The sequence below is a fragment of the Micromonospora sp. WMMD712 genome (assembly GCF_029581295.1).
Taxonomy (GTDB): Bacteria; Actinomycetota; Actinomycetes; order Mycobacteriales; family Micromonosporaceae; genus Micromonospora; species Micromonospora carbonacea.
In genome coordinates this window covers 230,687-287,984 of record NZ_CP120743.1, presented here as the reverse complement: position 1 = coordinate 287,984, position 57,298 = coordinate 230,687, and the positions used below count along the sequence as shown (strand labels likewise).

The 57,298-nt window shown below is 74.5% G+C and carries 48 protein-coding genes and 2 pseudogenes (2 of these 50 cut by a window edge); 21 read left to right on the top strand and 29 right to left on the bottom strand.

All coding sequences use genetic code 11. The features are described from left to right. The 6 genes in view from O7633_RS01160 to O7633_RS01135 are tightly spaced (at most 54 nt apart) and all read left to right on the top strand, a layout consistent with a single transcriptional unit that may run on beyond the window. Positions 1–1,327 carry the 3' portion of an NAD(P)-binding domain-containing protein gene (locus O7633_RS01160; protein ID WP_282325469.1) on the top strand. Its footprint begins 239 nt before the window's first position, so 1,327 of the gene's 1,566 nt are visible here — the last part of the coding sequence; its start codon lies off the left edge, out of view; the stop codon is at positions 1,325–1,327. 1 nt (position 1,328) lies between these two features. Beyond that, complete coding sequence (locus O7633_RS01155) at positions 1,329–2,408, top strand: alpha-hydroxy acid oxidase (protein ID WP_282325467.1); 1,080 nt, start codon at positions 1,329–1,331, stop codon at positions 2,406–2,408. Further along, on the top strand, positions 2,405–3,742 hold the full coding sequence (locus O7633_RS01150; RefSeq protein ID WP_282325465.1) for a cytochrome P450: 1,338 nt from the start codon (positions 2,405–2,407) through the stop codon (positions 3,740–3,742). The genes O7633_RS01155 and O7633_RS01150 overlap by 4 nt, the downstream gene beginning before the upstream one ends. Then, complete coding sequence (locus tag O7633_RS01145) at positions 3,739–5,004, top strand: cation:proton antiporter (RefSeq protein ID WP_282325464.1); 1,266 nt, start codon at positions 3,739–3,741, stop codon at positions 5,002–5,004. The genes O7633_RS01150 and O7633_RS01145 overlap by 4 nt, the downstream gene beginning before the upstream one ends. A 54-nt stretch (positions 5,005–5,058) precedes the next feature. After that, a complete protein-coding gene (locus tag O7633_RS01140; RefSeq protein WP_278134694.1) occupies positions 5,059–5,730 on the top strand; it encodes a response regulator transcription factor in 672 nt (223 codons plus the stop codon). After that, positions 5,731–6,978 (top strand): HAMP domain-containing sensor histidine kinase, encoded by a 1,248-nt coding sequence (locus O7633_RS01135; protein WP_282325462.1) that lies wholly within the window; start codon positions 5,731–5,733, stop codon positions 6,976–6,978. Between the two features lie 160 nt (positions 6,979–7,138). On the opposite strand, the gene O7633_RS01130 is transcribed toward O7633_RS01135, so the two are convergent. Then, positions 7,139–8,305 carry an ATP-grasp domain-containing protein gene (locus tag O7633_RS01130; RefSeq protein WP_282325461.1) on the bottom strand — a complete coding sequence of 389 codons (1,167 nt, stop codon included), beginning with the start codon at positions 8,303–8,305 and terminating at the stop codon, positions 7,139–7,141. Positions 8,306–8,398: 93 nt separating this feature from the next. On the opposite strand from O7633_RS01130, the gene O7633_RS01125 reads away from it, so the two are divergent. From O7633_RS01125 to O7633_RS01115, 3 genes are all read left to right on the top strand, one after another. After that, positions 8,399–9,904, top strand: a complete 1,506-nt coding sequence (locus O7633_RS01125; RefSeq protein ID WP_282328710.1) for an ISL3 family transposase — start codon at positions 8,399–8,401, stop codon at positions 9,902–9,904. 697 nt (positions 9,905–10,601) lie between these two features. Further along, positions 10,602–14,276: a non-ribosomal peptide synthetase gene (locus O7633_RS01120; RefSeq protein ID WP_282325460.1), complete on the top strand. Its 3,675-nt coding sequence runs from the start codon at positions 10,602–10,604 to the stop codon at positions 14,274–14,276. 113 nt (positions 14,277–14,389) lie between these two features. Further along, entirely contained in the window at positions 14,390–18,097 is a 3,708-nt protein-coding gene (locus O7633_RS01115; RefSeq protein ID WP_282325459.1) for an amino acid adenylation domain-containing protein, read from the top strand. On the opposite strand, the gene O7633_RS01110 is transcribed toward O7633_RS01115, so the two are convergent. Beyond that, entirely contained in the window at positions 18,078–18,620 is a 543-nt protein-coding gene (locus O7633_RS01110; protein WP_282325458.1) for a DUF6194 family protein, read from the bottom strand. The genes O7633_RS01115 and O7633_RS01110 overlap by 20 nt on opposite strands. 89 nt (positions 18,621–18,709) lie before the next feature. On the opposite strand from O7633_RS01110, the gene O7633_RS01105 reads away from it, so the two are divergent. Further along, positions 18,710–19,492: a MerR family transcriptional regulator gene (locus tag O7633_RS01105; protein ID WP_282325457.1), complete on the top strand. Its 783-nt coding sequence runs from the start codon at positions 18,710–18,712 to the stop codon at positions 19,490–19,492. Positions 19,493–19,510: 18 nt separating this feature from the next. On the opposite strand, the gene O7633_RS01100 is transcribed toward O7633_RS01105, so the two are convergent. The 7 genes from O7633_RS01100 to O7633_RS01070 form a co-directional block, all read right to left on the bottom strand. Beyond that, positions 19,511–20,242 (bottom strand): dihydrofolate reductase family protein, encoded by a 732-nt coding sequence (locus O7633_RS01100; RefSeq protein WP_282325456.1) that lies wholly within the window; start codon positions 20,240–20,242, stop codon positions 19,511–19,513. Then, positions 20,239–20,892 carry a GTP cyclohydrolase II gene (ribA, locus tag O7633_RS01095; protein WP_278134679.1) on the bottom strand — a complete coding sequence of 218 codons (654 nt, stop codon included), beginning with the start codon at positions 20,890–20,892 and terminating at the stop codon, positions 20,239–20,241. Before ribA ends, O7633_RS01100 begins: the two co-directional genes overlap by 4 nt. Positions 20,893–20,912: 20 nt before the next feature. Beyond that, on the bottom strand, positions 20,913–21,989 hold the full coding sequence (locus O7633_RS01090) for a lysylphosphatidylglycerol synthase transmembrane domain-containing protein (protein WP_282325453.1): 1,077 nt from the start codon (positions 21,987–21,989) through the stop codon (positions 20,913–20,915). Positions 21,990–22,026: 37 nt separating this feature from the next. Further along, the gene (locus O7633_RS01085) at positions 22,027–22,854 is read right to left on the bottom strand and encodes a methyltransferase domain-containing protein (protein WP_282328709.1); all 828 of its coding nucleotides are present in this window, start codon (positions 22,852–22,854) and stop codon (positions 22,027–22,029) included. A 95-nt stretch (positions 22,855–22,949) separates the two neighbouring features. Beyond that, on the bottom strand, positions 22,950–23,975 hold the full coding sequence (locus O7633_RS01080; protein WP_282328708.1) for a glycosyltransferase family 4 protein: 1,026 nt from the start codon (positions 23,973–23,975) through the stop codon (positions 22,950–22,952). Positions 23,976–24,028: 53 nt separating this feature from the next. Then, complete coding sequence (locus O7633_RS01075; RefSeq protein ID WP_074479127.1) at positions 24,029–24,427, bottom strand: 6-carboxytetrahydropterin synthase; 399 nt, start codon at positions 24,425–24,427, stop codon at positions 24,029–24,031. Beyond that, positions 24,415–25,410 carry a zinc-binding alcohol dehydrogenase gene (locus tag O7633_RS01070; RefSeq protein WP_074479126.1) on the bottom strand — a complete coding sequence of 332 codons (996 nt, stop codon included), beginning with the start codon at positions 25,408–25,410 and terminating at the stop codon, positions 24,415–24,417. The genes O7633_RS01075 and O7633_RS01070 overlap by 13 nt, the downstream gene beginning before the upstream one ends. Positions 25,411–25,541: 131 nt before the next feature. Here O7633_RS01070 and O7633_RS01065 point away from each other — a divergent pair. Together O7633_RS01065 and O7633_RS01060 are read left to right on the top strand one after the other, a co-directional pair. Further along, positions 25,542–26,225 (top strand): annotated as a pseudogene (locus tag O7633_RS01065) (CDP-alcohol phosphatidyltransferase family protein); the annotation flags it as partial. A 353-nt stretch (positions 26,226–26,578) separates the two neighbouring features. Beyond that, a pseudogene (locus O7633_RS01060) lies at positions 26,579–28,192 on the top strand (sulfatase-like hydrolase/transferase); the annotation flags it as partial. A gap of 18 nt (positions 28,193–28,210) precedes the next feature. Here O7633_RS01060 and O7633_RS01055 read toward each other — a convergent pair. After that, on the bottom strand, positions 28,211–28,516 hold the full coding sequence (locus O7633_RS01055; protein ID WP_282325444.1) for a hypothetical protein: 306 nt from the start codon (positions 28,514–28,516) through the stop codon (positions 28,211–28,213). 356 nt (positions 28,517–28,872) lie between these two features. On the opposite strand from O7633_RS01055, the gene O7633_RS01050 reads away from it, so the two are divergent. The 4 genes from O7633_RS01050 (at position 28,873) to O7633_RS01035 (ending at position 32,048) form a co-directional block, all read left to right on the top strand. Beyond that, a complete protein-coding gene (locus O7633_RS01050; protein ID WP_282325442.1) occupies positions 28,873–29,604 on the top strand; it encodes a class I SAM-dependent methyltransferase in 732 nt (243 codons plus the stop codon). Positions 29,605–29,743: 139 nt separating this feature from the next. Then, complete coding sequence (locus O7633_RS01045) at positions 29,744–30,466, top strand: GntR family transcriptional regulator (protein ID WP_282325440.1); 723 nt, start codon at positions 29,744–29,746, stop codon at positions 30,464–30,466. Next, positions 30,463–31,329 (top strand): sterol desaturase family protein, encoded by an 867-nt coding sequence (locus O7633_RS01040; protein ID WP_282325438.1) that lies wholly within the window; start codon positions 30,463–30,465, stop codon positions 31,327–31,329. The genes O7633_RS01045 and O7633_RS01040 overlap by 4 nt, the downstream gene beginning before the upstream one ends. Next, complete coding sequence (locus O7633_RS01035; RefSeq protein WP_282325435.1) at positions 31,326–32,048, top strand: lysoplasmalogenase family protein; 723 nt, start codon at positions 31,326–31,328, stop codon at positions 32,046–32,048. Before O7633_RS01040 ends, O7633_RS01035 begins: the two co-directional genes overlap by 4 nt. An 85-nt stretch (positions 32,049–32,133) precedes the next feature. Here the strand turns inward: O7633_RS01035 and O7633_RS01030 are convergent, their stop codons facing one another. The 7 genes from O7633_RS01030 to O7633_RS01000 form a co-directional block, all read right to left on the bottom strand. Next, a complete protein-coding gene (locus tag O7633_RS01030) occupies positions 32,134–32,400 on the bottom strand; it encodes a GlsB/YeaQ/YmgE family stress response membrane protein (RefSeq protein WP_282325433.1) in 267 nt (88 codons plus the stop codon). 149 nt (positions 32,401–32,549) lie between these two features. Next, positions 32,550–34,130: a hypothetical protein gene (locus O7633_RS01025; protein WP_282325432.1), complete on the bottom strand. Its 1,581-nt coding sequence runs from the start codon at positions 34,128–34,130 to the stop codon at positions 32,550–32,552. Next, positions 34,130–34,462, bottom strand: coding sequence for a YciI family protein (locus tag O7633_RS01020; RefSeq protein ID WP_282325431.1), 333 nt, complete (start codon positions 34,460–34,462; stop codon positions 34,130–34,132). Before O7633_RS01020 ends, O7633_RS01025 begins: the two co-directional genes overlap by 1 nt. Positions 34,463–34,555: 93 nt before the next feature. Further along, the gene (locus O7633_RS01015) at positions 34,556–35,878 is read right to left on the bottom strand and encodes a hypothetical protein (protein WP_282325429.1); all 1,323 of its coding nucleotides are present in this window, start codon (positions 35,876–35,878) and stop codon (positions 34,556–34,558) included. A 46-nt stretch (positions 35,879–35,924) separates the two neighbouring features. Continuing rightward, complete coding sequence (locus O7633_RS01010; protein ID WP_282325427.1) at positions 35,925–36,737, bottom strand: SDR family oxidoreductase; 813 nt, start codon at positions 36,735–36,737, stop codon at positions 35,925–35,927. After that, the gene (locus tag O7633_RS01005; protein WP_282325425.1) at positions 36,734–37,714 is read right to left on the bottom strand and encodes a transketolase C-terminal domain-containing protein; all 981 of its coding nucleotides are present in this window, start codon (positions 37,712–37,714) and stop codon (positions 36,734–36,736) included. Before O7633_RS01005 ends, O7633_RS01010 begins: the two co-directional genes overlap by 4 nt. After that, positions 37,707–38,642 (bottom strand): thiamine pyrophosphate-dependent dehydrogenase E1 component subunit alpha, encoded by a 936-nt coding sequence (locus O7633_RS01000; RefSeq protein ID WP_282325424.1) that lies wholly within the window; start codon positions 38,640–38,642, stop codon positions 37,707–37,709. Before O7633_RS01000 ends, O7633_RS01005 begins: the two co-directional genes overlap by 8 nt. Before the next feature lie 130 nt (positions 38,643–38,772). Between O7633_RS01000 and O7633_RS00995 the strand changes: the two genes are divergently transcribed. Beyond that, positions 38,773–39,903, top strand: a complete 1,131-nt coding sequence (locus tag O7633_RS00995) for a mandelate racemase/muconate lactonizing enzyme family protein (RefSeq protein ID WP_282325421.1) — start codon at positions 38,773–38,775, stop codon at positions 39,901–39,903. 147 nt (positions 39,904–40,050) lie between these two features. Here the strand turns inward: O7633_RS00995 and O7633_RS00990 are convergent, their stop codons facing one another. Genes O7633_RS00990 through O7633_RS00965 form a run of 6 tightly spaced genes read right to left on the bottom strand, consistent with a single transcriptional unit; the run spans position 40,051 to position 45,977 of the window. Further along, entirely contained in the window at positions 40,051–40,503 is a 453-nt protein-coding gene (locus O7633_RS00990) for an L-rhamnose mutarotase (RefSeq protein ID WP_282325419.1), read from the bottom strand. Beyond that, positions 40,500–41,333 (bottom strand): carbohydrate ABC transporter permease, encoded by an 834-nt coding sequence (locus tag O7633_RS00985; RefSeq protein ID WP_282325418.1) that lies wholly within the window; start codon positions 41,331–41,333, stop codon positions 40,500–40,502. Before O7633_RS00985 ends, O7633_RS00990 begins: the two co-directional genes overlap by 4 nt. Continuing rightward, positions 41,330–42,286, bottom strand: coding sequence for a sugar ABC transporter permease (locus tag O7633_RS00980; RefSeq protein ID WP_282325416.1), 957 nt, complete (start codon positions 42,284–42,286; stop codon positions 41,330–41,332). The genes O7633_RS00985 and O7633_RS00980 overlap by 4 nt, the downstream gene beginning before the upstream one ends. Positions 42,287–42,346: 60 nt before the next feature. Beyond that, positions 42,347–43,648: an extracellular solute-binding protein gene (locus O7633_RS00975; RefSeq protein WP_246384598.1), complete on the bottom strand. Its 1,302-nt coding sequence runs from the start codon at positions 43,646–43,648 to the stop codon at positions 42,347–42,349. A 14-nt stretch (positions 43,649–43,662) separates the two neighbouring features. Further along, positions 43,663–44,664, bottom strand: a complete 1,002-nt coding sequence (locus O7633_RS00970) for a Gfo/Idh/MocA family oxidoreductase (protein ID WP_282325412.1) — start codon at positions 44,662–44,664, stop codon at positions 43,663–43,665. After that, positions 44,661–45,977 (bottom strand): M20 family metallopeptidase, encoded by a 1,317-nt coding sequence (locus tag O7633_RS00965; protein WP_282325410.1) that lies wholly within the window; start codon positions 45,975–45,977, stop codon positions 44,661–44,663. Before O7633_RS00965 ends, O7633_RS00970 begins: the two co-directional genes overlap by 4 nt. Before the next feature lie 110 nt (positions 45,978–46,087). Between O7633_RS00965 and O7633_RS00960 the strand changes: the two genes are divergently transcribed. Continuing rightward, positions 46,088–46,915, top strand: a complete 828-nt coding sequence (locus O7633_RS00960) for an amidohydrolase family protein (RefSeq protein ID WP_282325407.1) — start codon at positions 46,088–46,090, stop codon at positions 46,913–46,915. A gap of 75 nt (positions 46,916–46,990) precedes the next feature. Here O7633_RS00960 and O7633_RS00955 read toward each other — a convergent pair whose 3' ends face one another. Further along, entirely contained in the window at positions 46,991–48,619 is a 1,629-nt protein-coding gene (locus O7633_RS00955) for an alkaline phosphatase D family protein (RefSeq protein WP_074479111.1), read from the bottom strand. A gap of 146 nt (positions 48,620–48,765) precedes the next feature. Between O7633_RS00955 and O7633_RS00950 the strand changes: the two genes are divergently transcribed. Then, positions 48,766–49,695: a diacylglycerol kinase family protein gene (locus tag O7633_RS00950; RefSeq protein ID WP_282325406.1), complete on the top strand. Its 930-nt coding sequence runs from the start codon at positions 48,766–48,768 to the stop codon at positions 49,693–49,695. Positions 49,696–49,811: 116 nt separating this feature from the next. Here O7633_RS00950 and O7633_RS00945 read toward each other — a convergent pair whose 3' ends face one another. The 3 genes from O7633_RS00945 to O7633_RS00935 form a co-directional block, all read right to left on the bottom strand. Next, positions 49,812–50,387 (bottom strand): NAD(P)H-dependent oxidoreductase, encoded by a 576-nt coding sequence (locus tag O7633_RS00945; RefSeq protein ID WP_282325405.1) that lies wholly within the window; start codon positions 50,385–50,387, stop codon positions 49,812–49,814. Positions 50,388–50,550: 163 nt separating this feature from the next. After that, positions 50,551–52,200, bottom strand: a complete 1,650-nt coding sequence (locus O7633_RS00940; RefSeq protein ID WP_282325404.1) for an amidase — start codon at positions 52,198–52,200, stop codon at positions 50,551–50,553. Next, positions 52,200–52,499, bottom strand: a complete 300-nt coding sequence (locus tag O7633_RS00935) for a hypothetical protein (protein ID WP_278134631.1) — start codon at positions 52,497–52,499, stop codon at positions 52,200–52,202. Before O7633_RS00935 ends, O7633_RS00940 begins: the two co-directional genes overlap by 1 nt. Before the next feature lie 321 nt (positions 52,500–52,820). Between O7633_RS00935 and O7633_RS00930 the strand changes: the two genes are divergently transcribed. Further along, entirely contained in the window at positions 52,821–53,840 is a 1,020-nt protein-coding gene (locus tag O7633_RS00930) for a DUF1996 domain-containing protein (protein WP_282325401.1), read from the top strand. 75 nt (positions 53,841–53,915) lie between these two features. Here the strand turns inward: O7633_RS00930 and O7633_RS00925 are convergent, their stop codons facing one another. Beyond that, on the bottom strand, positions 53,916–54,860 hold the full coding sequence (locus O7633_RS00925; RefSeq protein WP_282325400.1) for an ion transporter: 945 nt from the start codon (positions 54,858–54,860) through the stop codon (positions 53,916–53,918). A gap of 340 nt (positions 54,861–55,200) precedes the next feature. Here O7633_RS00925 and O7633_RS00920 point away from each other — a divergent pair, with 340 nt between their 5' ends. After that, positions 55,201–56,760 carry a pectate lyase gene (locus tag O7633_RS00920; protein WP_282325398.1) on the top strand — a complete coding sequence of 520 codons (1,560 nt, stop codon included), beginning with the start codon at positions 55,201–55,203 and terminating at the stop codon, positions 56,758–56,760. Positions 56,761–56,849: 89 nt separating this feature from the next. Here O7633_RS00920 and O7633_RS00915 read toward each other — a convergent pair whose 3' ends face one another. Then, positions 56,850–57,298: the final stretch of a family 43 glycosylhydrolase gene (locus O7633_RS00915; RefSeq protein WP_282325397.1), read on the bottom strand. The gene runs 4,363 nt beyond the window's last position; 449 of the gene's 4,812 nt are visible here — the last part of the coding sequence; its start codon lies beyond the right edge, outside the window; its stop codon occupies positions 56,850–56,852.

Here is a 57,298-nt window from a genome sequence, read left to right as displayed (position 1 = left end):
GACGCTCCGGTTCACCGCCTACACCGAGCGGTACTTCCCGCACGCCGACGTGATGGTCCGCTACCTGGCGGACTTCGCCGCGAAGACCGGGGCGCGGGTGCGCTACGGCGCGCGGGTCACGTCGGTGGGCCGGGTGGACGGGGTCTTCGAAGCCCGCACGGCCGGGGAGACGTTCCGGGCGCGGCGGCTGGTCGTCGCCACCGGCGTGTCGAAGCCGTACGAGCCGCCGATCCCGGGGCTGGAGCTGGCCGAGCGGTACGCGGACATGCCCGTCGACCCGCGTGACTACCTCGACCAGAAGGTGCTGATCATCGGCAAGGGCAACTCCGCGTTCGAGACGGCGGAGAACCTGATGGAGACGACCACGCTGATCCACGTCGCCGGGCCCAGCTCGGTGCGGATGGCGTGGCGCACCCACTACGTCGGGCACCTGCGGGCGGTGAACAACAACTTCCTCGACACGTACCAGCTCAAGTCGGCCAACGCGATCCTCGACGGCGACGTGCGGCGCATCGAGCGCGACGGCACCGGGTTCACGGTGACGTTCTCGTTCTCGCGGGCGAACGAGGTCGTCAAGGAGCTGCGCTACGACCGGGTGCTCGCCTGCACCGGCTTCGCCTTCGACGCGTCGATCTTCGACGACACCTGCCGCCCGGCGCTGGCGGTCAGGGACCGCTTCCCGGCGCAGACCGCGGCGTGGGAGTCGGTCAACGTTCCCGGCCTGTACTTCGCCGGCACGCTCTCCCAGGAACGCGACTTCAAGCGCTCCACCAACGGTTTCATCCACGGCTTCCGCTACGCCGTACGGGCGCTGCACAAGATCCTGGAGCGGCGGTACGGGGACACGCCGTGGCCGGCGGAGAAGCTGGACGCCACGCCGGAGTCGATCGCCGACGCCGTCGTCGCCCGGGTCAACCGCACCTCGGCGCTGTGGCAGCAGTTCGGCGTCCTCGCCGACGTGGTCACCGTGGCCGGCCCGGACGCGCGCTACCACGAGGAGGTGCCGGTCGAATACTTCGCCGAGGAGGGGCTGCGCACCCCCGACCACGACTACGGGCACGCCTTCGTCGTCACGCTGGAGTACGGGCCGGACCACGACCAGGTGGACCCGTTCGACATCACGGTCAACCGGGTGGCGCAGGACGTCGTCGGGCAGGCGCACGACGCCGCGTACCTGCATCCGGTGGTCCGCCACCACCGCGACGGGCGGGTGGTGGCCACCCACCACCTGGCGGAAAACCTGGAGAACCGCTGGGACCGGCCGGACGTGCACGTGGCGCCGCTGGTCGCGTTCGTGGACCGCTGCCTGAGCGGCGGCGAGGGCTGAGATGCTCACGCTGGACGGGGCCGGGTTGAACCTGGCCGACGTGGCGGCCGAGGCGCGACGTCGGCTGGAGCCGGCGCACTGGGACTTCTTCGCCGGCGGGGCCGGCGGGGAACGCACGGTCCGGGCCAACGAGGCGGCGTACACGCGGCGGTGGGTCGTGCCCCGGGTCCTGCGCGGCACGGGCGGGCGCGACCTGCGCATCTGTCTGCTCGGCGAGCCGGTCTCGATGCCGGTGCTGGTCGCGCCGACCGCGTTCCACCGGCTGGCACACCCCGACGGCGAGGTGGCCACCGCGCGGGCCGCCGCCGAGGCCGGCACGGTGATGGTGGTCAGCATGGCGGCCACCCGGGGAGTCGAGGAGATCGCCGCGGCGGGCGGGCGGCTGTGGTTCCAGCTCTACCCGCAGCCGGACCTGGAGTTCACCGCCGCCGTGGTGCGACGGGCCGAGGCCGCCGGCTGCCGGGCCCTGGTCGTCACGGTCGACTCGCCCGTGTTCGGCCGGCGCGAGCGCGACCTGCGGCACGGCTTCGTCGACCTGCCACCCGGGCTGGCCTGCGAGAACATGCGCGACACGGACGGTCGGGTGCGCAGCATCGAGATGGACGCCGGGCTGGGCTGGGAGCGGATCGCGTGGCTGCGCGGCATCACGTCGCTGCCGATCCTGCTCAAGGGGGTGCTGCACCCGGCCGACGCCCGGCTGGCCGTCGCGCACGGCGTCGACGGCCTGCTGGTCTCCAACCACGGCGGCCGGCAGCTCGACGGCGCGCTGGCCACCCTGGACGCGTTGCCCGGGATCGTCGCGGCCGTCGGGGGGCGGCTGCCGGTGCTGGTCGACGGCGGCGTCCGGCGGGGCACGGACGTGCTGGTGGCGCTGGCGCTCGGTGCGACCGCCGTGCTGGTGGGGCGGCCGGTGCTGTGGGGGCTGGCCGTGGGCGGGGCGGCCGGGGTGCGGCACGTGCTGGAGCTGCTGCGCGCCGACCTGGACCGGGCACTGGCCCTGGCCGGCGCGGCCCGACCGGCCGACCTCGGCCCGGACCTCGTCGCCGGCTGCGGCCCCGTCGCCCCGGTGGTGGGGGCATGAGCGCCCCGGTCGTCGCGGTCGCCCTCGTCGCGCTCGGCGCGGGCTGGACCCTGCCGCGCTGGCTGCCCCCGGCGGTGGTGCGGCTGCGGGAGTGGGTCTTCGCCCGGGTCAACGGCGCGAAGGGCATCCCGGTGCCCGGCCCCACCGTCGGCGTCGAACACTTCATGCGGGTGTACGCGGACCCGGCGGCCGACGGGCGCAGCCGGGGGGCCGGGCTGTCGGACCTGTTCTGGTACTGGCTGTCCCCCGGGCCGCACATGCACCAGGAGCACCTGGAGCCCGGCGAGCGCTACCGCACGGTGGCGGCCACGACCCGGCGGGTGCTCGCGGTGCGCCCGCAGCGCGCCGACGAACTGGCGACCGCCGCCACCCGGCGGGTGCTGGACGAGCTGCCGTCCGGCCGGACCAGCCACGTGCGGCTGCGCGACCTGATGGTGCCGGTGTGGGCCGAGGTCTTCCACGAGCTGGTCTTCGGCGGGGTGTGCCCGCCCGACGCGCGGGCGCTGATCGTCGCCAACGCCGACGACGTGTCCAGTTCGCTGAAGTGCACGAGCCTGCGGCACATGGACCGGCGCGACCGGCTGACCCGGTACCTGCGGGGGCGCGTCGACGCGGGGACCTGCCCGGTGACGCTGCCGCCGCCGTTCACCGCCCAGGAGACGGCCTGGTATCTCCACGGGGCCTTCTGCACCACGGCCGTCGTGCAGATGTCCGAGGCGATGGCGCACGTGCTGCTGGCCCTCGCCACCCACCCCGACGCGCAGCGGGGCCTCGACGACGACGCGGCGCTGGACCGGGTGGTCGACGAGACGCTGCGGCTGTATCCGCTGTTCGGGGTGGCGCACCGGATCACGTCCGCGCCGATCACCCTGCCCGGGGTGTCGCTGCCCGCCGGGTCGGTGCTGCTGTTCAACTACCTGGCGTTCCAGCGCGCCGGTGCCGCCGCCGACGACCGGTTCGACCCGCAGCGGTGGCTGACCCTCACACGCCGCGACGCCCACCTCATCCCGTACGGGATCACCGCGAACCGGGCCTGCCCGGCGCGTGGGGTCGCGCCGGTGATGCTGCGCGCCGCGACCCGCGAGGTGCTGCGCCGGTACGCCCTGGCGTCCTCGGTCGCGCACACCCGGCCGCTGCCCAGCCGGGGCCCGGCGTACCTGACGCCGGCCGGGCTCCCCGGGCCGGGCCGGCTGCGGCTGGGCGCGATGCGGTGGCGGGACCGCTGGGCCGACGTGGGCCGCAGCGTCCGGCAACTGGTGCTCGGCACCTGGATGGTCGTCGACGCCCGTCGACAGCGCCTGTGCGGCAACTACTTCGAGGAGGCGGTCCGATGACCCCCACGGAGCTGGCACCGCGGTTCTTCATCGCGGTCGCGGTGATCCTGCTCTTCTGCAAGGGGGTGGCCTGGCTGCTCGGCAGGGCGGGCCAGCCCGCCGTGGTCAGCGAGATGCTCGCCGGGGTGCTGCTCGGCCCCTCGCTGCTCGGGCTGCTCCTGCCGGACGTGCAGGACGCCCTGTTCCCGGTTCCCCTGCTCCCCGTCCTCTACGTGGTCGGCCAGGTCGGGCTGGTGCTGTTCATGTTCCAGGCCGGGTACGCCTTCGGCGCGCACCGCGTCACCGGCCTCGCCGGCACGGCCGGCGCGGTGTCGCTGGCCGGGGTCGCCACGCCGCTCGTACTGGGCGTCCTGCTGGTCCTGGCGACCTCCAGGGCCGTGCCGATCCGGGCCGAGGGGACCTCGCTCGGGGTCTCGGCGGCGTTCGTCGGCGTCGCGCTGGCCATCACCGCCTTCCCGATGCTGGCCCGGATCATCACCGAACGCGGCCAGGCGGCCACCCGGCACGGCACCCTCTCCCTGGCCAGCGGCGCGATCGACGACATGGTCGCCTGGATCATGCTCGCCGTGGTGCTGGCCTTCGCCTCCGGCCGGTCCGGCCCGGCAATCGTCACCGCCGGGGGCGCGGTCCTCTTCGGGCTGGTGCTCTGGCTCGCCGGCCGCCGTACGACCGCCGCGCTGATGACCGCCCGGGGCCTCGACGACCGGGCCCGGCTGCTCGGCATGGTCGTTCTGCTCTTCCTGGTGGCCTGGTACACCGACGAGATCGGGCTGTACGCGGTGTTCGGGGCGTTCGCGGTCGGCGTGGTCATGCCCCGCACCGCCAACACCGACCGGGTGGTGGACACCCTGACCCCGGTCGCCGCGACGGTGTTCCTGCCGTTGTTCTTCACCTACTCGGGCCTGCGCACGGAGTTCGGGCTGCTCGGCAGCCCGCCGGTACTGCTGTTCGCGCTGGCCTGCGTGACGGCGGCCGTCGTCGGCAAGTTCGGCGCCTGCTGGGCGGCGGCCCGGATCCGCGGCGAGCCGCAGGGGGTGGCGCTGCGGGTCGGCGCGCTGATGAACGCCCGGGGCCTGATGCAGCTCATCGCGCTCAACGTCGGGCTGGAGGCGGGCATCGTGAACGGGTCGCTGTTCACGGTGCTGGTGCTGGTCGCGCTGGTCACGACGCTGATGACGACGCCGCTGCTGAGCTGGATCGAGCGGCGGGAGGCTAGGACGGTCACCACTGCACCCACGCAGGCCCTGGCGGGTTGGCAGTAGTTGAGGAGACAATATTCACGGATTTATCGACGGACGCCTATGAATTGTTGAGGGATGCACGGGGGAGAACCGAACCGGCTGCTGCTGGTCGAGGATGACGCGGATCTGACGGAGTTGCTCACCGAGACGCTGGTCAACGAGGGCTACGTCGTCGACCGCGCCCCGGACGGCCAGCGCGGCCTGCATCTCGGGCTGACCCGCCCGTACGACGTGATGGTCATCGACCGGCTGCTGCCGGCGCTCGACGGGCTCGACCTGGTCGCCCGGCTGCGCTCGCGGGCCGTGCCGGCGCGGACGCTGATCCTCACCGCGCTCGCCACGGTCGACGACCGGATCGCCGGGCTGGACGCGGGCGCCGACGACTACCTGGTCAAGCCGTTCGACCTGGACGAGCTGAGCGCGCGGATCCGGGCGCTGTGCCGGCGCGCCTCCGGGTGCACCGAGGTGCTGCGCGTCGGCGGCGGGCGGCTCGACCTGGCATTGCGCCAGGCGGTGCTGGCCGACGGCACCCGGGTGGCGCTGTCCACCCGCGAGTTCGAGCTGCTGCGGGTGCTGGCGGCCCGGCCGAGCACCGTGCATTCGCGGGGTGAGCTGCGCCGACAGGTCTTCCCCGAGGCCACCGCCGCGTCGATCGTGGACACCTACGTCTACTACCTGCGGCGCAAGCTCGGCCGCCCGGTGGTCCGCACGTTGCACGGACTCGGCTACCGCCTGGGCAGGCTGTAGGTGGACCGGGCCGAGCGGGCTGTCGTCCGGCAGGCCCGGCTGCGCATCGCCGTGCTGGTCGGCCTGGTCTTCGGGGCCCTGCTGGTCCTCGGCGGCGGCATCTCCTACGAGTCGCTGGTCCGCCGCCAGGAGGCCCAGATCCAGCGCGAACTCGAATGGGGCACGCGGCACGGCACGATCGGCGGCCCGCCCGCCTGTAGCTGGATCTTCGAGTACGACGGCACGACCGTGGACACCGGACTCGACCCGCCGCCGCCCGGCTTCCCGCTGCACGACGCGCTGGAGACCGTGGCGGCGACCCGGACCGCCGAGACCACCACCGTCACCCGCGACGGGACGGTCTACCACGTCCGCACCGCCGCCCGGAGCGACCGGGTCGTGCAGGCGGTGTTCGACGCGCGTTTCCAGTTGGCCGACCGCCGGCACCTGCTGCTCGCGTTCAGCCTCGCGGCGGCCGTCGGAGTGCTCGCCGCCGCGCTGGCCGGCCTGCTCGTCAGCCGCCGGGCCGTCGCGCCGCTGGTGGAGGCGCTGGCCCGCCAGCGCCGCTTCGTCGCCGACGCCAGCCACGAGCTGCGCACCCCGATCGCGCAGGTGTACACCCGCGCCCAGGTGCTGGCCCGGCGGGCGCGTGCCGGCGGCACCGGTGTGAGCCCGGACGACCTGGAGCGACTGGTCGACACCACCCGCCGCCTCGGCGAGATCGTGGACGACCTGCTGCTCTCGGCCCAACTCGCCGCAGCCCCCGCCGGCCAGCCACCGAAACCCCCGGTCGACCTCACCGCGCTGGTCGGCGCGGCGGTCGCCGCCGAGGCCGACCGCGCCGTCGAGCGCCAGGTCGCGCTCACGCTGGACGCGCCCGGCGAGCCGCTGCCGGTGCCAGGCGTCGAGTCGGCGCTGCGCCGGGTCGTCGGGGAGTTGCTCGCCAACGCGCTGGCCCACACCCCCGCCGGAGGCCGGATCGCCGTGACCCTGCGCGCCGTCGAGGGCCGCGCCGAACTTTCCGTCGCGGACACCGGGGACGGCTTCGACCAGGCCGACGCGCGGCGTCTGTTCGACCGGTTCCACCGGGGTGCGGGCGCAGGCGACCGCCGTTCCGGGCTGGGGCTGGCCCTGCTGCGGGAGGTGGTCACCAGTCACCACGGCACGATCGACGCGCAGGGCAGGCCGGGTCGCGGCGCGACGTTCACGGTGTGCCTGCCCGCCCCGACGCGGGAATGCCGGGGATGGGCGCCTCCCACGACCTCATGAACGTGTTCGGCCACCCCGCCCGGAGTACACGCGGGCCCTCGGCATCGCCCCACGAGCTTCGAGGCGCGGGCGCGGCGCCGCATCTCCCCCGGTGGCGGCGGCTGAGGCGACTCCCCAGTCGCCGCCACCTCCATGGTCGACGCGTGCGGCCTCGGGGGTGTCAGCTGGTCAGGGCCCGCTGGACCTGGGAGATCAGCACGCCGCAGGCGTAGCGGTCGGCCGCGCCCACCATGCCGAGGACCGTCGCCGGATGCGGGCCGTTGTCCGTCTCCGCCGGGTCGTAGTGCATGAACACGACGAGTTCCCCGCGGTCGATGAACGGGGCGAGGAGCGGCTCGGCGTCCAGGCCCGGCGCGAGCGTGAAGAAGGTGGTCATGGCGCACGGATGCTGGCTCAGCAGGGAGCTGCGGTGCAACACCGACGTGGTGGCCGCGCTGACCCGGAAGTTCGGGTCGATGACCCGTAGCTCGCCGTTTCGGCCGACCCCGGCGTCGAACGAGCAGTACCCCCGGTACCCGAGGGCGCTGGCCTTTCGGACCCCTGCCGTCAGCGCTTCGACCAGCTCGGCCGGCGGTCGGTCGTCGTCGAGCACACACCCGACCCACGTCGAGGTGGGCTGCGGCAGGTGCACGGACGCACCGAAGTACTCGACCGAACCGCTCTCCGTCACGCCGAACTGGAGGCCCCAGACCGTCCGGAAGGGAACCTCCTCCTCGACGATCCACCTGTCGCTCACCTGCTCCAGCTGGTGGAACAGCGACCGGTTCAGCCGGTCCTGCAACCTCCGGGTGAAGATCGCGATCCCGCTGTAGACCTCGGTGCCGGCCGGCTTGAGCACCGCCGGCCGGCGGTCGGCCCGGACGATCTGCCGCACCTCGGCGGGGGTGGCCACCTGCCGGCGCGGCAGGTAGTCCGGTGCGATCAGGGTCTCCAGGACCGTCTTGTTGTTGAGGCGGGCCAGCAGGTCCGGGGCGACCCGGGCCGGCGCGGCCCGCAACTGCGGGTCCTGCGGGGGAAACTGGAACTCCAGCAGCTCGCCCCGGCCGGCGGCCTCCCGGGCCAGCCGCACCGCCTGCTCGCCGGAGCGGTACTCCCGCAGGTCGCTCGGCGTCTTGAGGCCGCACCGGCTGAGCAGGCGCAGCGACTTGTCGGCGCTGGCGCCGCTGCTGCAGATGACCGCCGACTGGTGCGGCAGGGTCAGGTGCAGGCCGGTGACCATGTCCAGCCCGTTGTGCAGGCCCGCGCCCGCGCTGGTCAGATAGCGGCTGCCGGCGGTCTCCACCGGGCTGGGCGGCCGGGCCAGGACCACCCCGTCGTGCGCGAACACCTGTACTTGGGCCCTGTCTCACATTCGGTGGTAACGGAGGGTGGCAGGTGTCGTTGCTCCTCCGTGGATGAGCTCAACATACTTGTGCAGACGGTGTTCTCGGGGCTGTCTCCGCTGGTCATCGAGGATGTGGCTGATGAGGGTGAGCGGATCGTGGTTCGGGCCCGGACGCCGCAGGACACCGCGGTCTGCCCGCTGTGCGGGGCCTCGTCGGGACGGGTCCACGGCTATCACTGGCGGACGGTAGCCGACGTTCCGGTCGACGGGCGGCGGGTGGTGGTCCGCGTGCGGGTACGGCGTCTGGTGTGCCCCACGCGCGGCTGCCGCCACACCTTCCGCGAACAGGTTCCCGGGGTGCTAGAGCGTTACCAACGCCGCACGGCCCGTCTGAGCAGGCAGATCAAAGCCGTGGTCAAGGAGTTAGCGGGCCGGGCAGGGGCACGTTTGCTGGCGATACTGACCATGGGCCTGTCCCGTCACACGGCCCTGCGCGCCCTGCTGCGCATCCCGTTGCCCACCGGGCGGACGCCCCGGGTTATCGGCGTGGACGATTTCGCTCTGCGCCGGCGGCACCGCTACGCCACTTTGGTGATCGACGCCGAGACCCATGAGCGGATCGACGTACTACCCGATCGCACCGCCGACACCCTCGAAGCGTGGCTGCGCGCGCATCCAGGCGTCGAGGTCGTGTGCCGCGACGGCTCCGCCACCTACGCCGAGGCCATCCGCCGTGCCCTGCCCGACGCGGTGCAGGTCGCGGACAGGTGGCACCTATGGCACAACTTGTGCGAAGCAGCTCTCAGCGAAGTAAAGGCACACAGCACCTGCTGGGCCCCCGTACTGGACGCACCCATCTACAACGGGCCCCGCGCACAGACGACCCTGGAACGCTGGCATCAGGTCCATGACCTGCTCGACCAGGGCGTCGGCCTGCTGGAGTGCGCCCGCCGTCTGCAGCTGGCTCTGAACACCGTCAAACGCTACGCACGAGCCGACCAGCCCGAGCGGATGCTCCGCGTCCCCAAATACCGGGCCGGCCTCGTGGACCCTTACCGCGAACACCTACGCAAACGTCGATCCGAGGACCCCGCCGTCGGCGTCAAGCACCTCTTCGAGGAGATCAAGGCCCTCGGCTTCACCGGCTGCCTCAACCTCCTGCACAAGTACATCAACCAAGGCCGCGCGGACGCCGACCGCAGCCACATCTCCCCGCGCCGCCTCGCCCGGATGATCCTCACCAGGCCCGCCAACCTCAAACCCGAGCACCAGGATCTACTGGCACGGCTCACCGCAGCCTGCCCCGAGATGACCCAACTGGCCGCCGCCGTTGGGGGCTTCGCCGAACTCCTGACGCCTCAGCCGGGAAACGCCGACCAGCTCACGCTCTGGATCACCCAGGCCCGCGCCGTCGATCTACCTCACCTGCACGCCTTCACCAGAGGAATGGAACGTGACCGCGACGCCGTGAACGCCGCACTCACGCTCCCCTACAGCAACGGCCCCACCGAAGGCGTCAACACCAAGACCAAACGGATCGCACGCCAGATGCACGGACGAGCAAGCTTCACCCTGCTCCGCCACCGCATCCTCCTCGGATAACAGCACCCTCCGTCACCACCGAATGTGAGACAGGGCCTGTACTTGGATAGGCCCATCCATTGGATCTCCTGACGTGCCGGCCCCCCGCGGGGGGCCTCGGGGTGTGGCGAGAAGCCCGGTTCGCCCCGGCCGCGAGCTGCGGAGCACGTGGCGGGTGAGGCATGGCGTACCGGTCCTGATGAGGCCGCTCGGCCGCGAGAGTCGGGCGTGCCGCGCGCACCGGCCGGACGGATCCGGGCTGGGCCGGTCAGCTAGCGGCTGGCTTGTGGTCAGCGCTGCGCCGGCGCGGTGCGCACCAGCAGCCGATGTGTGATCAACCAGTCACCGACTGCGTCATGATCGACATCATGATCGGTGAAGCATAGTCAGCGCCCTCCGAGCACGCGGATGGGCCGGACAGCCGAGTGGGACCGGCCCATTTCGCCACCACGGGCTAGGGGTCGATCGCACCCGAATTCTAGGGGTGTACGCCGCTTGGCCAGGCTCCGTAGCGTCGGGCCCCGTCGGGTCGTCGTTCCCCCACCCCGCACCGGACCGGGAACGGAGGTGGGCGATCGTGGGCCCGCCCGCGACCGGAACATGGCGAGGGCGGGTCGTTCGGCGGTGGCCCGGCACCCCGGCGGTACGTCCGCCCACGGCCGACCGGCCGCCTCGTCCCCCTCTCCCGGTCGTCCCCATTCACTCGGAGGTTGGGCTCATGCCTGTTGGGTTCGCTGATGGCGCGGTGGACGCCGGGGGTCTGGACCTGGTGGGTGATCTGCGGCGGGTGGTGGGGTGGCCGGCGCGGGCGGGTTCGGTGTCGCGGGTGGTGTCGTGGCCGGTGGGTGTGGTGGGTTCGGGTGTGGTGGGTTCGGGTGTGGTGGTGGCGGGGTTGGTGGGGGTGTTGGCGCGGTACACGGGTCAGTCGGAGGTGGTGTTCGGGTTGGCCGGTGGTGGTGTGGTGCGGGTGGACGTGGCTGGTGATCCGGGGTTCGGTGAGTTGACGGGTCGGGTGGGTGCGGTGTTGGTGTCGCCGGTGGCGGGTGGTCGGGTGGATCGGGTGCTGCTGCATGTGGTGGATGGGCCGGTGGGTGCGGTGGGGCCGGAGGTGGTGGACGCGGGGCTGGTGGTGTGGGTGGCCGGGGATGGTTCGGGGTTTCGGGTGGACTTCGCGGTGGAGGAGTTTTCGGCGGGGTGGGTGCGGGGGTTCGTGGACGCGGTGGTGACGTTGGTGGCGGCGGGGGTGGAGGAGCCGGGGCGGGGGTTGTCGGGGCTCACGTTGGTGTCGGGGGTGGAGCGGGAGCGGTTGTTGGGGTGGGGTCGGGGTCCGGTGCGACAGGTGCCGGACGCGCCGATCCACGACCTGGTGGTGGGGTGGGCGCAGCGGTCGCCGGAGGCGGTGGCGGGGGTGGCAGGTGGTGTGGTGTTGACGTATGGGGAGTTGGAGCGGCGGTCTGCGGTGGTGGCGGGGTTCCTGCGGTCGGTGGGTGTGGGTGTCGGTGATGTGGTGTCGTTGGCGTTGGATCGGAGTTTGTGGACGTTGGTGGCGGCGTTGGGGGTGTTGCGGGCGGGTGCGGCGTATACGCCGATGGATGTGGCGTGGCCGGCGGAGCGGATGCGGGTGTTGTTGGCCGATCATGGTGCGCGGGTGGTGTTGACGGTGGGTGAGGTGGCGTCGCGGGTGCCGTGCCCGGACGGGGTGCGGGTGGTGGCGTTGGACGAACAGTGGCCGCAGATCGAGGCTGTCGGGTCGGTGGACCTGCCGGTGGTCGCCGTGGACGGGCCGGCGTTCGTGATCTACACGTCGGGGTCGACGGGCACGCCCAAGGGTGTGGTGTTGACGCACGAGAAGCTGACGAACTTCCTGGCCTGGATGGCCGACGAATGCGCCATCGGCCCCGACAGCAGAATGCTCCACTCGGCCGCGCCGGTCTTCGACGCCGCGTTCGGGGAGGTCTTCGCCACGCTCATCTCCGGTGGCCAGGTCGTCGTCTGCTCGCGCGACGACCTGCTCGACGTACGCCGGCTCACCGGGCTCATCGGGCGGCACGGCGTGACGCACACCTTCGGGCCCGCGACGAACGTCGCCCCGCTCGACCCGGCGGCCTGCCCCAGCCTGCGCTGCGTCGTCCTCGGCGGCGAGGCCGCCCCGCCACAGCTCGTCCGGCGGTGGTCGGCGGCGGGTGCCCGGGTCGTGAACGCGTACGGGCCGGCGGAGGCGGCCGTGGCGTGCACCTGGTACGACGCGTCAACCGGCTGGCCCGGCAGCTACGTACCCATCGGCTGGCCCATGCCCAACCGACAGATCCACATCGTCGACCCCCACCTCAACCTCGTCCCCGCCGGCGCACCAGGCGAAATCCTCATCACCGGCCACGGCATCGCCGACGGCTACCTCCACCGCCCCGAACTCACCACCCAACGATTCGTCACCGACCCCCACACCCACCAACTCGCCTACCGCACCGGCGACCTCGCCCGCTGGAACACCAACGGCGCCCTCGAAATCCTCGGCCGCATCGACCACCAGATCAAAATCAACGGCATCCGCATCGAACTCGGCGAAATCGAAACCACCCTCGAACAACACCCCGACGTCACCACCGCCATCGTCACCCGCCGCGACGACAACAACACCCCCAGACTCATCGGCTACGTCACCGCACGCGACGGACGCACGCCCACGCCGGAGGCGCTGCGCGAGCACGCCGCCGCCATCCTGCCGTCCTACATGGTCCCGGCCGTCATCATGGTCCTCGACCGGTTCCCCGTCGGCGGCACCGGCAAGATCGACCGGGCGGCGCTGCCCGCCCCGGACGGCCGACGCCCCGACCTCGGCGTCGACTACGCCGCACCGGCCACCGCACAGGAGCGGCTCGTCACGGGCGTGTTCGCCACCGTCCTCGGCATCGACCGGGTCGGCGTCCACGACAGCTTCTTCGACCTCGGCGGCACGTCCCTCCAGTCGGCCGCCGTGGCCACGGGCATCGACGAGGCCGCCGACGTGGTCGTGCCCGTCTCCCAGATCCACCGCACCCCGACCCCGCACGCGCTCGCCGCGTGGCTCGCCACCGCGCCGCGCCGCACGGGCGGCGGGCCGGCCGTCGGCCACGGCCGCCAGCGGCCCGGGCCGGTGCCCCTCGCGCAGCAGGTGGCCAAGTGCCTGATGTCGCCCCCGGAGGTCGTGGTCCCGGTGAGCTGGTGGGTGGAGGGTGAGCTCGACCTGCGGGCGTTGATGGCCGCGCTCGGCGACCTGCACCGCCGGCACGAGGCCCTGCACGCCCGCTACCGACGGGTGGAGCCGCCGGTGGCGCTGGTGCCGGCGAACCCGGGCATGCCGCAACTGCTCCTGCTCACCGACGCCCCCACCACCCAGGACGCCCTCGACCAACTCGCCGACGCCGTCCAACAACCCCTCGACTACACCCAGGGCCGCAACTGGCGAACCGCCATCATCCGAGACCGCTCCACCAACCGCACCCTCCTCGGCATCGGCATCCACCACATCGCCTTCGACGGCTGGTCCCACACCCTCCTCGTCCGCGACCTCACCCACGCCTACACCGCCCGCGCCAACGGCCACCCACCCACCTGGGACCATCCCGCACCCACCCTGCGCCAGATCCACGACGAGTACGCCCGACTCCGCACCGCAGCCGACCTGCCCGCCCAACGCGCATACTGGCGCACCCAGCTCCACGGCCTCCCCCGCCAGGGCGACGACGGGCCGACCGTGTCGCTGGAACAGGCCCTCGCCTGGGGTCCCAAGGCCGGGCACACGGTGACGGTGCCGGCCGAGGTGATGCAGCGCTGGGACCGGGCCGCCCGGGAACACCGGTTCAGCCGCTCCAGCTACTTCGTCGCCGCCTTCGCCACCGCCCTGCGCGCCATCCACCACCAGGACGACATCGGCCTGCTGATGGTGGTCGCCAAGCGCGGCAGCCGGGTGCTCGACTCCGCCTTCACCACCCGGCTCAACCTCAACTGCGTGCGGGTGCGCTTCGACGGGCCGCAGGACGACAAGCTCGTGCTGCGGGTCCACGAGACGATCGCCGACCTGATGCGGGCGCAGGACGTGCCCTTCGCGGAGACCGCCGACGATCCCGCGGCCGGGCTCTCCAGCGAGGTCGTCGCGAGCCTGCCGACCTTCGTCTACCAGGACAACCTGGTGCTCCCGCTGGAGCTGCCCGGCTGCCGCACCGAGGAGGTCGTCGACCCGTACGCCCGGGAGGTGTCCAACGGCCTCACCGTGGAGGTGCTGCCCCGCGCCGACCACGCCCTCCTGCGCGTCACCATCCGCACCGACTACTTGCCGTACCGCCTCGCCGAGGAGCTGAACGGCCACATGCTGCGCTTCCTCGAGGCCGGCCCCGCGCCGGATTCGGGCCGCTGATCGACGTACCCCCTCTCGTGCGTGGGCGCGGACGGCCGCGCCCACGCCGGTTTCCTGGTTCTTCGAACCGGCCCGCCTGCGGGCGACGCCGGTCCTGATCGGAGGTTCTGCTCATGTCCGTCGGGTTCGTTGGTGGTCAGGCCCAGGCTCCGGGGCTCGCCGGCCCCGGCACCGACTTCGAGGCCCTCGATCTGGTGGGTGATCTGCGGCGGGTGGTGGGGTGGCCGGCGCGGGCGGGTTCGGTGTCGCAGGTGGTGTCGTGGCCGGTGGGTGTGGCGGGTTCGGGTGTGGTGGGTTCGGGTGTGGTGGTGGCGGGGTTGGTGGGGGTGTTGGCGCGGTACACGGGTCAGTCGGAGGTGGTGTTCGGGTTGGCCGGTGGTGGTGTGGTGCGGGTGGACGTGGCTGGTGATCCGGGGTTCGGTGAGTTGACGGGTCGGGTGGGTGCGGCGTTGGTGTCGCCGGTGGCGGGTGGTCGGGTGGATCGGGTGCTGCTGCATGTGGTGGATGGGCCGGTGGGTGCGGTGGGGCCGGAGGTGGTGGACGCGGGGCTGGTGGTGTGGGTGGCCGGGGATGGTTCGGGGTTTCGGGTGGACTTCGCGGTGGAGGAGTTTTCGGCGGGGTGGGTGCGGGGGTTCGTGGACGCGGTGGTGACGTTGGTGGCGGCGGGGGTGGAGGAGCCGGGGCGGGGCTTGTCGCGGTTGGGGTTGGTGTCGGGGGTGGAGCGGGAGCGGTTGTTGGGGTGGGGTCGGGGTCCGGTGCGACAGGTGCCGGACGCGCCGATCCACGACCTGGTGGTGGGGTGGGCGCAGCGGTCGCCGGAGGCGGTGGCGGGTGTCGCCGGTGGTGTGGTGTTGACGTATGGGGAGTTGGAGCGCCGGTCTGCGGTGGTGGCGGGGTTCCTGCGGTCGGTGGGTGTGGGTGTCGGTGATGTGGTGTCGTTGGCGTTGGATCGGAGTTTGTGGACGTTGGTGGCGGCGTTGGGGGTGTTGCGGGCGGGTGCGGCGTATACGCCGATGGATGTGGCATGGCCGGCGGAGCGGATGCGGGTGTTGTTGGCCGATCATGGTGCGCGGGTGGTGTTGACGGTGGGTGAGGTGGCGTCGCGGGTGCCGTGCCCGGACGGGGTGCGGGTGGTGGCGTTGGACGAACAGTGGCCGCAGATCGAGGCCGCCGACCCGGTGGACCTGCCGGTGGTCGCCGTGGACGGGCCGGCGTTCGTGATCTACACGTCGGGGTCGACGGGCACGCCCAAGGGTGTGGTGTTGACGCACGAGAAGCTGACGAACTTCCTGGCCTGGATGGCCGACGAATGCGCCATCGGCCCCGACAGCAGAATGCTGCACAGCTGCACTCCCGTGTTCGACGTGGCCCTGGGCGAGATCTTCACGGCCCTCACCTCCGGCGCGACCGTCGTCGTCTGCTCCCGCGACGAGCTGCTCGACGCCCGCCGCCTCACCGACCTGATCGCCAAGGAGCAGGTGACCCACGCGTTCTGCCCGCCCACCAACCTGGCGGCCGTCGACCCGGCCGACTGCCCGAGCATGTCCTGCCTGACGCTCGCCGGGGAGCCGGTGCCGCCGCGGATGGCGCAGCGCTGGCTGGCCGCCGGGGTCCGGCTGATCAACGCGTACGGGCCGGCGGAGGCGGCCGTGGCGTGCACCTGGTACGACGCGTCAACCGGCTGGCCCGGCAGCTACGTACCCATCGGCTGGCCCATGCCCAACCGACAGATCCACATCGTCGACCCCCACCTCAACCTCGTCCCCGCCGGCGCACCAGGCGAAATCCTCATCACCGGCCACGGCATCGCCGACGGCTACCTCCACCGCCCCGAACTCACCACCCAACGATTCGTCACCGACCCCCACACCCACCAACTCGCCTACCGCACCGGCGACCTCGCCCGCTGGAACACCAACGGCGCCCTCGAAATCCTCGGCCGCATCGACCACCAGATCAAAATCAACGGCATCCGCATCGAACTCGGCGAAATCGAAACCACCCTCGAACAACACCCCGACGTCACCACCGCCATCGTCACCCGCCGCGACGACAACGACACCCCCAGACTCATCGGCTACGTCACCGGACGCGACGGACGTACGCCATCGGTGCCCGCGCTGCGCGCGCACGCGGCGGCGGTGCTGCCGTCCTACATGGTCCCGGCCGTCATCATGGTCCTCGACCGGTTCCCCGTCGGCGGCACCGGCAAGATCAACCGGAACGCGCTGCCCGCCCCCGACGCCCAGCGCCCCGACGTCGGCGTCGACTACGTCGCGCCGGCCACCGCCGACGAGCGGCTCGTCACCACGGCCTTCGTCACCGTCCTCGGCATCGACCGGGTCGGCGTCCACGACAGCTTCTTCGACCTCGGCGGGACCAGCCTCCAGTCCGCCGCCCTCGCCGCCGCCCTCGACGAGGCCACCGACGCCGTCGTGCCCGTCTCCCAGATCCGCCGCACCCCGACCCCGCATGCGCTCGCCGCGTGGCTCGCCACCGCGCCACGCCGCCCCCGGGCCGAGGCGGAACCGTCGGGCGTCGCGCGCTCCGGGCCGGCGAAGCCGGTGCCGCTGACGCTGTCGGTCGCCAAGTGCGTCTGGCTCCCCTTCGAGCTGGTCTGCCCGACCACCTGGTGGGTGGAGGGTGAGCTCAACCTGCGGGCGTTGATGGCCGCGCTCGGCGACCTGCACCGCCGGCACGAGGCCCTGCACGCCCGCTACCGACGCGTCGACCCACCCGTGGCGATCATCCCGCCCAACCCCGGCATGCCCCAGCTGCTCCTGCTCACCGACGCCCCCACCACCCAGGACGCCCTCGACCAACTCGCCGACGCCGTCCAACAACCCCTCGACTACACCCAGGGCCGCAACTGGCGCACCGCCATCATCCGAGACCGCTCCACCAACCGCACCCTCCTCGGCATCGGCATCCACCACATCGCCTTCGACGGCTGGTCCCACACCCTCCTCGTCCGCGACCTCACCCACGCCTACACCGCCCGCCTCGCCGGCAAGGCACCCGAATGGGACCGCCCCGCGCCCACCCTCCGCCAGACCTACGACGAGTACACCCGGCTCCACGACGCCGCCGACCTGCCCGCCCAACGCGCATACTGGCGCACCCAGCTCCACGGCCTCCCCCGGCAGGGCGACGGCGAGCTGAAGGTGCCGCTGGAGCAGGCCCTCGCCTGGGGCCCGAAGGCCGGGCACATCCTCACCGTCAGCCCGCAGGTCCTCCAGCGCTGGGACCAGGCGGCCCGGGAGCACCGGTTCAGCCGCTCCAGCTACTTCGTCGCCGCCTTCGCCACCGCCCTGCGCGCCATCCACCACCAGGACGACATCGGCCTGCTCATGATCGTGGCGAAGCGCGGCAGCCGGGTGCTCGACTCCGCGTTCACCACCCGGATCAACTCCAACTGCGTGCGGGTGCGGTTCGCTCCCGGGCAGGACCTGATCCGGCACGTCCAGCAGACCGTCGACGAGCTGATGGCCGCCCAGGACGTCCCCTTCTCGGAGAGCGCCGCGGACCCGGCCGTCGGGCTGCCCAGCGAGGTCGTCGCCGGCCTGCCCGGCTTCGCGTACCAGGACAACCTGGTGCTCCCGCTGGAGCTGCCCGGCTGCCGCACCGAGGAGGTCGTCGAGCCGTACGCCCGGGAGGTGATGAGCGGGCTGACCGTCGAGGCGATCCCCCGCCACGCCGACGCCCTGCTGCGCATCACGATCCGCACCGACCTGCTGCCGTTCGCCCTCGCCGAGGAGCTGGGCGACCACATGCTGCGCTTCCTCGAAGCGGGGCCCCAGGTCACCGGCCCGGCGCGCTGAGGTTTCCGCCCCCGTCCGACCCCAGGCGGCCACCGGCCCGCCGGTGCCGGTCGACCGCCCGGGCGTGCGCGTGGGCGAGCAGCCGGTCCACCTCCGGGAGCAGGCCGCCGCCGGGGCACAGGACGCACGCCCAGCCGTGCAGGCCGTAGACGGGGTGGGGCAGGACCTCGTCCTGCCGGGTGAAGTCGATGCCGGCGCGGTGGTCGGGGAAGCGCGCGGGCGGGTAGCCGAACCGGCGCTGGAACTCCGCGCGGCCCAGCTCGACGTTGAGGCGGTGGACGTCCGGCCGGTCGAGGCGCGAGTCCTCGTCGAAGCCGGGTGTGTCGTGCGCGACGATCGTGGCGAACGGCCGGCGGCGGTCGGGGCCGACGAAGAAGAACCGCTCGCCCCAGCTGGCCCGGGGCGCGCCCGACTCCGCGTCGGCCCGCACCTGCGTGACGCCGGGCAGCGCGAGGATCCGCCGGGCGAGCTCGGCCTCGGTCGGGACAGGGGCGGCGGGGACGGGCGGGGGCGACTGCGTCATGACCTCTACCGTATCGTTGAACACCCTTGTGAAGCTCGGGCCGGAGCACAAGCGGTAGGGCTGGCGGCAAGCATCAAACGGGAGGTCAGGTGCGTAGGAGTTCCTACCGGCCGGCCGACCTCGCGCGCGAGCACGGCATCTCGACGCAGACGGTCCGCAACTACGAGCGCGACGGCGTGCTGCCCCCGGCCCGGCGCACGCCCAGCGGCTACCGCGCCTACACGGCCGTGCACGTCCGGGCGCTGCGCGCCTACCTGGCGCTGATCCCGGCGCACGGGTACGCCACCAGCGGCGAGATCATGCGCGCGGTCAACGCCGGTGACCTGGACACCGCCCTGCGCGCGATCGACCACAGCCACGCCCGCCTGCTGCGCGACCGGGAGACGCTCGACGCCGTCGAGGCGGCCGTGGGCCTGCTCACCCAGCCACCGTCGGCGACCCGAACCGACAAGCGTGCGACGACGGCCCCATCCGACCAGCCGGCGCCGGGCCGGCCCGGCCGGGTGGCGGCGGGCCGACCCGACCGGCCGCTGGCGATCGGCGGCCTCGCCCGCCGGATCGGCGTGACCCCGGCTGCGCTGCGCAAGTGGGAACGGGCCGGCGTCCTCGCGCCGAGCCGGGGCACGGCCACCGGCTACCGCCTCTACTCGGCCGACGACGTGCGCGACGCCGAGCTGGCCCACCTGCTCCGGCGGGGCGGCTACCGGCTGGACCACATCGCGACGGTCGTGCGGCAGGTCCGCGACGCCGCCGGCACCGAGCCGCTGGCCGAGTCCCTGGCGAGCTGGCGGCGGCGGCTCACCGACCGGGGCCGGGCCATGCTCACCGCCTCCGTGCGGCTCGCGGAGCACCTGTCCCCGCCGGACGACTGACCCGCGCGACCGGGCCGGTCACACGTCGGGGCAGCGCCCCGACAGGGCGTAGCGCAGCAGGACGACGTCGCCGATCTGGCGGACCTCCGCCAGGCCCGCGCGACGGCCGGGGTGCCACGGGAACCGGCCCTCGCCGGGGAAGCGCGGCGCGCGGCGGTCGCCGACGAAGAACGGGGCGACCACCAGGTGCAGTTCGTCGGCGAGGCCCGCGCCGAGGAACAGGGCGTGCACGGCCGCGCCGCCCTCCACCATGAGCCGACGCACCCCCCGGGTGGCCAGGTCGGCCAGCACCCGGCAGGGGTCGACCGGGTCGCCGCCGTCGGCGACGGTGGCCAGGCCGTCGAGCCGGTGCCGGGTCTGCGCCAGCACGGACGTGGCGCAGTAGACGACCCGCTCGGCGTCGCCGACGGTGAAGAACCGCGCCGCCGGGTCGAGGTCGCCGCTCCCGGTGACGGTGACCTTCGTCGGCGACGGCGGCAGGCCGCGGTCGGCCCGCTCCCGCCGCCGCTGCGGCGAGCGGATCACCAGGCGCGGATCGTCGGCCCGGACGGTGGCCGCTCCGACGAGGATGGCGTCGCACCCGGCCCGCACGGCGTCGACCCGGTCCAGGTCCGCCTCGTTGGACAGCAGCAGCCGCTGGTCGCTGGCGTCGTCGATGTAGCCGTCGATCGACATGGCGCAGCTGAGCAGCACGTACGGCCGGGGTGTGGCGGGCCCGGCGGCGTGCGGGGTGGGTGCGGCGGCGGTCACCGGACGAACGGGAGGTCGATGGTGTGGGCGGCGCGGTCCACCTTGGCCGCGAGGTAGCCGGCGTTGGCGTCGGACAGGTGCAGCCCGGTCGGCACCCGCTCGGCCACCTCGATGCCGAGCCGGCGCAGCTGGTCGGCCTTGTCCGGGTTGTTGCTGAGCAGGGCCACCCGCTCGGCGCCGAGGGCCGCCAGCATCTGCGCCGCGACCGTGTAGTTCCGTTCGTCCGCGCCCCGGCCCAGCGCCAGGTTCGCCTCGTAGGTGTCCAGCCCGGCGTCCTGGAGGGCGTACGCGTCGAGCTTCGCGTACAGGCCGATGCCGCGCCCCTCCTGACGCAGGTAGAGCAGGAGCCCACCGGCGGCGGCGATCCGCTCGACCGCCTCGCGCAACTGCGGCCCGCAGTCGCACCGCTGGCTGCCGAACACGTCCCCGGTCAGGCACTCGCTGTGCGGGCGCACCAGCGGCGGCGGCCCGCCGGCGGCGGCCCGGTCCACCGCGGCCGACCAGTCGCCGAGCCCGAACGCGAGGTGTTCCCGGCCGTCGACGAGGCCGTGGAACGAGAACACCCGGGCCGTGGTCGCGTAGCCGTCGGGGAAGCGCAGCGGGACCGTCACCTGGGTCCGGATGGTCGCGACAGGCAGTGCTTCGGACATCGGTCTCCTTCGTCGGACGGTCAACCGTGCACGCCGGTGCGCGCCGGACGCGACGCCCACCGGGCGGCACGGGCGGTGGCGACGGGGGCCGGGGGCACGACGCCGGGCGAGGCGGGCCGCGGGAGCCGGCGGGCCAGCAGCACCACGCCCCCGGGCAGGCTCGCCACCAGCGCCAACGCCCCGTACACGGTGGCGGCTGCGACGCCCTGCCCGGCGGTCAGCCCGGCGGCGGCGAACGCCCACGCGGCCACCCCCTCGCGCGGCCCGAACCCACCCACGTTCAGCGGCAGGATCATCGCGAGCAGGGCGAGCAGCGTCAGCGGCAGCAGCCGGGCGAGCGGCGCGGCGGAGCCCGCCGTGCGGGCCGCGACGACGAACGTGGCCAGGTGGCCCGCCAGCACCACGGCGGAGGCGACCAGCACGCCGGCCCAGGTCCGCCGGCCCAGCACGCCGGAGCGGACGTCGGCCACGGCGGTGCGCAGCGCCCGCGCCCACCGCGACGCCCCCGACCGGGGCGCGACGCGACCCAGCAGCACCGCGCTAAGGCCGGCGACGACGAGCAGCGCCGCCGCCACCGGCAGGTACGGCCGCACCGGCGACGGGAACGCGGCCAGCACGCCCACCGCGAGGACCACCGTGACCGCCTGGCCGGCCGTGCGCTCCCAGAGCACGGCCCGCACGCCCCGGCCGACGTCCCCGCAGTCGCGGCCGTGACGCACCGCGCGGTCGACGTCGCCGAGCACCCCGCCGGGCAGGGTGGAGTTGAGGAACACGGCCCGGTAGCAGTGCGCCACCGCCGCGCGCAGCGGCAGCCGGACGCCCAGCCCGGCGGCGACCAGGCTCCACCGCCACGCGGCGCAGACGGTGGTGACCAGGCCGATGCCCAGCGCCGCCGCGAGGGCCGTGCCGTCGATCAGGCGCAGGCCGGCGAGGAACGGGCCGCTGCCCAGCCGCCACAGCAGGGCGGCCAGCACCGCCACCCCGGCGAGGGTGCGCGCCCACCCCCAGAACGACCGGGGCAGCCGGCCGACGCGTGTGGCGGGCGACGCCGCCGGTTCCGTGCTCGCTGGCAAACCCGGTCCTCCCTGCACGATCATCTTCCCTCCGGGTTCACGTGTGGCGCGCCCGGATGGTTCACCCGCAGCCGGCGAGCAGGTCGGCGTGGTCGACCAGGACGTCGAGCGTACCGGCGCGGGCGGCGGCCCGCCGGGTCCGGCCGTACGCCGTGGTGCGGCCGGTCAGCTCGGGGCGCTGCTCACGGGCGGCGCCCAGCCAGCCGGTGAACCACTCGGCGGTCAGCTCGGCGCGGTCCGGGCCGAGCCGCCACGGGCTCGGCCGGGTCAGCACGTCGACGCCGCGGCGGGCGAACGCGGCCGCGCAGGCGGCGACGGCGTCGGGGCCGAGCAGCGCGCCCCGGCCGGGCACGACGCGCCGCTGGTGGTCGTCGAACGCGGCGGCGACGTCGGCGTCCAGCGGGTCGGCGGGGGTCAGCCGCACCCGGCCGACCACGGTGAGGGTGAACAGGGCGGGCCGGTCGGCGCAGGCCGCCACGATCCGCCCGACCTCCTCGGCGGTGAGCATGTCCAGCAGCGCCGACGCGGTGACCAGGGACGCGTCGGCGAGGTCGGCGGCGGACAGCCGGGTGATGTCACCCTGCCGGGTCTCCACGGTGACCGCGCCGCCGCCGGAGGCGGCGAGGCCCGCCAGGGCGGCCCGGGCCCGCGCCAGCAGGCCGGCGTCGCGGTCGTGGAGCACCCAGTGCTGCGGGCCGGGCAGCCGGGGGGCCAGCCAGCGCCCCATCGACCCGGTGCCGGCGCCCAGGTCGTGGATCACGACCGGCCGGTCGCCGGCGAGGCGTCGGCGCACCGGCGTCAGCAGGTCCGCCGCGCGGGCCGCGGCGTCGGCGGGCTCCCGCAGCCGCAGCCAGCCGGCGAAGGCGGCGGTGTCGTCGCCGTCGCTCATGTGCCCGGCCGCGCCGCCGTGGCCGTCACGCGGGCGGGTCACCGGACCAGCGTCACGCGGGCTGGTCACCGGACCGCCGTCGCCGTGGGCGTCGCTCATGCCGCCGCTCCCTTCAGGACCGCCGCGAGGATGGTGGAGGTGGCCGACCAGTCGGCCAGGGCGGGCCGGCGGGCACGGGCGGCGCGGCGCAGCCGCTCCCGCAGGCCGGCGTCGCCCAGCCAGGCGCGCAGCGCGCCGGCCAGCGCCGCCGGGTCGCCGGGCGGCACCAGCAGGCCGGGGCGTTCGCCGCCGGGGGCGCGGCCCAGCGCCTCGGACACGCCGCCGACGTCGGTGGCCAGCACCGGGAGGCCCCGCGCGAGGGCCTCGGTGACGACCATCCCGTACGTCTCGCCGCGCGAGGCCAGCACCAGCAGGTCGGCGGCGGCGTACGCGGCGGACAGGGCGGGACCGGTGCGCGGCCCGAGCAGCTCCACCCGCCCGGTCAGGCCGGACCCGGCGGCCTGCCGGCGCAGCCGCCGCACGTGGGCGGGGTCGCGGGTCAGCGCGCCGACGCAGGCGCACCGCCACGGCAGGTCCGCCACCGTCGCCAGGGCGGCCAGCAGCACGTCGTGCCCCTTGTGCGGGGCGACGGTCGCGACGCAGAGCAGCGCCGTTCCGGCGGCCGTGCCGCCAGCGAGCGGGGCGGGGTCGACCCCAGGCGCGGCGACGTGGACCCGGTCGGCGGGCAGCCCGTACCGGTCGATCAGCCGGCGGCGGGTCCACTCGCTGGTGGCGACGACGGCCGTGGCGGCGGCCAGGGCGCGGGCCTCGGCGTCGTCGTCGCGCGGCATGTGCACCAGCACGACGAGCCGCAGCCTGCCGGCCTGCGCCCGCAGCTCCTGCGGCGTGACCGAGGCGACGAGGCCGTCGAGGAGCGCCACCGCGCCGTCGGGCAGGGCGGCGAGCCGGGCGGCGAGGTCGGCCCGCGCGGCCGGGCCGGGCGTCGGCCAGTCGCCGGGCACCAGATGCTCGTGGACCCGCCAGCCGGCGTCGGCCAGCGCGGCGCAGGCCCGGCGGTCGTAGTGGTTGCCGCCGCTGGGCGTGGCCGGGTCGTCGATGTCGCCGGGGAGCACCACGTGCACCTCGGGCCGGGCGGCGGCGGGGGCGCCGGCCGGCGCGCCCGGGGCCGGGGCTGTCACAGGGGCCGCTCGTAGCTGGCCCAGGCGACGTGCGACTCGTGCAGGGTGACGGTGATCCCGGCCAGCCCTTGCGCGCCCGCGCCGAGGTCGCCCGCGTGCACCCGGTCGGCGAGCCGGTCGGCGACCGTGCGGGCCAGCACCTCCGTGGTGGTGTTCACCCCGGCGAACGCGGGCTCGTCGTCGAGGTTGCGGTAGGTCAGCTCGCCGAGGACGGCACGCAGTTGCTCGGTGGCCAGGCCGATGTCGACGACGATGCCGTCGGCGTCGAGGTCGGGCCGGCGGAACGTGGCGTCGACGACGAAGGTGGCGCCGTGCAGGCGTTGCGCCGGGCCGAAGACGTCGCCGCGGAAGCTGTGGGCGATCATCATGTGATCGCGGACGGTCACGCTGAACACGGGTCACTCTCCTGGTAGGTGATGAGGTGGCACAGGGCGGGCAGGCTGCCGTCGGTGAGGCCGGCGAGCACGTCGGGCAGTTCCGCGAACGGCGAGCTGCCGGTGAGCAGCGCGTCGAAGGCGGGGTCGGCGAGCAGTTCCAGGGCGAGGGCGAGCCGGTCGGCGTGCGTGCGGCTGCCCCGGCGGGCCGGGGCGACCATGCCCACCTGGCTGCTGCGCACGGTCAACCGGCCGGAGTGGAACGCCCCGCCCAGCGACAGCCGCACCGCACGGTCGCCGTACCAGCTCAGCTCCAGCGCCGTGCCCTCCGGGGCGAGCAGCTCCAGCGACCGCTGCAACCCCTCGGAGGTGGCGCTGGCGTGCACCACCAGGTCGCGTCCGCCGGTGGCCCGCTCGGGGGTGGCGAAGTCGACGCCGAGCGCGGCGGCGACGGCGGCCCGGCCGGGGTCGGCGTCGACCAGCTCGACGCGCACCCCGGGGAAGCGGGCGAGCAGCGCGGCGACGCCGCAGCCGACCATGCCCGCGCCGACGACGCTCACCCGGTCGCCGAGCAGCGGCGGGGCGTCCCACAGGGCGTTCACGGCGGTCTCCACGGTGCCGGCGAGCACGGCGCGGGCCGCCGGCACCCCGTCGGGCACCGGCACCACGGCCGAGGCCGGCACGACGTACGCGCTCTGGTGCGGGTGCAGGCAGAACACGGTCCGCCCGCGCAGCCCGGCCGGGCCCTGCTCGACGACGCCGACGCTGAGGTAGCCGTACTTCACGGGGGCCGGGAAGTCGCCCTCCTGGAACGGGGCGCGCATCGCGGTGTGCTGGTCGACCGGGACCCGGCCGGCGAAGACGAGGGTCTCGGTGCCCCGGCTGACGCCCGAGTAGCGGGCCCGCACCAGCACCTCGTCGGGCCCGGGGGTGGGCAGCGCCGCCGGGCGGATCTCCCCCACCCCGGGCTCACGCAGCCAGAACGCGTACGCCTCGCCGGTCACCGGAGGGTCCTCGTCGTCACGTCGTCCTCCTCGTGTCGTCCGCCGCACCGAACCGTTCGGCCGGATTCTCCGTGTTGTCTGTCGACAGCCTGTCGAACGGCAGTCTCTCGATCATCAAACACGGAGGCACGGTGCGCAGGGTTCAACACGGTCCGCTGGCGGGACTGGTCAGCCTGTTCGTCCTGCTGGCGGGGATCGGCGCGACCGTCGGCCTCGGCCCGGCGGGCTGGCTCGCCGGCACGGCGTACGGGATGGTCCTGAGCGGGCTGCTCGCCCGGGCGCTGCGCGGGGCGGGCGAGTCCGGCCTGGGGCCGGCGGACGTGGTGACGTTGGGCCGGGCGGTGCTGATCGGCGGGGTGACGGCCCTGGTGGCCGACGGCTTCACCCGGGCCGTGCCGGTGCCGTTGCTGGTCGGCCTCGCCGCCGTGGCGCTGCTGCTCGACGCCGTCGACGGGCAGGTGGCGCGGCGCACCGGCACCGCGAGCGACCTCGGGGCCCGGTTCGACATGGAGGTCGACGCGTACCTCATCCTGCTGCTGGGCGTGCACCTGGCGCCCACGGCCGGGGTCTGGGTGCTGACCCTCGGCGCGATGCGGTACGCCTTCGTGGCGGCCGGCTGGACGTCGCCGTGGCTGCGTGGGTCGCTGCCGCCGCGGCGGTGGCGTAAGGTCGTCGCCGCGCTCCAGGGCATCGTCCTGGTCGTCGCCGCGGCCGGGGTCCTGCCGCCGGTCGGGGCGACGGTGCTGCTGGCCGGGGCGTTCGCGCTGCTCGTCGAGTCCTTCGGGCGCGACGTCGGGTGGCTGTGGCGGCACCGCCCGGTCGCCGGGCGCGACGGCGCGGCCCTGCGCCGGGACGACCCGGTCCGGGTGCCGGCCCACCTGCCGGCCTGACCGCCCACCGGATGCACGGGAGAGAAGACGACGTGACGAACCACCCGGGCGACCCGACCGACGCGGCCGGCGACGGCCCGCCCCGCGCCACCGGCGACGGCCCGACGGGCGACGGCCCGCCCCGCGCCACCGGCGACGACACGACGGGCGACGAGACGACCGACGCCACCGGCAACGGCACGGGCGGCGACGGGGGCCCGCGCGCGGCGGACGACGCGGGCCGGCCGGTCGCGGTGCCGGGGCGGGGTCGACGGGTCCGCCGGGCGGTGGGCGGCACCCTGGCCGCGCTGCTGGTGGCCGCCGCCCTCACCGCCCCGGACCAGTTGCGGGAGCTGAGCCCGGCCGCGTTCCTGCGGCTGCCGGTCGAGGCGCTGATCGTCGCCGCCGCTCTGCTCGCCCTGCCGCCGCGCCCCCGCCGGGTGGTCGCCGCCCTGGCCGGGGCCGCCCTGGGGCTGGTCACCGTGGTCAGGCTCACCGACCTGGGCTTCCAGGTCGCCTGGGACCGCCCCTTCGACCTGGTGTCGGACTGGGTGCTGTTCGACGACGCGTACGGGTTCCTCGCCGGCTCGATCGGCCGGCCCGGGGCGGTCGGCGTCGCCGTGGGCGTCGTGCTGCTGGCCGTCGCCCTGCTCGTGACCCTGGCGCTGGCCGCGCTGCGCCTGGCCGCGCTGCTCGCCCGGCACGACACCGGGGCGAGACGGGCCGTCGCGGCGCTGACCGTGGGCTGGGTCGCCTGCGCCGCCTTCGGGGTGCGGATCGTCCCCGGGGTGCCGGTGGCCGACAGCGGCGCGACCGCCATGGTCCGTTACCACGCGGCGCAGGTGCGCGGCGGGCTGTCCGACGGCGACGTGTTCGCCGCCGAGGTCGCCGCCGACCGGTTCCGGGACACGCCGGGCGACGAACTGCTGACCGCGCTGCGCGGCAAGGACGTCGTCGTCGCGTTCGTGGAGAGCTACGGCCGCGACGCGGTGGAGGAGCCGGAGTTCGCGCAGGTCGGCGCGGTGCTCGACGAGGGCACCCGGCGGCTGCGGGCGGCCGGTTTCGCCTCCCGCAGCGCCTATCTGACGTCCCCGACGGCGGGGGGCGGAAGCTGGCTGGCCCACGCCACGCTGCTGTCGGGGCTGTGGATCGACAGCCAGCAGCGGCACCGCAGCCTGCTCGCCACGGACCGGCTCACCCTCGGCGGGGCGTTCCAGCGGGCGGGCTGGCGGACGGTCGGGGTGATGCCCGGCGCGCTGGCCGACTGGCCGGAGGGCGGGTTCTACGGCTACGACCGGTTCTATCCGGCCCGGGAGCTGGGCTACCAGGGGCCGAAGCTGGGCTACTTCCTCATGCCGGACCAGTACGCGCTGTCGGAGTTGCAGCGCCGCGAGCGGTCGACCCCCGGCCACCCGCCGGTGATGGCCGAGATCCCGCTGACCTCCAGCCACTCCCCGTGGACGTCGTTCCCCCGGGTCATCGACTGGGACGACGTGGGCGACGGCTCGGTCTACCACCGCAACTCGGCGGTGGCCGACGTCGGCGGCAAGCCGGTGCGCCGCACCGCCGCCCAGATCCGCGCGGACTACCGGCGCACCGTCGAGTACACGCTGAAGTCGCTGATCTCCTACGTGGAGACCTACGGCGACGACGACCTGGTGCTGGTCTTCCTCGGCGACCACCAGCCCGCACCGGTCGTCACCGGCGAGGACGCCAGCCGGGACGTGCCGGTCACCGTCGTGGCCCGCGACCCGAAGGTGCTCGACCGGATCGACGGCTGGCAGTGGCAGGACGGGTTGCGGCCCGGGCCGGACGCGCCGGTGTGGCGGATGGACACCTTCCGGGACCGCTTCCTCACGGCGTTCGGGTCCCGGCCGGGGGCGTCCGCGCCGCCGGCCGCCGCCCCGCGCTGACCCGGCGCACGCCCGGGGTCAGGCGGCCTCCCGCCCGGTGCGCGGGTGCTCGGGCCGGGCCGGCGCGGCGGGCCGGGGGCGGGGCGCGGGGGCCGGCGCTCCCGCGCCGGCGTCGCCCCGGGCCAGCCGCATGGCGCGCTCGGCGTTCAGCAGCGGGTCGCACGGGGCCTGCCGGCCGCCGCAGAGCAGGTTCTGGCAGCGGCCGGCGCCGTCGGGCTGGTGGGCCTCGGTGACGTCGTACGCCAGCCGCCACAGCAGCGTGTCCGTCACGTCGCTCGGCGGAGCCGTGTCGTGACTGGACCGGTGGTGCGTTGTGCCGGACACGCGGAAACCCCTCTCGTCGTCGCTACCCGAACAGGTTGACCGGCATTCCGGCCCGTTAAACCCGCCCCGGGCAGGCGGTTGGTCACACCCCGCCGATTGTCGTTCCCCGCCGCAAATGCGGTTGCCGGCGTCGCCCGGCCTCTGCTGTGCTCGTCGTGAGCCGTCCGATCGAAGGGAGCAGCGCCATGCCCGACCCGTCGAGGTCCGCCGCCAGCCCGAGGTTCGTCCCCCTTCCGGATGCGAGGCTTCATGAGTACGTCGACCCCGGGGCGCACGCCCCAGGCGAGCACCACTAGTCCCCACCGTTTCGCCGCCGCGCCCGCGCCCCGGCACCGTCACGACGGGGAGGCCGGCTGATGTCGATCTTCGACGATCCCGGCCTGTTCGGCCGGCTCTGGGCGGCCGGCTACGACACCGGCCCCAACCCCGACCCGGCCCCGGCCGTGGACTTCCTGGCCGACCTGGCCGGCGGCGGTCCCGTGCTGGAGCTGGCGATCGGCACGGGCCGGGTGGCCCTGCCCCTGGCGGCGCGCGGCCTCGCCGTCGAGGGCGTCGAGGCGTCGCCGGAGATGGTGGCGCGGATGCGCGCCAAGCCGGGTGGCGACGGCATCCCGGTGGCGATCGGCGACATGGCCGACGTGCCGGTGACGGGGCCCTACCGCCTGGCCTACCTGGTGTTCAACACGCTGTTCAACCTCGTCGACGAGTCCCGACAGCAGGACTGCTTCCGCAACGTGGCCCGGGTGCTGGCGCCCGGCGGCGCGTTCGTCGTCGAGGCGTTCGTCCCCGACCCGGCCGGCTTCGACCGCGACGAGCAGCTCCAGGTGCGCGAGGTGACCGAGGACTCGGTGACCCTGCGGGTGCACCGGTACGACCGGCCGGCGCAGCGGTTCGTCCGGCAGACCATCGTGATCGACGGCCGGGGCGCACGGCTGGAGCCGTTCGCGATGCGGTACTGCTGGCCGGAGCAGATCGACGAGCTGGCGGAGCGGGCCGGGTTGCGCCTCGCCGCGCGGTACGCCGACTTCGACCGGCGGCCGTTCGACGCCGACAGCCGCGCGCACGTCTCGGTGTACCGCCTGCGGTGACGGGCCCGACGCGCCGGCCGGCACCCCGCCCGGCCGGCGCGTCGGGGTCGCCCGGCCGGGCGCGGCTTCCCCATCCGCGACGGATCCGGGTGGTCCAACCAGTTGACGGGTTGATGTGGGCCGGGCCACACTGCACCGCATGACCTTCGTCCCTGTCCCCCGGGGTTCCGTCTCCGACCACGTCTTCGCCCAGCTCCGCGACGCCGTCGTCAGCGGCGCGTACCGGCCCGGGGACACCCTGCCCGGCGAGCGGGAGCTGGCCGCCGCGTTCGCGGTGAACCGGCACGCCGTGCGCGAGGCGCTGCGCCGCCTGCAACAGCTCGGCCTGGTCCGGGTCAGCCAGGGCGGCGCGACCCGGGTGCTCGACTGGCGGGTGCACGCGGGGCTCGACCTCGCCCTGTCCCTGGTCCGCTCCGGCGACGTCCTGCCGGTCGACACGCTCGTGCGGGACATGCTGGAGATGCGCGCCTGCATCGGCGTGGACGCCGCCCGGCTCTGCGCCGAACGGGCCGACGCGGCGACGCGGGACACCGTCACCCGCGCCGTCGAGGAGTACGCCGCGCTCGCGCCCGACCTGCCCCGGATGGCCGAGGCCAACATCACCCTGTGGCGGCACGTCGTGCGCGGCTGCGGCAACACCGCGTACCTGCTGGGTTTCAACAGCCTCGTGGCCGGCGCGCTCGCCGTCGGCGAGGTGCCGCCGCAGCGGCGCGCCGCCGAGCTGCTCGACGTCGCCGGGCACCGGCGGCTCGCCGAGGCGATCGCCGACGGCCGGGGCGACGACGCCGCGCGGCAGGCCCGGTCCCTGCTCACCGCCGCCCTTGCCGCCCCCGCCGCGCCGGGACGGGAGTGCCGCGCATGATCCCCGCCGTGCTCTACGCCGTGCCCGCGTTCCTGCTGCTCATCGTCGTGGAGGCGGTGTCCTACCGGTTCGCTCCCGACGACGACGAACGCGGCTACGAGCTGCGCGACACCGCCACGAGCCTCACCATGGGGGCGGGCAGCCAGGTGATCGGCTTCCCGTGGAAGCTGCTCACGGTCGGCCTGTACGCCGGGCTGTGGACCCTCGCGCCGGTGCAGCTCTCCCCCGCCAGCGTCTGGACCTGGATGCTGCTGTTCGTCGCCGACGACCTGGCCTACTACTGGTTCCACCGCACCCACCACGAGGTGCGGCTGTTCTGGGCCAGCCACGTGGTGCACCACTCCAGCAGGTTCTACAACCTGTCGACCGCGCTGCGGCAGAGCTGGACGCCGATGACGTCGCTGCCGTTCTGGCTGCCGCTGGCCCTGCTCGGCATCCCGCCGTGGATGATCTTCCTCCAGCAGTCGGTCAGCCTGCTCTACCAGTTCTTCCTGCACACCGAGCGGGTCCGGGTGCTGCCCCGGCCGGTCGAGTGGGTCTTCAACACCCCGTCGCACCACCGCGTCCACCACGGCGTGAACGCCGAGTACCTGGACCGCAACTACGGCGGCATCCTGATCGTCTGGGACCGCCTGTTCGGCACCTTCGAGCCGGAACGCGCCCCCGCCCGGTACGGGCTGACCACGAACATCGGCACCTACCACCCGCTGCGGGTGGCCACCCACGAGTACGCGGCGATCTGGGCCGACGTGCGCGCGGCGGCGTCCTGGCGGCACCGGCTGGGCCACCTGTTCCGCCGGCCCGGCTGGCGGCCGCCGCCGGCCCCGGCGGTGGCCGTCCGGGCCGCGCAGGGCGCCCGATGAGGCGGCTCGTGCCGTTCGGGGTGGTCGCCGCCGTCGAGCTGGTCGGCGTGGCGCTCGACAACCTGGTGCTCCAGTGGCTGACCAAGCCGCTGCTCGCCCCGCTGCTGCTGCTCTGGCTGCTGCGGCCCGGCCCCGGGCGGCCCGGGGCCGGGCGGACCACCGACGACGCGGCGCACACGGACAGGCGGCGGCGCTTCGACGCGTTCGCGCTCGGGCTGGTCTTCGCCACGGCCGGCGACGTGGCCCTGCTGCTGCCCGGCGAGCCCGCCTTCCTGGTCGGCATGGGCTGCTTCCTCGGCACCCAGGTCAGCCTCGTGGTGGCGTTCACCCGGCACCGGCGGCCGCCCGTGGCGGTGGTCGCCGGCTACCTGGCCCTGTGGGCGCTGGCCAACGCCGCCCTGTGGGGTCCGCTCGGCACGCTGCGGCTGCCCGTGCTCGGTTACAGCCTCGCGCTGTGCCTGATGGCCGCCGCGGCGGCCGGGGTCTCGGGGCGCGCGGCGGCCGGCGGGGCGCTGTTCCTGGTGTCCGACCTGCTGATCGGCGTGGACGCGGCCGGCACGACCCTGCCCGGCCACGGCCTGCTGGTGATGGGCACCTATGTCGCCGCGCTGCTGCTGCTCACGGCGGCGTGGGCGGCGGCCGGCGCACCCGGCTCGCCGGGCCGGACGCGCCGGGCCGGGGCCGACCGGGCGGCGCGGCGCGGCGCGGCGACGCCCTGAGCCGCCGCCGGCCCGCCCCGGTGCGGCGCACTGAGCCGCCGGCCCGCCCCGGGCGGGGGCGGGCCGGCGGCGGGCGGGAGCGTGGTCAGCGCCGGCGGCCGTACGCGCCCGCGACGAGCGACACGCCGATCGCGGCGAAGGCGACCTGGATGAACAGCTCGATCCAGTCGACGCCCGCCGTCTCGTCGACCCCGAGCACGCCGGCGACGAGGGTGCCGAGGATCGCGGCCACCACGCCGATCAGCAGGGTGAGCCAGATCGGGATGCTCTGCTTGCCGGGCACGACCAGCCGGCCCAGCGCGCCGATGATCAGACCGATGATGATGGCGGTGAAGAAACCGGTGACTTCCACTGGGCCGATCCTCTCGAACGGTTGTCGCGTGCACCTCCACGGTGCCCCTCGCGGCCCGGGCGGCAAACCCTCCGCGACCCGGCCGGCGGATTCTTCACACGACTGTCATGGTCCCGCCCGGCAACCGTCATGCCGCCGGCCGGGCGCGGTCAGCCGGCCGAGTGGGCGTGCCGGGCGGCCCGCTCGGCGAGCCACAGCCAGCGGCGCTGGACCTCCCCGCCGGTGGCCGCGACCATGGCGAGGGCGTCGCCGCGCACGGCGGTCAGGGCCGCCGCGTCGGCCGTCGGGTCGTCGAGCAGGGCCGCGCCGTCGCGGAACGCCTCGGCCTCGGCCGAGCCGCCGAAGCGGGGGGCGACCTCGTCGCGCCAGAAGTCCGCCCAGGCCAGCTCGGGGTTCCAGGTGAACCGGGCGTACGCCAGATAGCTGATCTCGTTGGTCGGGTGGTAGGCCGCCGCCTCGGCGAAGATGGTCAGCCCCCGCATCTCGGCCGCCCCGCAGCGGGCCGCCATGTCGGCGTACATCTCGGGCACCCAGGAGTGGCGCTGCCGGTTCCACTGCGACCCGGCGTGGGTGCGCAGCACGTTCGTGGTGTGCGGCAGCCGGTCGACGTGGGCGGCGGTGAGCCGGTCGCGCTGGTCGTACCAGAAGCCCCGGTTCACGCAGTACTGGTAGGCGACGTCGTCGGGCAGGTCGGCCAGGGGCTGCTGGGCGTCGAGGTCGAAGATGTTGTCCCAGTAGACCTCCACGAGGTGGCGCAGCGGCACCCCGGCCGGGCCGGGGCGGCGGGCGGTCTCCAGCAGGGTCGGGTAGACCGCCCGCATCGCCTCGTAGGACCAGGAGGTGCGCTCGCCGCCGGTGCGCTCGCCGCAGCGGGCGCAGGCGCAGCTGCCGTAGTCGCCGGTCTCGAAGTTGATCCCGCCGACGGGCAGGGTGTCCAGCAGCCAGTCGATCGCGTCGCGGTGCCAGGCGAGGTTGTCCGGCTGCGACGGGCAGGCGGCCATCATGTACTCGCTGGCCGGGAAGTGCAGGTCGCCGAACTCGTCGATGTCGAAGCCGACCTTCTTCGGCAGCTCGGCGGCCAGGTCGGGGCGCTGCCGCAGCCAGGTCGCCAGGTTGTAGCGGTGCCGGCCGTCGAAGTAGATGCCGCCGTAGGCGTTGACGCCGATCCCGGCGATGATCCGCACGCCCCGGGCGTTGGCGTACTCGCACAGGTCGCGGGCCGCCTCGACGCCGCCGTGGGCGTCGCGCAGCAGCCCGTACACGACGATGCCGCCGATCCGCTCGCGGCTACAGAAGTCGACGAGCCGCCGGTAGTCGGCGCCGAACGCGTCGGCGGACTTCGCGTACGGGTTGAGCGCGCCGATCTCCTGCTGGCCGAGCTGCCGGGTGTCCCAGTTGGTCGAGTGGTCCCAGGTCCACAGGGTGCGCAGCGGCAGCCCGGGCGCGGCGGCGGACGCGCCGACGGGCAGGCCGGCTCCGGTGGCCCGGCCGACGAGGTCGCGGGCGGCGTAGACCAGGCCGGCGAACGGGTCGCCGGTGAGCCGGATCTCGCCGGCCTCCGGCACGTCGACGCGGTGGCCGCCCTCGGGCAGCGCCGGGTCGACGGCGAGGCGCACCGGCACGGCGTCCGGGCCGCCGTCGCCCCACGCCGCGCGCAGCAGGGCGGCGGCGTACGGCGCGTGCTCGGCCCCGAGCACCCGCACGCCGGGAACCTGGCGGTACGACGACATCATGTCCTCCCGAGGGTGTGGCTGGTGGCGGCGAGGAAGTCGGCCACGTCGAGCGTGGTCCACACCCCGTGCCGCCAGTAGGGATCCTGTGCGACGAGGGCGCGGGCGGCGGCCGCGTCGGCGGCCCGCAGCACCAGCACGGAGGCGGTCAGGTCGGCGCGCGCACCGGCGACCAGGGCGACGCCGTCGGCGAGCAGGGCCCGCACGTGCGCCAGGTGCGCGGCCCGGTGCGGTTCGCGCCGGGCGGCGGCGTCGGCGGCGAAGACGGCGGTGACGAGGTACGTCGGCTCGAACCGCACCGGCGCGCCGGCGTCGGGGGTCGGCCCGCTCACGGGCCCGGTCCCGCCGCTCACGCCGCTCACGCCGCGGCCCCCGTTCGCGCCCGGCCCGCTCACGGCTCGACCCCGCTCACGGCTCGGCCCCGCTCACGGCTCGGCCCCGATCGCGCCGAGGAGCCGCCGCATGGCGACCCGGTAGACGGCCTGCGGGCGGCCCGCGCCGGTGCTCACGTGCACGCCGACCTCCTCGGCGAAGCCGGCCGCCCGCAGGGCCTTGAGCAGGCGGCGGGCCGAGCGCGCCTCCACCCCGTACGCGTCGGCCAGCCCGCGGGCGGTGACCTGGTCGGGGTCCATCTGGTGCAGGGCCTCCAGCAGCCGCCGGGTCGACAGCGGCCCGATGCGCAGCTGCTCGGAGACCCGCAGCACGCCCGGGGCGGTCTCCCGCAGCCGGGGACGCACGGCGGTCTCCCGGCTGGAGTAGACCTCGCCGTCGGGGAAGACCACGTGGGTGTCGCCGCTGTGCCGGCCCAACGCGAGGGCCTTGCGGGCGTTGTCCTCGGCCGCGGCGATGGTGGTGCCCGCGCCGAAGCCGACGGCGTGCCCCACGTCGACGCCGCGCAGGGTGAGCAGGGAGGCGTGCCCGTCGCGGTGCCGGGCGATGGCGCTCTCCACGGTGCCCCGGGTGGTGGTGATCACCATGGTCCGGTCGTCGACGGCAGCGAGCCGGCCGCGCATCCGCTCGGCGTGCTCCAGCAGCGCCTCCCGCACCCGCAGCCGCTGCCGCTCGGCCTGGTAGGGGTCCTGCGTCCGGTGCGTCGACGCGCCGAGGTCGACCATCATCACGGCGATCTGGGTGGCCCGGGACTGGCGCACCTCGGCGGCGAGCCAGGCCCGGCGCAGCGCGTCGCGCACCGAGGCGCGGGTGTGCTCCACGCGCCACACCGGCACCCCGCTGTCGGCCAGGTCGCGGTGCACCGCGCCGAGGCAGGTCAGGCACGCCTCGACCGCGCCGGAGGCGTAGCGCTCGCGGTGGTAGGCGGTGATCTCGTCGAGGCCGGAGAAGAGCAGCCCGGAGGAGTCGGCGATCGGCAGGATCTCCGTCGGCGGGGCGACCTCGATGTCGTGGTACGTCTCCCGGACGATCTCGGCCTCGATGGTGTCCACGCTGACCCGGGGCAGCTTCCCGCCGGTGGCCAGCAGCATCCGCGACAGGGTCCGGTAGAGGTCGATGCCGGCGTGCGGGACGTAGTCGATCTCCGCCCGCAGGTCGCCGGCCGCGCTGGCGAACGCGTACGGGATGCGGCCGGTAAACAGCAGCACCTGGCACACCTCGTCCAGCTCGCGGGCGAGCTCGGGGGCCTGCTCGGGCCGGGTGTAGGCGCGCGCGGTGACGCTGTCCGCGCGGCCCTCCCCGGCCGCCACCTCCTGCACGAGCCGGATCGAGTCCTCCGGGCCGATGATCCCGATCACGTTGCTGCCTCCATGTCGTGCGCCGCTGGCCAGGTGGGCGGGGTGCTCAGCCGGTGCAGACCGTGCCGGCGAGGCCGGCGCTGACCGGCGACGCCAGCAGGACCAGCACCGAGGCGACGTCCTCGGGGCGACCCAGCGCGGCCTCGACCGCGGCGATCCGCCCGCCGTCGGTGCCGTTGGCCCGCGCCTCGTCCAGCGACCGCCGCATCAGCGGCGTGTCGATGTCCCCCGGGCAGAGCGCGTGCACACGGATCCCCTGTGGACCGAGCTGGCGGGCCAGCGTGAGCGCCAGTCCGTGCAACCCTCCCTTACTCGCGCCGTAGGGTACCGAGCCGGAGCCGGTCTGCACGCCCGCCTTCGACCCGACCAGCACGAGCACCCCGTCGCGGGCGCTCAGGTGCCGGGCGGCGTGCTTGGCGACCAGGAACGGGCCGGTGAGGTTGACGGCGATGACCCGCGCCCACAGCTCGACGGGCACGTCGCGCACGTCGAGGCCCTGGCCGCGCATCACCCCGGCGACGTGCAGCACGGCGTCGACCCCGCCCAGCTCGGCGGCCACGGCGTCGAGCGACCCGGCGACCTCCTCCTCCACGGTGACGTCCACGCCCCGGGAGCAGGCCGTCGCCCCGGCGGCACGGGCCTGCGCGGCGGCGCGGGCCGCGCCGGCGGCGTCGGCGTCGAGCACGGCGACGGCCGCGCCGGCGTCGGCGGCGGCGACCACGGTGGCCAGGCCGATGCCGGACGCGCCGCCGACGACGACCACCCGCCGGCCCGCCAGCAGACCGGCGCGGTCGCCGCCGTCGGCCAGCAGACCGGCGCGGTCGCCGCCCACCGGCGCGCCGGCCGGGGCGTCGCTCACGGCCGGACCGTCCGGCGCACCGCGTCGGCCACGGTCGCGGCCTCGGGCACCACGACGGCCTGTAGGGCCGGCGCGGCGGGCATCGGCACGTCCGGGGCGGCCACCCGGGCGATCGGCGCGCGCAGGTCGGCGAAGCACTCGGTGGCGGCCCGGGCGGCGATCTCCGCGCCGAACCCGCCGGTGAGGTTGGCCTCGTGCGCCACCACCAGCCGGCCGGTGCGCGCCACCGACGCGGCGACCGTGTCGAAGTCGAGGGGGTTGAGCCAGCGCAGGTCGACCACCTCGACGTCGATGCCCTCCCCGGCCAGGGTGGTGGCGGCGTCGAGGGCCGCCGACACCATGCGGGACCAGGCGACGACGGTGACGTCGGCGCCGGACCGGACGACCCGGGCCCCGCCGACCGGCTCCACCGGGGCGTCGGTGCGCACCGGGCCCCGGGTCGGGTAGAGCATCCGGGCCTCGGCGACGACCACCGGGTCGTCGCTGACGACTGCGGTGCGCAGCATCTGGTACGCGTCGTCGGGGGTGGCTGGCAGCGCCACCCGCAGGCCGGGGGTGTGCGCGAAGTACGCCTCCGGGGAGTGCGAGTGCTGGGCACAGGCCCCGGGCGAGTAGCCCTGCTGCATCCGGATCACCAGCGGGGCCCGCCACCGCCCGGCGCTGGAGTAGCGGATGGTGGCTATCTGGTTGACGATCTGGTCCATCGCCACGAACGAGAAGTCGGCGTACATGATCTCGGCGATCGGCCGCAGCCCGGTCATGGCCGCGCCGAGGGCCATGCCGAGGAAGCCGGTCTCGGAGATCGGGGTGTCGAAGATCCGGTCGGAGCCGAACCTCTTGTGCAGCCCCTTCGTCGCGCCGAACGGCCCGCCGGGCAGGGCCACGTCCTCGCCGAAGTAGACGGTGTCGGTCCGGCTGTCCAGGGCCCAGGTGAGGGCCGCGTTGACGGCCTGGATGTAGCGCAGCGACTCAGACATAGACGTGCTCCCTCGCGGTCGCCGGGTCCGGATGGGGCACGGCGCGGGCGGCGGTGACGGCGGCCTCGATCTCGGCGTCGACCTCGGCGTCGATCGCGTCGAGCCGGGCGGTGAGGTCCGCGTCGGCGGCGGCTCGGATGCGGGCCAGCGGTTCCCGTTGCCGGGCGGCGGCGATCTCGCCGGCCGGGCGGTAGTGCTGCGCGTCGCCGCTGTAGTGGCCGACCAGGCGCTCGGTCATGGCCTCCACGATGGACGGGCCGGAGCCCTCGCGGGCCCGGTCCACCGCCTCGGCGACCGCGTCGTACACGGCGTCGGGGTCGTTGCCGTCGACCACCCGGCCGGGCAGGCCGTAGCCGGCGGCCCGCTCGGCGAGCTGCTTCACCCGCACCATGTCGGAGATGCGCGACATCTCGGAGTAGACGTTGTTCTCCACCACCAGCACCAGGGGCAGGTCGAGCACGGCGGCGAGGTTGAGCGCCTCGTGCACGTTGCCCTGGTTCATCGCGCCGTCGCCGATGCTGACCACCGACACCGCGCCACTGGCGGTGCGCTGGGCGGTGAGCGCCGCGCCCGTCGCGATCGGCACCCCGGCGCCCACGATGGAGTTCTCGCCGACGAACCAGCGCCCCGGGTCCGACAGGTACGGCGAGGCGGCGCGCCCGCCGCACAGCCCCGAGTCGCGGCCCATCATCTCGGCGAACAGGCCGGTGAGGTCGACGCCCCGGGCGATCGCCCAGCCGTGCCCCCGGTAGGTCGCGGTGACGTGGTCGCCGTCGCGCAGCGCCCGGCAGGCGCCGACCGGGACGGCCTCCTGGCCGTTGCACAGGTGGATCGATCCCGGGATCTCGCCGGCGTCCTTGAGGGCGGTCAGCCGCTCCTCGAACCGGCGGATCCGGGCCATGAGCCGATAGTCGTCCGGCAGCCCCATCACATCCCCCAGAGATAATTGAGCCTTATTCCGACTCGTTGGTTGAGGAGCCTAGACCAGCAGTCCAGGGCTATGGAAGAGTGCTGAAGCAAGTTTGTGGCCGTTATTGGTCTCTAATTTGGGAGCGGGCATGGAGATCGTCGAGGTCGAGTCGGCGGTGCGCGGCGACGCGCACTTCGTCCAGGTGCACACGGCGGACGGGCTGACCGGGGTCGGCCAGTCCGCCTGCTGGGGCTACCCGACGGCGGTGCACGCCGTGGTGGAGGCGTTCCGGCCCTACCTGATCGGGGCGGACGCCGGCCGGATCGAGCACCACTGGCACCACCTGTACCGGATGGGCCCGTTCCGCGGCTCGGTGCTCACCGCCGCCGTCTCCGCCGTCGACCTGGCCCTGTGGGACCTGCTCGGCAAGCGGCTCGGCATGCCGGTGTGGCAACTGCTCGGCGGGCGGGTGCGCGAGAGGATCCGGCTGCACCTGCTGCTGGGCGGCACCGGCGCGCCGGCCCTCGCCGCCGAGGCCGCCGCCGCCGTCGCCGACGGCTTCACCGCCGTGAAGTTCGACCCGCTGCCGGCGAACTACGGCGACCTGTCCCAGGCCCGCCTGGTGGCCGAGACCGAGGCCACCACGGCGGCGGTGCGCGACACCGTCGGCGCGGACGTCGACCTGCTGATCGAGCTGCACCGCAAGCTCACCCCGTTGCAGGCCGAGGCGGTCGTGCCGGCGCTGGCCCGGCACCACCCGCTGATGGTGGAGGACGCGATCCAGATCGACAGCGTGAGCAGCCAGGCCGGGGTCCTCCGACGGGCCCCGGGCGTGCCGATGGCCAACGGGGAGCGGCTGCACACCATCTGGGAGTTCAAGGAGCTGCTCGCCCAGGGCGGCGCGCAGTACGTCCGGCCCGACGTCGGGCTCGCCGGCGGTCTCAGCCACGCCCGCAAGATCGCCGCGCTGGCCGAGGCGCACCACGCGGCCGTGGTCACCCACAACTGCCTCGGCCCGCTGCTCACCATGGCCTCCGTGCACCTGGACACGGTCATCCCGAACTTCGTCACGCAGGAGTACTCGCCGCTGGACGACGCGCTCGCCGACGGCCCCGCCCGCGCCTGCGTGCGCCGCGAGGGCGGCTTCCTGCCGGTGCCGCAGGACCCCGGGCTGGGCGTCACCCTCGACCTGTCCGACCCGACGCCGCTGGACCTCACCGGCCGGCCACTGACCCGCATCCCGCTGCGCGCCGACGGCTCCGTCGCGTACGCGGTTTAAGGAAGGGCCCCCTGTTAACGCCTGCGGTCGAGAAGGGAACCCTTCTCACCGCAGGCGCAGGTGGGTGCGGCGCGGGGTGCGCGGCGCGGGGTGCGCCGCGCGGGGTGCGCCGCGCGGGGCGCGGTGGGGGCGGCGTGCGCCGACCCGCTAGGCGGGCGGTGGGTGGCCGGGGTGGTGGAACACCCGGTGCGCCCACAGCGGCTCGCCGTCGGCGTCGGCGATCTCGGCGAAGAGATGGGCCAGCGACGCCGTCCACCGGGCCTGCACCGGCGAGGCGGCGGTGACCGCGCCGGCGTGGGCGAAGCCCGCGCGGGTGCGCAGCACGCAGATCAGCAGCAGGTCGCGCCGGTAGATGGCGTACTCGTAGATCCCCGCCTCGTCGAGCAGCGCGGACAGCTCCGGCCACACCTCGGCGTGCCGGCGCTCGTACTCGGCCTCGGCGCCGGGGCGCAGCCGGTACAGGTGGCACACCTGCTCCCCCGGCCCGGCCGGCGCGCCCGTCGCGCGCCGGGCCGGGCCGGCGTCTCCCGTCGCGCGCCGGGCCGGGCCCGTGTCCCCGGCCGGCGGACGGTCGGGGCCGGCGCCCGCCGGGGCGGTCACTTGCCGGAGCCGGCCAGCGCGCCGGAGACGAGCTGCCGCTGGAAGACCAGGTAGATGACCAGCACCGGCAGCAGGGCGACGATCAGGCCGGCGCTGACCAGCGGCACCGACACGTCGTACTGGCCGCTGAGCAGGGAGACGCCGACCATCAGCGTCTTGCTGTCCGAGCCGCCCATGATGACCAGGGGCAGCAGCAGGTCGTTCCACATCCAGACGAAGTTGAAGATGGCCAGCGCCGCCAGGGCCGGGGTGGCGATGGGGGCGAGCAGCCGGAAGAGGATGGTCAGGTGACCCGCGCCGTCGACCCGGGCCGCCTCGATCAGCTCGTCGGGCACCTGCTGGAAGTAGCCGGCGAGCTGGTACGTGCCCAGGGGCAGCCCGAACGCCGCGTACGCCAGGATCAGGCCCTGGTATTCGCCGGACATGCCCAGGTCGAGCACGGTCTGGTAGAGCGGGTAGATGATCGCCTGGCTGGGGATGGTCAGGGACACGATGATCAGCAGGAAGACGATCTTGCCGCCGCGGAAGCGCAGCTTCGTCACCGCGTACGCGACCAGCAGCGCGGCGAGCACCGACAGCACCAGCCCGCCGACGGTGGTGATCAGCGAGTTGAGCAGCAGCCGGGGCATGTTCATCCGGCGGAACGCCTCGAGGTAGTTGTCCAGGGTGATCCCGGCGGGCAGGCCCAGCGGGTCGTCGGCGAAGCCGGCCTGCGTCTTCACCGAGCTGACCACGGTGAACAGCAGCGGGTAGATCGCCGCGACGGCGACGACGACCAACGCGAACGTCAGCAGGTAGCGCCCGATGCGGGCGGAGTGGCGCGCGTTCATCGCGGCTTGCGGGTCCCCTCTGTGAACATGTGCCGCACGCTGAAGATCGACAGCACGGCGACGAAGACGAACAGGGCGATGCCGATGGCCGAGCCGTAGCCGCGGTCGAGGAACTGGAAGGTGGTCAGGAAGACCAGGTACTCGGGGAGCATGGTGGCGTCGCCCGGCCCGCCCTGGGTCAGCGCGTAGATCAGCGGGAACAGCCAGATCAGCACGCCGGAGGCGCAGAGCACGCTCCAGTACGCCACGGTCGGGCGCAGCATCGGCACGACCACCGAGAACAGCCGCCGCCAGAAGCCCGCCCCGTCGAGGTACGCCGCCTCCAGCGTCTCCTCGGGGATGGTGGCCAGGCCGGCGAGGTAGGTCATCACGCCGAGGCCGAAGAAGCTCCACAGGGCGACCGCGACCAGCGAGAACAACGCGCTGTACCGGCCGTTGAGCCACTCGATCGCCAGCGGCTGGAGGCCGACGCCGCGCAGCAGGGCGTTGAGCGGCCCGTCGGGGGCGAGGATCTGCCGGAACATGATGCCGACGACGATGGGCGCGATGGTGTACGGCACGAAGTAGACGGCGCGGAAGAACTTCCAGCCCGGCGAGCGCTGGTGGATGAGCAGCGCCAGCACCAGCGGGACCACGATCCACACCGGCAGGGTGGCCACCACCAGCAGGGCGTTGCGGAAGCTGGTGCGCACCATCGGGTCGTCGAGCATCCGGGTGTAGTTGTCGGCCCCGGCGAACTCGCTGCCGCCGAACCCGCTGGACGCCTCGAAGCTGGTGAGCACGCCCCGGACGAGGGGCACCAGCTTGAACAGCACGACCAGCACGAGCGCGGGCAGCACCAGCACCGCGCCGAGCCACCATTCCCGGGCCTGGCCCGGCCGGTGGGCCCGGCGGCGGCGCGGCGCGGGCGGAGCGTCGGCGGCCACCGGCTCCGGCGCGGTGGAGATCGTCATCAGGGTTCCTCCTCCGGGGCTGGCCGGGCGGGGCGACGAGGCTCGCCCCGCCCGGGGTGGCTACTTGGTCTGCTTCTTCGTGGGGCTGCGCTCCAGCGCCTGCTGCATCTGCTCGGCCCACTTGTCGACGGTGAGCTGGCCGAGGGTGACCTGCTGCCAGCCGCGGGCCAGGGCGTCGGCCTCGGGGCCGGAGAGCATCACGCCGGCGTGCAGGGTCGGCTGGGCCACCAGCTCCTGGATCTTCAGGAAGGCCGGCGAGGAGGGCAGCAGGGCCTTGTCGACGTTCTTGTTCAGCGGCTGGCCCTTGCCGTACTTGACCCACAGCTCGCCGTTCTCCTTGCCGGCGAGCCAGGTGATGAACTCCAGGCCGGCCTGCTTCTTCTGGCTCCACTGGGTGACGCCGTAGACGGCGCCCTCGATGCCGGAGAACTTCTGGGCCAGCGGGGCCGCCGGGTCGATCGCCGGCCACCGGGTGACGCCGAGCTTGTCGTCGCCGAGGGCCTTGCCGAACGCCTCCCAGTTCACCGCGTCGGAGATGATGGTGCCGGCGAACGCGGCGTCGCCGCGCTGGAAGATGTCCGCGCCGTCGGGGAGCATGGTGATCGACGGGGCGTTCTTGTTCGCCCAGCCCTTGGTGGTGATCTCCGCGAGCTTCTCCAGCACCGCGACGAGCTTCGGGTCCTTCCAGGACAGCTTGCCGGCGAGCAGGGCCCGGATGTCGTCCTCGGTGAGATAGTTGCGGGCGATCTCCGGGAAGTCCCAGTACGCCGGGAAGGTGCCGGAGAGGCCGAGCGCGAGGCAGGTCTTGCCGGCCTTCTTCACCGCGTCGCAGGCCGCGCCGAACTCGTCCCAGGTCGCCGGGGGCTTCTCCGGGTCCAGGCCGGCGGCGGTCAGGACGGCCTTGTTGTAGTAGAGGACGTTGCCCTGGTAGGAGAACGGCACGCCGTAGCAGGTCTTGCTGGTGTCGAAGCCCTCGCAGGCGCCGCTGTAGGTGACCAGGTCCTTGGTGATCTCGGCGGCCTTGTCGCCCAGCGGCACGTACGCGCCGCGCCGGTCGAACAGCTCCAGGCCGGCGTTGTTGGCCATCACGTCCGGCCCGGACTGCGAGGTGATGTACGGGCCCTGCACCTCGGGGTACTTGTCGAAGGGGACGGACTGCATCTCCAGCTTGATGTTCGGGTGGCCGGCCTCGAAGCTGGTCTTGACCTGCTTCCAGTACTCGGTGCCGCCGGGCTCCCAGGTCAGCACCTTCAGGGTGACCGGGCCGTCGGTGGCGTCGTCACCGCCACCGCCGCATCCGGTCAGCAGCGCGGCGGCCGCCATGCCGGCGGCGAGGGCGCCGGCCAAACTCCGTCGAAACATCGGGGTAGCTCCTGTCACAAGTGGGGGCTCTGAGGGACGCGGCGGGCCGACCCGCCGGCGGAGGCGCTGTCGACCACGGCCTCGGCGACCCGGACGACGTGCAGGCCGTCGGCGAGCGGGACGACCGCCGTCGGCTCGGTGCCGTCGATCCGGCCGAGGAAGTGCCGCAGCTCGGCGGCGAGCGCTCCGCCGCCGTCGACCGGGGAGAGGAGCCAGTCCGGCGCCTCGGTCGGCTCGCCCTGGACGAGCAGCGTGGGGTGGCCGAGGTCGACGTGCGCGACCCCGTCGGTGCCGTACACCTCGACCAGGTCCGAGGTGTGGTTCGGGGTGTGTTCGGGCAGCAGGTAGCTGTTGCGGATCGACGACACGACGTCGTTGGCGTGCCGCAGCTCCGCCCACACCAGGACCGGGGTGGCCGATCCGGGTCGGGTCCGGGCCGCCGCGCGCACCTCGACCACGGGCGCTCCGGCGTACCAGAGGGCCAGGTCGATGTCGTGCACGGCGGTGAGCAGCGCGGGGTGCTCGCGCGGGAAGAGCCGGCTGAGGGTGCGGGGCCGGTCGCGGCGCGACGACACGGCGAGCACGTCGCCGATCCGGCCGGCGCGGACCGCGTCGTGCAGGGCCCGGTGCGGGGCGCTGTGCCGCAGGATGTGCCCCGGCTGGCAGAGCACGCCGGCGCGTTCGGCGGCGGCCACGATGGCGGCGGCGTCGGCGGCGGTCGCGGCGAGCGGCTTCTCCACCAGCACGGGCACCCCGGCGGCGAGCAGCTCCACGGCGACCGCGCGGTGCGCCGGGCCGGGGACGCACACCGACGCGGCATCCGGCCCGGCAGCGGCCAGCAGCTCGGCCACGGAGGCGTACGTCCGCGGCACGTCGTGCTCCGCGGCCACCCGCGCCCGGGTCGCGGCGTCCGGCTCGACCAGGGCGGACACGGCCACCCCGAGCGACCGGTACGCGGCCAGGTGCCGCACGCCGAAGGCCCCCGCGCCGACCACGGCCACGGACGGGCGGCTCATGCCCCGACCGCCCCGGAGGCGGCGGCCGGGCCTGCGGCGACGGTCGGGCCGCCGGGGTCGGCGTCGGTGGCGCGCCGCGCGCCGGGGAGCTCCCGCGCGCCGGGGGCGTCGGCCTCCGGCCGGGCGGGGGCGTCGGCCGCCTCCGGCCCGGCGAGCCGGCCGGCGAGGACGGCCCGGGTGAGGCGGTCCAGGGCGGCCACGCCCGCCCCGATGCACCGCTCGTCGACGTCGAAGGCGCCGGAGTGCAGCGGCGCGCCGCCGCGGTCGCCGGTCACCCCGAGCTTGACGTACAGGCTGGGGCCGAGCGCGCCCAGCAGGGCGAAGTCGTCGGTGGTCAGCGGCGGCTCGGTCAGGTCGACGACGTCGACCACGGCGGGCAGCTCGGCGTGCGCGAGGGCCACCAGCGGCGCGGCGTTGCGTACCGGGGGCATCTCGTTGGCCCAGGTGAACCGCAGGCCCAGGTCGAGCGCGGCGGCCTGCTGCCGGGCGATGCGCTCGACGACCTCCTTGAGCCGCGCGCGGGTGCCCTCGTCGTGGGTGCGCAGGGTGCCGGTCGCCTCCGCCCGCTCGGCGACCTGGCTCTGGCTGGCCCCGCCCGCGATCGTGCCGATGTTGAAGGCGACCAGCTCGTGCGGGTTGCGGGAGCGGGCGACCCCGGCGTGCAGGAGGTTGACGATGCCGGCGAGGCCGAGGATGGCGTCGCGGCCCAGGGCGGGGGTGGCGGCGTGCGCGGCCCGGCCGAGCACCTCGACCCGGAAGGCGTCCTTGGCCGCCATCGCGGTCTCCCGGTCGACGCCGACCGCGCCGACCGGCAGGTCGGGCCAGCAGTGCAGGCCGAGGACGGCGTCGAAGCGCCGGCCGCGCAGGGCGTCGTCGGCGAGCACGGCGGCGGCGCCGGAGTCCTCGCCGAAGGGGATCTCCTCGGCCGGCTGGAACAGCACGGTCACCGTGCCCCGCTCGGGCGGGTCGGCCGCGAGCCGGGCCGCGACGCCGGCGACCACGGTCATGTGCACGTCGTGCCCGCAGGCGTGGCAGACGCCCGGGTTCCCCGACGCCCAGGGCACCTCCTTGGCGTCCTGGACCGGATAGGCGTCCATATCGGCCCGAAGCAAGACCGACGGCCCTGGGGCACGCCCTTCGATCTCGGCGACGAGACCGGTGCCGGCGACGCCGGAGCGAACCCGGGCGATCGGGGCGAGCCGGCCGGCGAGGACGGCCGCCGTCTGCTGTTCGGTGAACCGCAGCTCAGGGTGCTGGTGTAGCTGCCGTCGCAGCCGCACCAGATCATCAACACCCTCGTACGCCTGCACCACGCGGACCACCCCTCGCCTGCGTCCGATAATCCGGACCTAATTGAGACAAGAACCTAAGCGAGGGGTCCTCCCACGTCAATGGGCAGCTCGGAATCGGTTAGGGTCCGGCCATGGAACGCGCCGACGCACACCTGCACCTCTTCGCCGACGGGTATCCGGGCCGCTACGGACGGTCCCCCGCCGGGGGCGACGAACTCGCCGTCTACCGGACTTTGCGCCACGAACACGGCATCGGCCGGGCGCTCGTGGTCGGCTACGAGGGCGCGCCGGAGTTCGCCGGCAACAACCGGCACCTCGCCGCGCTCGCGGCCGCCCACGACTGGATCGCGCCGCTGGCCTACGTTCCGGTCACCGGCACCGACCGGGCCGGGCTGGACCGCCTCCGGGCGGCGGGGTTCGCGGGCGTCGCGGCGTACCTGCCGGACGCGGACGCGGCCGACGCGTTCGCCGGTTGGGCCCACAGCGCCGCCGGGCCGCTCAACGACGCGCGCGCGGTGGTCAGCCTCAACGCCACCCCCGAGGCGACCGGCCGGCTCGGGCGGGCGCTGGCCGCGCTCGACGGGTGCACGGTGCTGTTCAGCCACCTCGGCCTGCCCGGCCGGCAGCCCGCCGCGCCGGCTCCCCGGGCCGCCGCCGACCGGCTCGCCCCGCTGACCGACCTGGCCCGCCTGCCGCACGTCGGGGTCAAAATCTCCGGACTGTACGCCGTGAGCGACCCGGCCGAGGCGTACCCGCACGACGCCGCCCGGCCCTTCGTCGACCTGCTGCTGGACCGCTTCGGCGCGCGCCGGCTCTACTGGGGCTCGGACTTCTCCCCCAGCCTGGACCACGTGTCGTTCGCCCAGGCCCTGCGGCCGGTCGGGCTCGACGGGCTCTCCGCCGCCGAGGCTGCCGACGTGTTCGGCGGCAACCTCGGCCGCGCCCTGCGCGGGCGCTGACGCCGGGGCCGGCGGACCGCCCCGGTGACCGGCGCCGGGGCGGGACGGGCGGACCACCGCCCGCCCCGGGCCGGGTCACGCCTGCGGCGCGGTCTCCCGGCGCAACGTCGACGACCCGGCCGCCACCGACCAGCCGGCCACCCACCGGCTGGCGCTGCCCGGCCGGGTCCGGTCCGCCAGGTGGTACCAGTCCATCCGGCAGCGCTGCCGCGTCACCTCCAGCACGCCGTAGCCGTGGCCGTCCAGCTCCGTCCAGCGCACGTGCGTGTTGGTCGCCCGGAGCAGGTCCGCGCCGAGGACGCTGAGCGCGTTGCCCTCCCGCAGGCCGAGGAAGTCGTTGACGTTGTCGCTGGTCACCGAGGGGACCACGAACTCCGCAGCGGCCGGGTCGGACGTGCCCGTGGCCCGGGTGGTCACCTCGTTGGCCCACGAGGTGTGGATGTCGCCGGTCAGGAAGACGACGTCGCGGGTGCCCGTGGCGCGCAGGTGGTCGACCAGCTCGTTGCGGTCGGCGTTGTAGCCGTCCCACTGGTCGGGGTTGAGCACCACGCCGTTCTCGGGGACGCCCAGCAGCCGGCCGATCGGGCCCAGCAGCCAGGCGGGCAGCGTGGCGAGGTCGACCCGGGCGATCATCACCGGGTTGCCGACCAGCTTCCACCGGGCGGTGGAGGCGGCCAGGCCGCTCTTGAGCCAGGACATCTGCGCGTCGCCGGTGATCGTCCGGGCCGGGTCGTCGACGGCGGAGCCCGACGCCTGCTGCGACCGGTAGCTGCGCAGGTCCAGCATGGACAACTCGGCGAGCCGCCCGAACCGCAAGCGGCGGTAGATCGCCCCGTCCGCGCCGGTGCGCACCGGCATCCACTCGGCGTACGCCTGCCGGGCGGCGGCCACCCGGTCGGCGAAGGCGCCCTCGGTGGCCGGGGTGTGGTTCTCCGCGCCGCCGGACCACTGGTCGTTGGCCACCTCGTGATCGTCCCAGGTGATCACCCAGGGCACCGAGGCGTGCAGCGCCTGCAGGTCCGGGTCCGTCTTGTAGAGCGCGTGCCGGATCCGGTAGTCGGCCAGCGTCAGCACCTCGTGCGCCGGGAGCACCGGCCGCACCACCGACCCGCCGGCGTCGAACTCGCCCGTGCCGTACTCGTAGAGGTAGTCGCCGAGGTGCACGACGAGGTTGAGGTCGCCCCGGTCGGCCAGGTTCCGGTACGCCGAGAAGTAGCCCGCCTCCCAGTTGGCGCAGGAGACCACGCCGAGGCGGAGCCGGTCGATGTCGGCGTCGGCGGGCGGCGCGGTCATGGTGCGCCCGGTCGCCGACCACGCCCCCGCGTACCCGAACCTGTACCACCAGGTCGTCGCCGGGGCGAGGCCGGTGACCGCCACCTTGACCGTGTGGTCGCGGGCCGGGCCGGTGGTCAGGGCGCCCTGGGCCGTCACGGTCACGAAGTCGGGGTCGGCGGCGACCTGCCAGGTCACCTCCGCCTCCGGGCCGACGCCGGAGCCCGGCTGCGCCTCGTCGGTGGGGGTGAGCCGGGTCCAGAGCAGGACCCCGTCGGGCAGCGGGTCGCCGGAGGCCACCCCGTGCCGGAACGCGCCGCCGGCCGCGCCGGCGGGGGCCGCGCCGGCCAGGGTGGCGCCGGCGAGCACGGCCGTCCCGGCGGATGCGCCGGCCAGCCGCAGGAGGGTACGACGGTCGATGGTGTTCGTCATGCCTCACGTATCTACCGTCTTCACCGTCCCGCCCGCTGCCCCGCTCGGCACTGTTCGCCGATCCTTCACCGGCTGTCGGCCGTTCCCACGCCACGCGGCGGCCTGGCCACCGCGATCTCCGGCCGGCGGAGATAGGGTCGGCAGCCATGCGGACGAAGCAGGAGTTGGACGCGGCCATCCGGCGCGACCGGCGGGCGGCGCTGGTGGTCAACGCCCGCTCCCGCCGGGGCCGCCGCCTCTACGAGCACGCCCGGGCGCTGCTGACCGGCGCGGGCTTCGACCTGCTCGGGGAGTATCCGGCCGACCGCCCCGGCGAGCTGGAGCGCAGCCTCGCCGACGCCCTGGCGCTCGGGCCCGACCTGCTCGTCGCGGGCGGCGGCGACGGCACGCAGAGCGCCGCCGCCCGGCTGCTCGCGCACCGCGACGTGGCGCTGGGCCTGCTGCCGCTGGGCACCACCAACAACTTCGCCCGCACCCTCGGCCTCCCGCTGGACCTGGCCGCCGCGGTGGCGGTCCTCGCCGACGGCAAGGTGATCGACGTCGACCTGGGGCTGGCCGGCGACATGCCGTTCGCCAACCACGTCGGGGTGGGCATGTCGGCCGACATCATGCTGCGGACGCCGCCCGCGCTCAAGCGGGTCACCGGCCGGCTCGCGTACCCGGCGACCGCCCTGGCGCTGCTGGCCCGGCACCGGGCGCTGCGGGCGACGGTGCGGGCCGGTGACGCGACGCACGAGTTCCACACCCACCAGCTCTACGTGGCCAACGGCGGCTTCCACGCCGGCCGGCCGATCACCGCCGACACCGACGCCGACGACCGGCTGCTGGTGGCGTACCCGGTCGGCGGGCCGACCCGGCGCGGCCTGCTGCGGGACACCGCCCGCAACGCCGCCACGGGGGCCCGGCGCACCCTCGCCGAGACGCCGTTCCTCGCCGTCGGCGAGCTGTGGCTGGAGACCGACCGGCCGGCGCGGGTCGAGGTGGACGGCGAGCTGTGCGGCCAGACCCCGATCCGGATCGGGCTGGCCGCCAACGCGCTACGGGTGATGGCCCCCGCCGACGCCCCCGACCGCTGAGCGGGCAAGGAAGGGCCCCCTCTTAACGCATACGGTCGAGAAGGGTCCCCTTCTCACGGCCGGGGGACCCACGGGCAGCCGGTGGCGCGCCGGACGGGGCGCGCCACCGACCGGGGTCAGGACCCGTACGGTCGGGCCGCCCGCGCCGTGCGCAGCGCCTCGGCCCACCAGCCCAACTGGTCGAGCATGGCGCTGGCGGCGCGGTCGACCTGGCCGGCGTCGACCGGCTCGCCGGCCGCGTCGAAGCAGGCGTGGGCTCCGGCGAAGCTGACCGTCTCGCGGATGGTGACGGCGTGCAGCTCGGCGAAGACCACCCGCAGCGCCTCCACCGCCCGCAGGCCGCCGGAGATCCCCCCGTACGAGACGAAGCCGACGGGCTTGGCGTGCCACGGGACGCCCACCGAGTCGATCGCGGCCTTCAGCGGCCCGGGGTAGCTGTGGTTGTACTCCGGCGTCACCACCACGACGGCGTCGGCCGCGGCGATCCGCTCCGCGAAGGACGCCTCGTCCGGGGCCACGGCCCCGGGCGCGCCGGCGAGCGCCGCCGGGACGTGCGCGAGGTCGATCAGGTCGACGACGAGGTCGCCGCGCTGCCTCGCCTGCCGGCAGAACCAGTTCGCCACGACGGGGCCGAAGCGGCCGTCGCGGACGCTCCCGACGATGACGGCCAACTGGTACGGGGACTCGGACAACGCATCCTCCACAGGGGACAACGGGCCGTCCCTCGACGGCCACCCGCCGACCGTACGACTTCAACCAGGGTTGAGGTCAATCGGGGCGCGGGCGGGGCCGCTCGCGGGCGTCGTCGCCGGCCCGCCCCGAGCGGGCGGAGCGGGCGGGCCGGCGACGACGGGTTCACTGGGCCAGCTCGGCGACCTCCTCGGCGGTCAGCCGCAGGGCGGCGGGGGCCGCCAGGCCGCGCGCCGCGGCGGCCGGGGCCGCCGGCGGGTCGGCGGGCCGCCGCCGGTGCCAGTCGGTGACCGCCTGGTACGCCGCCGCCACCGACAACAGCCGGTCCTCGCCGTAGGGCAGGCCGCCGAGGATGGTGCCGATCGGCACGCCCGCGGCGGTGAACCCGATCGGGAAGGCGATCTCCGGCAGGCCGAGGATGTCGAACGGCACCGGGCCGGTCTGCACCACCACGTCGCAGGAGGCGAAGAGCTGGTCGAGCACCCGCTCCATGAGCAGCAGCTTGGCCCGCTGGCCGGTGACGAACTCGTTGGCGCCCAGCAGCGCGCCCTGCAGCCAGCTCGTCACGGACACGCCGAAGCCGCGCAGGTCCGTGCGCAGGTACGGCATGAACGGCTCGCTGCGCTCGGGCAGCCGTACGTTGTTGAACGCGCTGCCGGTGAGCAGGTCCCACTCGTCGGGCAGCGGCACGTCCACCACGGTCGCGCCGGGGATCGCGGCGAGCTTCGCCAGGTACGCGGCCCGCGCCGCCGCCGTCTCGGTGGTGCCGGCGGTGAAGCCCGGCAGCACGCCGATGCGGGTCTTCCAGCGCAGCTTCAGCTTGCCGCCGGAGTACGCCGGGGTGGCCGCGTCGATCAGCTTCGGCACCTCGGGCAGCCCCTGCGTGCGCGGGTCGGCGGGGTCCTCGCCGGCCATCGCGGTGAGCATGATGGCCGCGTCCTTGGCGTCGCGGGCCAGCGGGCCGGGGTGGTCGCGGGTGTAGCTGAGCGGGATGATGCCGTGCAACGAGACGCGGCCCATCGTCGGCTTGAGGCCGGTGAGGTTCTGCGCGTTGGACGGCGCGGTGATCGAGCCGCCGGTCTGGGTGCCGGTGCCGGAGGCGGCGAGCCGCCCGGCGACGGCGGTCGCGGTGCCGGTGGACGAGCCGCCGGGGTCGGTGCTGCTGTTGGTCGGGGTCCACGCGTTGACGGTGGTGACCACGCCGGCGGGGGTGGTGGCCCGGGTGGTGGCCAGCGGCCCCATCTGGGTCTTGCCGAGCACGATGGCCCCGCCGGCGAGCAGCCGGGACACCGCCGTGGCGTCGTACGGCGGCCGGAAGTCGGCGAACAGGTAGGAGTTGGCGGTGGTGGGCACCCCGGCGGTGTAGTAGTTGTCCTTGATCGCCAGCGGGATGCCGTGCAGCGCGCCGCGCCGGGGCTTCTTCGCCAGGGCGGCCGCCGCCTTGGCCGCCGCCTCGGCGAGCACCAGGTTGAACGCCTGGTAGGTGCCGTCGTACGTGGAGATGCGGGCCAGGTACGCCTCGACCAGCTTGGCGGGGGTGAGCTTGCCGGCGCGGATCAGCCAGGCCGCCTCGGCGACGGTGAGCTCGGTGGGGTCGGCCACGGCCTCCGGGCGGGGCTTGACGTAGGCGTTGGGCACGTCCAGCGCCGGGTTCCACTTGGCGGCGGCGAGCAGGGGTGTTCGGGCGGGACCGGCCGCCGAGGCCACGGCGGGCAGCCCGACGGCGCCGCCGACCGCCGACGCGGCGGCCAGGGCGGCGGTGCGGGCGAGGAAGGCTCGACGGTCGACGCCACGGTCGACGGGGGCTGTGCTCATCACTTCCGCCATTCCGTGCTGATCGAGGGGTAGAGCATCGGCGCGGGCTGCTGGGACAGCGCCATGGCGACGGTGGGGTCGGTGCCGGCCGGGGCGGGCAGCTGGTACGCGGCCAGCGTGCCGACGGTGCCACGGACGAAGGACCGCAGGGACGCCAGCACGGAGTCGCGGCCGGGGGAACCGGTCTGCGGGTCGGCGGTGGTGCCGGGCGGGAGCTGGTCGAGGTCGATGCCGAGGGACGCGAGCCGGGCGCGGATGAGGACGTCCAGTTCGGCGTCGGTCGGTGGGGTTGGCGCCAAGGGGTGCTCCTCCTGGGGTGGGAGATGATGCGCCCACTGTCGGACCGGGCCGTGTCGCCGGCGTGTCAAGTCGATCTCGACGCGGTGAACCCACGGGGGTCTATGCCCGCTGACCTGCGCGGCTACGGTCCGCCCCGGCCCGCCCGGCCGCCGGGCCCACCCGTCGGCCGACTGTCCGGAGTGGACCGGAGCCGCCGTCACTCACATTGACAGGTATGACTGCGTTCGGTTATCAATGAGTCAGAGAGCGCTCTCCCACCCATCCCGTCTACGGCCCGGCGATCCCGGGCCGGTGCCCGGTGCGCCGGGCGAGGAGGAAGCATGCGGTTCATCCGAGAGCGCCGCGCCGCCGACCCGGTCCCCCGCCCACCGCGCCTGCGCCGCGCGGGCGCGCTGACCGTGGCGCTGGTGACCCTGGTCGCGGGCGGGGTGCTGGCCGACCGGGACGCCGTCGACGCGCGGGCGGCGAGCGGCGGGTCGGCCGCCGTCGGCGGCCACGCCGGCCACGCGTACGCGCTGAGCCCCGAGCAGGAGGCCGCCGCGCTGGAGCTCCAGCTCGCTCCGGTGCGCGGCTCCGAGTTCCGGGCCGACTGCCCGAGCAAGGGCCGGGCAGGCGACGACCCGATCGTCATGTGGGGCCGCCCGGGCGCCTCGCACACGCACGAGTTCTTCGGCAACACGACGACCAACGCGTACACCGACCTGACCTCGCTGCGGGCCGGCGGGACGACCTGCAACCCGGTGGCCGACAAGTCCGCGTACTGGGTGCCGACGCTCTACCAGAACGGGGTGGCGCAGAAGCCACAGAGCGTGCGGATCTACTACCAGGGCCTCACCGACCGGGCGAATGTCAAGCCCCACCCCCAGGGCCTGCGGATCGTGGTGGGCAACCCGCTCGCCACCAGCGCCGGCCAGAACCCCGCCGCCCGGTGGAACTGCGTCGGCATCCCGGCCGCCAGCGGCGACTTCCCGGTCTGCCCCGCCGGATCCAAGCTGGAGACGTACCTGGACTTCCCGACCTGCTGGGACGGGAAGAACCTGGACAGCCCCGACCACAAGAGCCACATGGCGTTCGGCCTGGGCGGCGTGGGCGGCACCTGCCCGGCCAGCCACCCGGTGCCCGTGCCCCGGCTGGAGCTCCTCATCACGTACGACGTGCGCGGCACCGGGCTCAGCTTGGCCGGCATCCGCGACGGGGCCAACGTCACCACCGCCCCCGGCTACACCTTCCACGGCGACTTCTTCAACGCCTGGGACGAGGCAGAGCTCGCCCGGCGGGTGAAGACCTGCATCGTCGACGGCTACATCTGCGGCAACGACGGGCAGCCGATCCAGCAGTGACGCTCCCGGCGGCGGCGCGCGTCGACCCACCGGCCGGCGCGTGCCGCCGCGTCGTCGCCTGCCGGCCCGGCGGGCCTACGACCTGTCGTCGCGGTCGATGCGCAGCTCCCGCTCCAGTTCGGCGATGACGGCCCGCAGGTCGTCGAGCCGCTGGGTGAGCGCGATCCGGTCCACCTCGTCGGGCACGCCGTCGCCGTCGGCGTCGTAGTCCGGGGCCAGCCGCTCGGTCATCTCCAGCCGGCGGGCCTCCTCCATGGAGTTGACGATGACCGCGATCAGGATGTTGAGCAGCAGGTTGACGGTGATGATCACGAAGCTGACGTAGTAGACCAGCGTCCACGGCGACAGGGCCATCCCCTGCGCCACGAGGTCGGGCAGGGTCTCCAGCGACAGCAGCACGAACAGGGTCAGCAGCGACCGCCCGATGTCGCCGTACTCCTCCGGCTGGGACCGGCCGAAGATCAGCCAGCCGGCCATGCCGTACACGTAGAGCGTCACGCCGGCGAGCGCGAGGAAGCCGGCGACGCCCGGCAGGCTGCGCCACAGCGCCGCCACGATCGTCCGCAGGCCGGGCGAGAAGCGCACCAGCCGCAGCATCCGGGCGACCCGGACGACGCGCAGCAGCGCGGAGTCGCCGTGCAGGCCGGGCACGAAGATCGCGGCGGTCACCAGGAAGTCGAAGACGTTCCAGCCGTGGCGGAAGAAGTCCTGCGGCCGACGGCCGTAGGCCAGCACCCGCACGCCGATCTCGGCGACGAAGGCGAGCCGGAAGGCCCACTCCAGCCCGCGCAGCACCGGCCGCGCCGACCCCAGGTGCGGGTACGTCTCGATGCCGAGCACCGCCCCGTTGGCCAGGATGAGCACGACGATGGCGATCTCGAAGGGCCGGGACCGGGCGACCCGGGCGCACCGCCCGGCCAGCCCCGCCGCGCCCCGGCCCGGCGTCGACCCCCCGCCGGACGCGTCCGCACCTCGGGACGACGGCCCCCCGCCGGCCACCGGCGGAGGCGCATCGAGCATTCCCCCACCCTACCGGGCCGGCCGCGACGCGATCTTGGACGGTCGTGGTCGGCCGGTGACACGAAGTGTCCACGTTCGACGACCGGCGACGTGGCGGCGGTGGGCACCGGGAGCTTTAGTGCGCAAAGCGGACACGTCCTTGCCATACCCATTCACCGATCCCTATCCTCGTGTCGGAAAGCGCTTTCCCAATGCCACGACGAAGACGCAGCACGCCGCCCGTCGACATGTCGGCGGCGATGGGCTCCCGTAGACCACGTCCCAGGGCGGGGGCCCCCTCGTCGCCTCCGGCAGCCGCCGGGCGTACCACCTCCAGCACCACATCGAAGGCGAGGCGAGGATGAGACGACCAGTCCCACTGCGACTCCACGCGGCCGTGGCCGCGACGGTCATCGGTGCCGCGATCTGCGTGGCGCTGCCGACGCCCCAGGCGTCGGCGGCGACCGGCGGCGTGACCGGCTACGCGACCCAGAACGGCGGGACCACCGGCGGCGCGGGCGGGCAGACGGTGCGGGCCACCACCGGGACCGCGATCCACACGGCGCTGTGCACCCGGGCCAGCAGCAGCACCCCGATCATCATCCAGGTCGAGGGGACCATCAACCACGGCAACACCGCCAAGGTGTCCGGCGACAGCTGCAACACCAACGCCGGCCTGATCGAGCTCAAGCAGATCAGCAACGTCACGATCGTCGGCGTCGGCAGCGGGGCCGTCTTCGACCAGCTCGGCATCCACATCCGCGACTCCAGCAACATCATCATCCAGAACGTGACCGTCCGGAACGTCAAGAAGTCGGGCTCGCCCACCTCCAACGGCGGCGACGCCATCGGCATGGAGAGCACCGTCCGCAACATCTGGGTCGACCACGTCACCCTGGAGGCCTCCGGCGGTGAGGCGGAGGGCTTCGACGGCCTGTTCGACATGAAGGACAACGTGCAGTACGTGACGCTGTCCTACAGCATCCTGCGCAACTCCGGCCGGGGCGGCCTGGTCGGCTCCAGCGAGAGCGACCTGGGGAACAACTACATCACGTTCCACCACAACCTGTACGAGAACCTCGACTCGCGCGCGCCGCTGCTGCGCGGCGCCACGGCCCACATGTACAACAACTCGTACGTCAACCTGCGCGAGTCCGGCATCAACTCCCGGGCCGGCGCGAAGGCCAAGGTGGAGAACAACTACTTCAAGGACTCCAAGGACGTCCTGGGCACCTTCTACACCAACGAGCGCGGCACCTGGCAGGTCGCCGGCAACGTCTTCGACAACGTGACCTGGTCCAGCCCCGGCAACGAGAACTACCCCGCCGGGCCGAACCCGACCTCCACCACCACGGTCAGCATCCCCTACTCCTACCGCCTCGACGGGGCCAGCTGCGTGCCCAACCTGGTGCGCCAGACGGCCGGGGCCAACAAGGGCCTCCAGGTGTCCGACGGCAGCTGCACGCCGCAGACCCCGGCCCCGACCACGCCCGCACCGACCACCCCGACCCCCGGGCCGACCACCCCGACGCCGGGGCCGACCAACCCGGGCGGGACGAACCTCAGCCTCGGGGCCGGCGCGGACGGCTCCAGCAAGGCCGACGGCAGCAGCTACGGCAACGTGCTGGACGGCAACCTGGGCACCTACTGGTCGCCGTCCGGCTCCACCGGCCGGATCTCGGTCAAGTGGGACGCCGCCGTCCGGGTCGGCTCGGTGAACATCCGCGAGGCCTCCGGCGCGACCGGCGTCATCCGCTCCTGGCGGCTGGTCAACAACGACACCGGGGCGGTCCTCGCCTCGGGCGGCAACGGGGTGGGCGTCGTGTCCTTCAGCCCCACCTCGCTGAAAAAGATCAACCTGGAGATCACCGGCGCGACCGGCACGCCGCGGGTCGCCGAGTTCGAGACGTACGCCGGCTGACGCCGCGCCGCGCGGCGGCGGCACGCGCGCCGAAGGCCACCTCCCGTCCCGGGGGAGGTGGCCTTCGGGCGTAGCGAGAGACCGGTGACCTACTTCTTGACGACCTTCGCGGTCTCCTTCGACGTGGCCGTGCCGGGTTGCAGGTCCGAGCGGGTGGCCGTCACCCGCACGGAGAGCCGGTACCCGACGTCGGCGGCCTTCGGCACGTACGTCCTGCCGGTGGCCCCGGCGATGACCTTGCCGCCGCGCAGCCACTGGTAGGAGAAGGTGAGCTTCTTCTCGTCCCACCTGCCCGGGTCGGCGGTGAGGGTCTTGCCGACCTTGGCCGTCCCGCTGACCGACGGGAGCGTGGTGGCCCTGGCGGGGTCGCCCAGCGCCGGCACGTTGAGGGCCCGCTCGCGGCTGACGTTGCCGGCCACGTCGTACGCTCGGTAGCGGATCACGTGGGCACAGCTGTCGATCCGGGCCGGGGCCAGGTACGGCTGCCAGGCACTCTTGTCGATCCGGTACTCGATGCGGGCCACGCCGGAGTCGACGT

Excerpts from the sequence above, each read along its gene's own strand:
- O7633_RS00950 (WP_282325406.1), top strand. The coding sequence starts at position 48,766 with ATGCGGACGAAGCAGGAGTTGGACGCGGCCATCCGGCGCGACCGGCGG.
- O7633_RS01145 (WP_282325464.1), top strand. The coding sequence starts at position 3,739 with ATGACCCCCACGGAGCTGGCACCGCGGTTCTTCATCGCGGTCGCGGTG.
- O7633_RS01110 (WP_282325458.1), bottom strand. The coding sequence starts at position 18,620 with ATGACGCAGTCGCCCCCGCCCGTCCCCGCCGCCCCTGTCCCGACCGAG.
- O7633_RS01050 (WP_282325442.1), top strand. The coding sequence starts at position 28,873 with ATGTCGATCTTCGACGATCCCGGCCTGTTCGGCCGGCTCTGGGCGGCC.
- O7633_RS01005 (WP_282325425.1), bottom strand. The coding sequence starts at position 37,714 with ATGTCTGAGTCGCTGCGCTACATCCAGGCCGTCAACGCGGCCCTCACC.
- O7633_RS00980 (WP_282325416.1), bottom strand. The coding sequence starts at position 42,286 with ATGACGATCTCCACCGCGCCGGAGCCGGTGGCCGCCGACGCTCCGCCC.
- O7633_RS01120 (WP_282325460.1), top strand. The coding sequence starts at position 10,602 with ATGCCTGTTGGGTTCGCTGATGGCGCGGTGGACGCCGGGGGTCTGGAC.
- O7633_RS01000 (WP_282325424.1), bottom strand. The coding sequence starts at position 38,642 with ATGGGGCTGCCGGACGACTATCGGCTCATGGCCCGGATCCGCCGGTTC.
- O7633_RS00940 (WP_282325404.1), bottom strand. The coding sequence starts at position 52,200 with ATGAGCACAGCCCCCGTCGACCGTGGCGTCGACCGTCGAGCCTTCCTC.
- O7633_RS00925 (WP_282325400.1), bottom strand. The coding sequence starts at position 54,860 with ATGCTCGATGCGCCTCCGCCGGTGGCCGGCGGGGGGCCGTCGTCCCGA.
- O7633_RS01025 (WP_282325432.1), bottom strand. The coding sequence starts at position 34,130 with ATGTCGTCGTACCGCCAGGTTCCCGGCGTGCGGGTGCTCGGGGCCGAG.
- O7633_RS00955 (WP_074479111.1), bottom strand. The coding sequence starts at position 48,619 with ATGACGAACACCATCGACCGTCGTACCCTCCTGCGGCTGGCCGGCGCA.
- O7633_RS00995 (WP_282325421.1), top strand. The coding sequence starts at position 38,773 with ATGGAGATCGTCGAGGTCGAGTCGGCGGTGCGCGGCGACGCGCACTTC.
- O7633_RS00985 (WP_282325418.1), bottom strand. The coding sequence starts at position 41,333 with ATGAACGCGCGCCACTCCGCCCGCATCGGGCGCTACCTGCTGACGTTC.
- O7633_RS01115 (WP_282325459.1), top strand. The coding sequence starts at position 14,390 with ATGTCCGTCGGGTTCGTTGGTGGTCAGGCCCAGGCTCCGGGGCTCGCC.
- O7633_RS01085 (WP_282328709.1), bottom strand. The coding sequence starts at position 22,854 with ATGAGCGACGGCGACGACACCGCCGCCTTCGCCGGCTGGCTGCGGCTG.
- O7633_RS00975 (WP_246384598.1), bottom strand. The coding sequence starts at position 43,648 with ATGTTTCGACGGAGTTTGGCCGGCGCCCTCGCCGCCGGCATGGCGGCC.
- O7633_RS01155 (WP_282325467.1), top strand. The coding sequence starts at position 1,329 with ATGCTCACGCTGGACGGGGCCGGGTTGAACCTGGCCGACGTGGCGGCC.
- O7633_RS00920 (WP_282325398.1), top strand. The coding sequence starts at position 55,201 with ATGAGACGACCAGTCCCACTGCGACTCCACGCGGCCGTGGCCGCGACG.
- O7633_RS01140 (WP_278134694.1), top strand. The coding sequence starts at position 5,059 with ATGCACGGGGGAGAACCGAACCGGCTGCTGCTGGTCGAGGATGACGCG.
- O7633_RS01035 (WP_282325435.1), top strand. The coding sequence starts at position 31,326 with ATGAGGCGGCTCGTGCCGTTCGGGGTGGTCGCCGCCGTCGAGCTGGTC.
- O7633_RS01045 (WP_282325440.1), top strand. The coding sequence starts at position 29,744 with ATGACCTTCGTCCCTGTCCCCCGGGGTTCCGTCTCCGACCACGTCTTC.
- O7633_RS01150 (WP_282325465.1), top strand. The coding sequence starts at position 2,405 with ATGAGCGCCCCGGTCGTCGCGGTCGCCCTCGTCGCGCTCGGCGCGGGC.
- O7633_RS01040 (WP_282325438.1), top strand. The coding sequence starts at position 30,463 with ATGATCCCCGCCGTGCTCTACGCCGTGCCCGCGTTCCTGCTGCTCATC.
- O7633_RS00970 (WP_282325412.1), bottom strand. The coding sequence starts at position 44,664 with ATGAGCCGCCCGTCCGTGGCCGTGGTCGGCGCGGGGGCCTTCGGCGTG.
- O7633_RS00930 (WP_282325401.1), top strand. The coding sequence starts at position 52,821 with ATGCGGTTCATCCGAGAGCGCCGCGCCGCCGACCCGGTCCCCCGCCCA.
- O7633_RS01090 (WP_282325453.1), bottom strand. The coding sequence starts at position 21,989 with ATGATCGTGCAGGGAGGACCGGGTTTGCCAGCGAGCACGGAACCGGCG.
- O7633_RS00960 (WP_282325407.1), top strand. The coding sequence starts at position 46,088 with ATGGAACGCGCCGACGCACACCTGCACCTCTTCGCCGACGGGTATCCG.
- ribA (WP_278134679.1), bottom strand. The coding sequence starts at position 20,892 with ATGTCCGAAGCACTGCCTGTCGCGACCATCCGGACCCAGGTGACGGTC.